Annotated in this window: 38 protein-coding genes and 1 rRNA gene (2 of these 39 only partly in view); 32 read left to right on the top strand and 7 right to left on the bottom strand. The window is 41.5% G+C overall.

What is annotated here, in order from left to right; all coding sequences use genetic code 11:
- Together NSS94_RS22300 and NSS94_RS22295 are read left to right on the top strand one after the other, a co-directional pair.
- Positions 1-1,759, top strand: partial view of a glycosyl hydrolase gene (locus tag NSS94_RS22300; protein ID WP_341040153.1) — the final stretch only. Its footprint begins 2,306 nt before the window's first position; the window shows 1,759 of its 4,065 coding nt (coding positions 2,307-4,065); the start codon falls outside the window, past its left edge; it ends in the stop codon at positions 1,757-1,759.
- Between the two features lie 272 nt (positions 1,760-2,031).
- Positions 2,032-2,394 carry a hypothetical protein gene (locus tag NSS94_RS22295; RefSeq protein WP_029514544.1) on the top strand — a complete coding sequence of 121 codons (363 nt, stop codon included), beginning with the start codon at positions 2,032-2,034 and terminating at the stop codon, positions 2,392-2,394.
- 60 nt (positions 2,395-2,454) lie between these two features.
- On the opposite strand, the gene NSS94_RS22290 is transcribed toward NSS94_RS22295, so the two are convergent.
- Complete coding sequence (locus NSS94_RS22290; protein WP_341040152.1) at positions 2,455-3,591, bottom strand: DUF4179 domain-containing protein; 1,137 nt, start codon at positions 3,589-3,591, stop codon at positions 2,455-2,457.
- A complete protein-coding gene (locus tag NSS94_RS22285; RefSeq protein ID WP_029514542.1) occupies positions 3,563-4,138 on the bottom strand; it encodes an RNA polymerase sigma factor in 576 nt (191 codons plus the stop codon). The genes NSS94_RS22290 and NSS94_RS22285 overlap by 29 nt, the downstream gene beginning before the upstream one ends.
- Positions 4,139-4,434: 296 nt before the next feature.
- Here NSS94_RS22285 and NSS94_RS22280 point away from each other — a divergent pair, with 296 nt between their 5' ends.
- Positions 4,435-5,832, top strand: coding sequence for a helix-turn-helix domain-containing protein (locus tag NSS94_RS22280; protein WP_341040150.1), 1,398 nt, complete (start codon positions 4,435-4,437; stop codon positions 5,830-5,832).
- A gap of 85 nt (positions 5,833-5,917) precedes the next feature.
- On the opposite strand, the gene NSS94_RS22275 is transcribed toward NSS94_RS22280, so the two are convergent.
- The gene (locus tag NSS94_RS22275; protein WP_341040149.1) at positions 5,918-6,307 is read right to left on the bottom strand and encodes a helix-turn-helix domain-containing protein; all 390 of its coding nucleotides are present in this window, start codon (positions 6,305-6,307) and stop codon (positions 5,918-5,920) included.
- 254 nt (positions 6,308-6,561) lie between these two features.
- Between NSS94_RS22275 and NSS94_RS22270 the strand changes: the two genes are divergently transcribed.
- The gene (locus NSS94_RS22270; protein ID WP_341040148.1) at positions 6,562-7,983 is read left to right on the top strand and encodes a DNA-binding protein; all 1,422 of its coding nucleotides are present in this window, start codon (positions 6,562-6,564) and stop codon (positions 7,981-7,983) included.
- Between the two features lie 289 nt (positions 7,984-8,272).
- Positions 8,273-8,500 carry an aspartyl-phosphate phosphatase Spo0E family protein gene (locus tag NSS94_RS22265; protein ID WP_023990607.1) on the top strand — a complete coding sequence of 76 codons (228 nt, stop codon included), beginning with the start codon at positions 8,273-8,275 and terminating at the stop codon, positions 8,498-8,500.
- A 235-nt stretch (positions 8,501-8,735) separates the two neighbouring features.
- Here the strand turns inward: NSS94_RS22265 and NSS94_RS22260 are convergent, their stop codons facing one another.
- A complete protein-coding gene (locus tag NSS94_RS22260) occupies positions 8,736-9,551 on the bottom strand; it encodes a flagellar motor protein MotB (RefSeq protein WP_029514538.1) in 816 nt (271 codons plus the stop codon).
- Entirely contained in the window at positions 9,535-10,362 is an 828-nt protein-coding gene (locus tag NSS94_RS22255) for a flagellar motor protein (RefSeq protein WP_029514537.1), read from the bottom strand. The genes NSS94_RS22260 and NSS94_RS22255 overlap by 17 nt, the downstream gene beginning before the upstream one ends.
- A 208-nt stretch (positions 10,363-10,570) precedes the next feature.
- Between NSS94_RS22255 and uvrB the strand changes: the two genes are divergently transcribed.
- The 3 genes from uvrB (at position 10,571) to NSS94_RS22240 (ending at position 17,213) form a co-directional block, all read left to right on the top strand.
- Positions 10,571-12,562 (top strand): excinuclease ABC subunit UvrB, encoded by a 1,992-nt coding sequence (uvrB, locus tag NSS94_RS22250; protein WP_029514536.1) that lies wholly within the window; start codon positions 10,571-10,573, stop codon positions 12,560-12,562.
- A 172-nt stretch (positions 12,563-12,734) separates the two neighbouring features.
- Positions 12,735-15,596 carry an excinuclease ABC subunit UvrA gene (gene uvrA / locus NSS94_RS22245; protein ID WP_029514535.1) on the top strand — a complete coding sequence of 954 codons (2,862 nt, stop codon included), beginning with the start codon at positions 12,735-12,737 and terminating at the stop codon, positions 15,594-15,596.
- Between the two features lie 405 nt (positions 15,597-16,001).
- Entirely contained in the window at positions 16,002-17,213 is a 1,212-nt protein-coding gene (locus tag NSS94_RS22240) for a hypothetical protein (protein WP_029514534.1), read from the top strand.
- Between the two features lie 113 nt (positions 17,214-17,326).
- On the opposite strand, the gene NSS94_RS22235 is transcribed toward NSS94_RS22240, so the two are convergent.
- Positions 17,327-18,952, bottom strand: coding sequence for a nitrite/sulfite reductase (locus NSS94_RS22235; RefSeq protein WP_039271414.1), 1,626 nt, complete (start codon positions 18,950-18,952; stop codon positions 17,327-17,329).
- A 359-nt stretch (positions 18,953-19,311) separates the two neighbouring features.
- Between NSS94_RS22235 and NSS94_RS22230 the strand changes: the two genes are divergently transcribed.
- The 4 genes from NSS94_RS22230 (at position 19,312) to galU (ending at position 26,877) form a co-directional block, all read left to right on the top strand.
- On the top strand, positions 19,312-20,556 hold the full coding sequence (locus NSS94_RS22230) for a S1C family serine protease (RefSeq protein ID WP_341040146.1): 1,245 nt from the start codon (positions 19,312-19,314) through the stop codon (positions 20,554-20,556).
- A 49-nt stretch (positions 20,557-20,605) separates the two neighbouring features.
- Positions 20,606-22,519: a stalk domain-containing protein gene (locus tag NSS94_RS22225; RefSeq protein ID WP_029514531.1), complete on the top strand. Its 1,914-nt coding sequence runs from the start codon at positions 20,606-20,608 to the stop codon at positions 22,517-22,519.
- 770 nt (positions 22,520-23,289) lie between these two features.
- The gene (locus NSS94_RS22220) at positions 23,290-25,800 is read left to right on the top strand and encodes a U32 family peptidase (RefSeq protein WP_341040145.1); all 2,511 of its coding nucleotides are present in this window, start codon (positions 23,290-23,292) and stop codon (positions 25,798-25,800) included.
- Positions 25,801-25,995: 195 nt separating this feature from the next.
- On the top strand, positions 25,996-26,877 hold the full coding sequence (galU, locus tag NSS94_RS22215) for a UTP--glucose-1-phosphate uridylyltransferase GalU (protein ID WP_341040144.1): 882 nt from the start codon (positions 25,996-25,998) through the stop codon (positions 26,875-26,877).
- Between the two features lie 91 nt (positions 26,878-26,968).
- Here galU and NSS94_RS22210 read toward each other — a convergent pair whose 3' ends face one another.
- The gene (locus NSS94_RS22210) at positions 26,969-29,425 is read right to left on the bottom strand and encodes an O-antigen ligase family protein (RefSeq protein WP_341040143.1); all 2,457 of its coding nucleotides are present in this window, start codon (positions 29,423-29,425) and stop codon (positions 26,969-26,971) included.
- Positions 29,426-29,567: 142 nt separating this feature from the next.
- Here NSS94_RS22210 and rfbA point away from each other — a divergent pair, with 142 nt between their 5' ends.
- The 20 genes from rfbA to NSS94_RS22115 form a co-directional block, all read left to right on the top strand.
- Entirely contained in the window at positions 29,568-30,449 is an 882-nt protein-coding gene (rfbA, locus tag NSS94_RS22205) for a glucose-1-phosphate thymidylyltransferase RfbA (protein ID WP_117290398.1), read from the top strand.
- A 59-nt stretch (positions 30,450-30,508) separates the two neighbouring features.
- Entirely contained in the window at positions 30,509-31,870 is a 1,362-nt protein-coding gene (locus tag NSS94_RS22200) for an ABC transporter permease (RefSeq protein WP_341040428.1), read from the top strand.
- A gap of 15 nt (positions 31,871-31,885) precedes the next feature.
- Positions 31,886-33,097 (top strand): ABC transporter ATP-binding protein, encoded by a 1,212-nt coding sequence (locus NSS94_RS22195; RefSeq protein WP_341040141.1) that lies wholly within the window; start codon positions 31,886-31,888, stop codon positions 33,095-33,097.
- 5 nt (positions 33,098-33,102) lie between these two features.
- Positions 33,103-34,569, top strand: coding sequence for a class I SAM-dependent methyltransferase (locus tag NSS94_RS22190; RefSeq protein ID WP_341040140.1), 1,467 nt, complete (start codon positions 33,103-33,105; stop codon positions 34,567-34,569).
- Positions 34,569-38,390 carry a glycosyltransferase gene (locus NSS94_RS22185; RefSeq protein WP_341040139.1) on the top strand — a complete coding sequence of 1,274 codons (3,822 nt, stop codon included), beginning with the start codon at positions 34,569-34,571 and terminating at the stop codon, positions 38,388-38,390. Before NSS94_RS22190 ends, NSS94_RS22185 begins: the two co-directional genes overlap by 1 nt.
- A gap of 64 nt (positions 38,391-38,454) precedes the next feature.
- On the top strand, positions 38,455-39,384 hold the full coding sequence (locus NSS94_RS22180; RefSeq protein WP_341040138.1) for an NAD-dependent epimerase/dehydratase family protein: 930 nt from the start codon (positions 38,455-38,457) through the stop codon (positions 39,382-39,384).
- Positions 39,384-40,358: a glycosyltransferase family 2 protein gene (locus NSS94_RS22175; RefSeq protein WP_341040137.1), complete on the top strand. Its 975-nt coding sequence runs from the start codon at positions 39,384-39,386 to the stop codon at positions 40,356-40,358. The genes NSS94_RS22180 and NSS94_RS22175 overlap by 1 nt, the downstream gene beginning before the upstream one ends.
- A gap of 97 nt (positions 40,359-40,455) precedes the next feature.
- Positions 40,456-41,004, top strand: coding sequence for a dTDP-4-dehydrorhamnose 3,5-epimerase (gene rfbC, locus NSS94_RS22170; protein ID WP_117290409.1), 549 nt, complete (start codon positions 40,456-40,458; stop codon positions 41,002-41,004).
- A 53-nt stretch (positions 41,005-41,057) separates the two neighbouring features.
- A complete protein-coding gene (rfbB, locus tag NSS94_RS22165) occupies positions 41,058-42,077 on the top strand; it encodes a dTDP-glucose 4,6-dehydratase (RefSeq protein WP_341040135.1) in 1,020 nt (339 codons plus the stop codon).
- A 1-nt stretch (position 42,078) separates the two neighbouring features.
- On the top strand, positions 42,079-42,945 hold the full coding sequence (gene rfbD, locus NSS94_RS22160) for a dTDP-4-dehydrorhamnose reductase (protein WP_341040133.1): 867 nt from the start codon (positions 42,079-42,081) through the stop codon (positions 42,943-42,945).
- Between the two features lie 1,094 nt (positions 42,946-44,039).
- Positions 44,040-45,128: an acyltransferase family protein gene (locus tag NSS94_RS22155; protein ID WP_341040131.1), complete on the top strand. Its 1,089-nt coding sequence runs from the start codon at positions 44,040-44,042 to the stop codon at positions 45,126-45,128.
- A gap of 1,249 nt (positions 45,129-46,377) precedes the next feature.
- Positions 46,378-47,475 (top strand): acyltransferase family protein, encoded by a 1,098-nt coding sequence (locus tag NSS94_RS22150; protein ID WP_341040129.1) that lies wholly within the window; start codon positions 46,378-46,380, stop codon positions 47,473-47,475.
- A 345-nt stretch (positions 47,476-47,820) separates the two neighbouring features.
- Positions 47,821-47,913: a putative holin-like toxin gene (locus NSS94_RS26285; RefSeq protein ID WP_219727884.1), complete on the top strand. Its 93-nt coding sequence runs from the start codon at positions 47,821-47,823 to the stop codon at positions 47,911-47,913.
- A 372-nt stretch (positions 47,914-48,285) separates the two neighbouring features.
- Positions 48,286-49,194 (top strand): glycosyltransferase family 2 protein, encoded by a 909-nt coding sequence (locus tag NSS94_RS22145; RefSeq protein WP_165146359.1) that lies wholly within the window; start codon positions 48,286-48,288, stop codon positions 49,192-49,194.
- Positions 49,191-50,591 (top strand): undecaprenyl-phosphate glucose phosphotransferase, encoded by a 1,401-nt coding sequence (locus NSS94_RS22140; RefSeq protein WP_039271378.1) that lies wholly within the window; start codon positions 49,191-49,193, stop codon positions 50,589-50,591. Before NSS94_RS22145 ends, NSS94_RS22140 begins: the two co-directional genes overlap by 4 nt.
- 106 nt (positions 50,592-50,697) lie before the next feature.
- Positions 50,698-51,570, top strand: a complete 873-nt coding sequence (locus NSS94_RS22135; RefSeq protein ID WP_165146362.1) for a phosphatidylinositol-specific phospholipase C/glycerophosphodiester phosphodiesterase family protein — start codon at positions 50,698-50,700, stop codon at positions 51,568-51,570.
- Between the two features lie 126 nt (positions 51,571-51,696).
- Positions 51,697-52,407 carry a heptaprenylglyceryl phosphate synthase gene (locus tag NSS94_RS22130; protein WP_341040127.1) on the top strand — a complete coding sequence of 237 codons (711 nt, stop codon included), beginning with the start codon at positions 51,697-51,699 and terminating at the stop codon, positions 52,405-52,407.
- Positions 52,408-52,448: 41 nt separating this feature from the next.
- The gene (gene pcrA / locus NSS94_RS22125) at positions 52,449-54,773 is read left to right on the top strand and encodes a DNA helicase PcrA (protein WP_029514509.1); all 2,325 of its coding nucleotides are present in this window, start codon (positions 52,449-52,451) and stop codon (positions 54,771-54,773) included.
- 88 nt (positions 54,774-54,861) lie between these two features.
- Entirely contained in the window at positions 54,862-56,877 is a 2,016-nt protein-coding gene (ligA, locus tag NSS94_RS22120; protein WP_029514508.1) for an NAD-dependent DNA ligase LigA, read from the top strand.
- A gap of 379 nt (positions 56,878-57,256) precedes the next feature.
- Positions 57,257-57,671, top strand: a 16S ribosomal RNA gene (locus NSS94_RS22115); it runs 1,141 nt beyond the window's last position.

Here is a 57,671-nt window from a genome sequence, read left to right as displayed (position 1 = left end):
CTATGTCAAGCTGGAGCCAGCTACTGACCGTCCACCGCATGCGGTAACCAAAACGCTCATTAATCCGAATGCGACGATAGAAGCAAGAGCATTGATGAACTACCTGGTTGATCAATACGGGAAGAATATGCTCTCTGGTCAGGAGGAGATAAACGAAATTGATTGGCTTCAAGCCAATGTAGGTAAAAAACCAGCAATTGCAGCGCTTGACCTGATCGACTATTCGCCAAGCAGAGCGGAACACGGTCTTAGTTCCACAGAGACGGAAAAGGCGATTGCATGGGATAAGCAAGGGGGCATTGTTACCTTTGCATGGCATTGGAACGCACCGAAAGGTCTGATCGATACGCAGGGAAAAGAATGGTGGAGAGGCTTTTATGACGATTCAACTACATTCGATATCGAATATGCGATGAATCATCCAGAGTCCGAAGATTATACATTGCTTATTCGCGACATCGATGTAATTGCGGGGCAATTGAAGAAGTTGCAGGATGCGAAAGTTCCTGTGCTGTTCCGTCCTTTGCACGAAGCGGAAGGCAAATGGTTCTGGTGGGGCGCCAAAGGCCCTGAGCCTGTTAAAAAATTGTATATTTTGATGCATGACCGTTTGACGAATGTGCACAAACTGAACAATTTGATTTGGGTATGGAATTCTGTTGCTCCGGATTGGTATCCGGGAGATGAGTATGTGGATATTTTGAGCTTTGACTCTTATCCGCAAGCAGGCGACTACAGCCCGCAGATTGCAAAATACGAAGACCTTGTTACATTGGGCAAGGACAAAAAGTTAGTTGCCATGAGCGAAAACGGACCTATCCCGGACCCTGATCTGATGAAGGCGTATCAAGCCCATTGGAGCTGGTTCGCTACATGGTATGGGGATTTCCTGAGAGACGGCAAACAAAACAGTCTGGAGCATCTGAAAAAAGTGTATAATCATCCGAACGTCATTACGCTTGAAAAGCTCCCGACTAACTTAAAAACGTATGGCATTACCGAGCAACCATCAGTACCGGGCAGCTTCACGCTGAACGCAGCGGGCGAAACGGCGAAAGTAAAGCTGAGCTGGACAGCATCGGCGAATGCCGCAAGCTATGAAGTGAAGCGTTCGACGGCTGAAAACGGTACGTTCGCCACCGTAGCGAGCGATGTATACGAAAGCAGCTACACCGACACAGCCGTAACGGCAGACACGATATACTATTACCAAGTCGTAGCGAAGAACGATGCAGGTCAAACGCTTTCGAACACGGCTAGCGCAGCACCGAAAGCGGATACTCAGCAGCCGACAACGGGACTGGTGCTCCAGTATCGCACAGCGGATACAAATGTGAACGACAATCACTTGAACCCGCATTTCCAAATTGTAAACAAAGGTACAGCCTCCGTACCGATCAACGAGTTGAAAATTCGCTACTACTACACGATCGACGGTGACCGTGAGCAGACATTCAACTGCGACTATGCAATGCTGAGCTGCTCAAAGCTGAATGGTAAACTGGTTAAAATGGATAAGGCCGTCACCGGCGCTGATTATTATTTGGAAGTCAGCTTCAACTCGGATGCAGGCGTGTTAGCACCTAGAGGAAGCACGGGCGGAATTCAAACTCGTATTCATAAAACAGACTGGTCGAACTATAACGAAAGTGACGATTACTCGTATAAAGGCACGCAAACTTCATTCGCCGATCATACGAAAGCTACGTTGTATCATAATGGGGTACTTGTTTGGGGAACCGAACCGACAGCTAATTAAAATGATATAAATACTATCGCTGAAATGAGCAGGGGGATTTGTATCCTACCTGCTCATTTTTTTATACGAGAAGCCATCTATATGATTATTTTGTAAAAAATGAAATGATATGTTTATTTCTATTCTTTTTGTAACATATCAAGAATTAGAATGGAATTAATTAGAAGGAAGGGGGTTGGAAAATGTAACAGAAACGTAGCCACAGACATAAAGCAAGGTGTTTAGTAGCTTAAGAACTTTTAAAGAAGACTATTAAAGAGGAGAAATGACAAATGAAAAAAGCAATCTTAGCACTATCAATTTCCGCGTTAGCTTTATCTTTAGGGGGAGTAGCTTCGGCTTCACCAGTAAGTTCAACAATATCTGTTGGAGCTCCAGCAAAAGTAACCGTAACCTTTAGTCCTGCCAATGGAGAAAAGCCACCTATTACAAAGCAAGATACTCCCCCACTTAAATTAGGTATAGGTAGCTCATATGCTATGGAAGGTTCTAACTGGATGATTTTGTATGGAAGTGATGTTGTCGAACTTCATGGAAATAAAGCTAAGATGATCGGTTATGGAACAGCCCAAGTAGCCGCATATAAATCTAATGGAGACAAGCTTGGAGTTTATACTTTTGATGTTAGAAGATAGATAGTACTTATATGCAGTGAAGGAGGTGAAGTACGCTTCACTTCCTTCACTTATTTATTATCATGGATTAATCGGGTAAGTAATCTCTAGATCAGGGAAATACTCTATTTTTGGATTTCCATCTTTGTCTAATTCAAATTTGCTCTTATCATCTTTTCTTAAGATAACCTTGTCGACCTTTATAGTAATTGATTTGGGGAGAGAGGTGAAAGGTTCAAAACGTGAATCAGTTATCAGAACGTTTCCATCCGTAGCACTCCAACCGTTGTTGCTTATAAATTTTAGTTGTTTTCCTTTATCATCGTAAATTTCATACTCCAAAAAAGGAAGTGACGAAATTTTCGAATTAGTAGGTAGCTTTATGCGAGTAGTGATGCTGGTTGTAATCGGTGTGAGCTCAACTTTTTCTAGGGTATAGTCAATGTTTGAATACTTTCGCTTGAGAGACGGTGTAAAAACCAAGTTATTCTTGGTGTTCTTTTCCACAGGAATTTCTATTTTAAATGGTTGCTTAATGCCGGAGACAGGCATGGAGACTGTTAAATTAAACTTATCTGGGAAAGGCCTCCCTCCCTGGTTACGTAAATCTGAAAATTGTATAATTGTTGAATTAGAATTTTTCCCAGGTATCGTATAAGGATCAATGGAGTTGCTAGTGTTAGCAGGTGCATAAGAGTGTATGTCTTCTCCATTAATGGAAAGTATTAAATCATCAAGTAATAAGGGTAATTCGGTGTTTAAAAATCTTTTGTCAGTGGTTTGCCGTTCTAAGGCAATGGATATACGTGTTCCATCAAACATAACTTCCGGTACGCTGAGAGTCAGGCCATCGTGAGTGTCATTAAGATTTGGTTTGGATAGTAGCCCTTTTTCGTCCGCTGTTTGTAAACCAAGATCACCAGCTAGCTGGAATATAGAATTCATACCTGGAACTTGTTTTAAGGATGCAGCCATTGTTGGTGAAATGAATCCAGTACTAACGACAAGTGTAAACGCCATTACAAGTGCAGCGGAGGTTCCGAAAAAGGCATTGCGAACTCTTTTTGAACGAGAGTTAGAGCGCTTATAACGTCTTGTTTTCATATTGCTATAGCGTTCCATAGTTCTATCTATTAAATCCACTTGTAATGGAGTATTCCGAATAAGCTTTTGTAAGTGCTCGATTTCTTTATCTTCCGGGTTTAAATGAATGCTCAATTTGTTTTCCTCCCTTTTCATTGTAGTTAATTAGCTTTTTACGGAGTCGCTCATATCTTTTTCGGATCGTGGATGATTTTAGCCCCATAATTGTTGCAATCTCTTCGTAGTTGTAATCCTCAAGCGAACGTAATAATAAAATCTGGCGATCTTTTAATGTTAGCTGGTCCAGTAACTCGTGAATTAAATTTGTATATTCATGTATGGGTTGTTGCTTTAGGTTCAGTTTGTACTGAATGAAGGATTTGAATGTTCTAGCGTTTCTTTTTAATAAGTCAGTGCAGTGATTTTGAGCGATTTTGTAAAGCCAGGCTGAAAAAGAAACTGTAGGTACGAACTGACGGATGTGCTCAAGCCCTTTGATGAATATTTCTTGAGCGGCATCTTCTGCTTCTTCCTGATTTTTAAGTAAGTAGTAGCAATATAAAAAGATCTGTTGTTGATAACGCCGTATGATATGTGTGTATGCTTGTTTGTCGCCTGCTTGGACCTGCTCTATGACAAGATTAATGTCTGCGTTTTGATTATCTGTATTTAGTTTTTCCATTAACGTCCCTCCCTTCTGCCTATATAACTGAAAAAGATATACATTTGTGACATTCAAATAAAAAAACTTGAAGTTTGTTTTTAATGGTTCTCCAGATGTACCTCATTTAACTTTTCAATTATCACGGAATTCGTAAAAAAAAGGCTTCTTTCTAAGGCATCATAAAATAAAATGACTTTATAGACCATATATTTCACTATTTTAATTATTTTGTAATGAAATGAAGTTCTTACGACCGAAATCACATGTTAAGTATGACTTACGATATATCTGCAACTATATTGAGGGGGATTGAAATGAAACATACACCTACGATCCGCTCGACGATAGAGACCGAACTCAAGCAAAGGGGATATACATTTAGCAGCTTTAGTAAAATATCTGGTATTAACCGTGGTACATTCAGTACCATGCTGAACAGTAACCCACCCAAGCCAATCTCCGTTCGGCAGATGGACTTGATCACTAAGGCATTAGGGTATCCCGAAGGCTGGTTGTATGAGTTATACATAGATGAATGCTTTCACGAGGGGAAAGGGCACTGGAAACGGATTAAGCCTTTTTTATTGCGTTGTGTGGAGTTGGGGAGGAAGGAGTGTATTCAAAAGGTATTGACGAGACTAACGGAGGACTTATCCTATGTGTCTACAGTATTTGAGTTTGCAGAAGAACTGCATAAAGGGGGGAAGGAAAAGGAAGCTGTCCCTTTTTACGAGTGTGTGGTAGAGAACGAAAGGTATCATCATTCCGAGCGGCTGGCTGTCAGCCAATATAGGCTATTTTCTTGCTCTTTAAACAAAGATCTGGAGAATAATCGTCAACAAGCTATAAAATTTGCTCCATATCGCAGAAACTTGCCTGAAAATCATCAACTGGATGCTTTATTAAAGCTGGCAAATGTGTACTACCAGGTTGATGATTGTGAGACAACTATACAATATGCTAAAGAACTTGAGGAGATCACCAAAAATATTTTTGAACAGCAGATTCTAACTAGGCAGAAAAAACATGAAATCAAGCCTCTAAATACAGAAAGACATCTAATCGTCTATTATGGTCAAGCCTACTTAATACAGGGAGTTGCCCTTGAAAAGCAAGGGCTGTATGAAGAAGCAATGAAATTTATACCTTACTATGAAAAATTGACTTCTTTTAAAGGGCTAGATGAAGTGGGAGTTTTAGAAGCACAGAAATTTGAAATGTGGGCAGAGGCAAACCGTTTGAATTTAGAAATTCTAATGGGAGATATGACTAATTTACCCGCTTATGTGGAACTAATTAGGAATAATCCTCAGGAAATATTACTTGGACTACTAACCATAATAGAGTCGGCCAATACCTACAATTACACAGTGGACGATATTTTGATCAATTTTGCTGAGAATATTAATGAATCTAGGAACTTACGCACAAATATTTCTTATTATATGACGAACTATGACCTGGTGACCTATTCTCGCTTTTTTCTCGAGCTTAGTCGCTATTATTTTAATAAGGGAAACTATTCTGAGGCGATCGATAGTATGTTGAACAGTCTCAAAGCAACCTCACAGTTGAATGATAAGGCTTTCTATATCAGGTCTATCACGTTATTGTTTGAGAAATACAAAGACCATTCGACACATGAACAACGGGCAGAATATGAAAAAGTACTTAAAGCTGTCGAATATAACATTAAGCAAATGACGCCTTAAAACTCAAAAAGGCTATGTACTTTTCTACTATAGGTAGAGAGACATAGCCTTTTTTACATTTAGAGAGTATGGCGCACCGCTAATTCTAAGAATTTAATTTATCATTAGCATCCGAATCACCTGATTTACTCACTAAAAGCTCACCCTCTGAAGAGGTGAACAGTTCTTTTATGATCCGATAAGCTTTATTCTGTTCTGCTTCACTCTGCTGGGAAAGAATATGAATACATCCCCATATCCAGGGCTGGCTTTTGAGTTCTTCATATGAATTAAAGTTAAAAAATGCAAATACGTTTGTGTTCAGCGCCTCTGCTATTTTCTCTAATGTTTTGATCTGCACATTGACTTCACCACGTTCCAACTTCCCTATGTAGGAGCCTGTTGAATCGGATGCTTCTGCCAGTTGTTCTTGTGTAATATCACGCAATTTTCGAAATTGGCGAATTTTCGTTCCTATAAGTTTCGTCGTTTCCATAGACCTCCACACTCCTATAGTATGAGTGTAGACAAAGCCAGATCAGGCGTGGAGGTAATTGTATTGCCTAAATTGTTATATATTTAGTTTTTGTGAGAACTATTTAATAAACATCAAATTCCATAATATAATAAAACAGTGTAGAAAAGGGGTTGACCATCATCCAATTTATTCATATAATTTCTAGTATATTGTAATTGATTGTCGAGGAGGGTGATTTTTAAAATCATCTGAATACGCCGGGGGTGTTTTTATTGGAAAATGCAACCACGATTCGTTCGGAAATTGAGAAAGAACTAAAACTTGGTGGCTACACTTTTAATAGTTTTGGACAAGCTACGGGTCTTAACCGGGGCATATTTAGTGCGATGCTTAACGGGAATCCGCCTAAACCTATCTCCGTAAGACAAATGGACTTGATTACCAAAGCATTTAATTATCCAGAGGGCTGGTTGTATGACCTGTATGTGGATGAATGTTTTTATGATGGAAGACCACATTGGAAAAGGGTCAAGCCGTTCCTGATTCGTTGTGTTGAAGTGGGAAACCTGCGCTGTGTTGAGAAAGTGCTCTCACGCTTAATGGAAGATCTTAACCACATTCCGACAATCTTTACTTTGGCAGAGGAGCTTTATGAAGAAGGGAAGTTACAAGAGGCAATTCCTTTCTATGAATGTGTCATTGAGAATGAGAAGTATCAACATTCAGAGAGGTTGGCAATTAGTCACTATAAATTATTTGTAGCTTCGATAAGTCAAGATTTTGAAAAAAATTTGGAATCGGTATTGAAATTTGTTCCTTATCGTAGTCGCTTGCCAGAGAATTACCACTTGGACGCTTTGCTAAAGCTCGCTAATATATACTTCAATCTGCATAAGTGGAAAGAGGTAGAGAAATATGCAGATGAATTGCGAAATCTTGCAACGGTTATATATAACAATGAAGTTCAGAAACGAAAAAGTAAATATAAGAATAGAAGCTTAGTAACTGAAAGACCTCTTGTTGTTTATTATGGACAAGGGTACTTATTAAAGGGACTTGCATTAGAAAAACAAGGGTTTTATGACCAAGAATTAGAGTATATCTGTGGCTATAGAGACTTAAGCTGGTTTGAGGGACTCGATCAAATCGGAAAGATGGAAGTAGAAAAATTCAAAGTATGGGCAGAAGCTAATTTGTTGAATCTAAGTTTAATTATGGGGAACGTCGAGAAACTTTCTGAGTATGTAGAGTTTCTTAAGTGTAATCCTCAAGAAGTTTTACCTGGCTTATGGACAATTACAGAATCTGCCAATAGGCATGGTTTTTGTATAGATGATGTTCTTGAAATTTTTGCCAAAGAGCTAAAAACATTTAGTTCAAAAGTGCATCTTAGGGAAAGTTATTATGAATCCACTTTTATATTGGATAGTTGTGCTAATCTTTTTCAACAAATTGCAGTTTATAAATTCATACATTCTTCTTATTCTGAGGGTCTACATTATATTTTGCAAAGTTTAAAATTATACTTTCAAATAAATAATAGAAATAGTTTTGCAGAATGCACTGCACTTTTTGAGAAATATCGCATTAAATCTTCCGAGATTCAATTGCTGGAATATCAAAAAATTATGGAAGAGGTGCTTAAGAATGCGAAAGAAAATTCCCCTGCTTATATTGCTTATGAGCTTGGTTAGTATATGGAATATTGGACATTCAGAAAATGTTTATAAAGACATAACGAGCATTAGCATTTTTAATCATGGTGCAGGAGGGTAGGTTTGCTATTTATTAATGTTAAAGAAATGAAAATGCATAGTATTTTTTAGATGGATTTTATGTTCTCGAAGCCAATTCTTATGGATTGGCTTTTTTGATTCTCCCCGTTAAAGGGATGAATTGGGTTTTATTATATTTTTAACCTGTAGGGAAGGTATCAGCTTGTAAACTAATGTAAATACCACACCGAACAGGAGGTTTATTGATGTGAAATGGAAACAATTGGAGGAATGCATCGAAGAAAAGCGGAAGGAATTAAATGATTTGGCGAATGAGGTGGGATTGAAGGATCGGCGGGTGTTAATCAAGTCCATGGAGTTAGATAGACTCCTTAATAAGTACAGCGACTGGAAATATAGCTATCGTAGACAACAGAGCATCCCCCAAAGTTCACAAATACAAGAGAAGCAACACGAGCTTGTCCTATCTTATTAATCTTCAAGCATCATGACAAGATAGAATCTAACTTCACCAGGGCTTCTAATACATAGTGGGATATAGAATAAACAAAATAATCTCTATTGCATCTCGTACGCTGCTCTTATCCACGTTGTTCGTACGGTTTATTGTTCTGCGTCTACATCAGGCGGAAGCCATGTATTAATGATGAATATGTATCAAAAAAACCTCCCGATTCACGTTATTACGTGACTCAGGAGGTTTTTGGGTTTTACTGTTGAAGTTGGCGTAGTACGGTGATTTCGACACGGCGGTTTTTTTGTCGTCCAGCTTCGGTACTATTGTCACCAACCGGTCGGGTATCTGCATAACCCGCATACTGAAATCCTGAGGGTGAAAGTTGCTCTCTGTCGAGAAAGAATCGGAGTACAGATAGTGCCCGTGCGCCTGAAAGCTCCCAGTTATCCTTATACATCGATGAGTTCGAGGAGCGCGTGAACGGAATGTTGTCCGTATGGCCCTCAATGCTAATCGGTGTTTTCAAATCTCGAAATAGACTGGCCAACTTGGATAGTGTGTTGGCAGAGCCTTGCTTGAGTGCAGCTCTACCTTGATCGAATAAAAAGCGGTCATTTAGCGTAATGACAATACCACGCGGCTGATCTGACACAAAAATCTGATTTTCCAGTTTGTTGTCCGTAATATATTCTTGAATGACACCCATTAAATTTTGCAGTTCTTTTTCCTGCGTGCGGAATGCTTGTTCACGTTCGGTAAGCTTTGTCGATCCGGCTTCCTTTTTATCGGCTGCTGGTTGCTTGGTCGCGGGTGGATTCTTGCTGGTATAACGATCGGCAGTACCTGTAATGCCCGAGCCTTGCTCCAAAATAGAATCTCCCTTGTGGAACGTATCCTGAAGGGATTGAACAACGACATCGTATTTTTTAGCATCCAAACTACTCATGGCATACATCACAACGAAAAATATGAGCAGCAGGGTGATTAGATCGGCATAGGTAATCATCCAGCGGTCACGATGGTCTCCGCCGCCTCCTTGACCCCCACGGCGCTTACCGCGCGTTCTCATGGAAGTCCTCCTTTGGAGATGCGTCCTCAGTGCGTGAGCGACGAGGCGGTTTGCGATCTATATTTTGCTCTGAGCGGATAAAGAACTCCAACTTTTTGCGTACAAGTTTTGGATTCTCTCCGTTTTGGATAGCCAGAATACCTTGCAGCAGCAAATCCATCGTGATAATTTCACTCTCACTGGCTGCTCTTATTTTGGATGCGATGGGCAGAAAGATCAGATTGGCGCTAGCAACGCCGTATAGGGTTGCGATAAAGGCAACAGCAATGGACGGACCAAGCGCAGTAGGCTCGGTCAGGCTGCCCAGTACATGGATTAGGCCCATAACCGTACCGATAATCCCCATCGTAGGGGCATAACCGCCTGCGGATTCAAATATTTTGGCGTACCCTTCATGTTTGTGTTCAATGGCATCTAACTCAAGCTCTAAGATCTGTTTGATCTGTTCCTGCTCGGTGCCGTCGATGACCAACTGAAGACCTTCGCGCAAAAATGCATTCGGATGCTCTGATGAAATACGCTCTAGCGCAAGCACACCGGATCGGCGTGAGGTGGCAGCCATGGAAACCAAATCTTCTATATATTGCTCCGTAGGATTGTCCTCACGGCTAAATGCCATCCGTAGAGCGGTGGGGATCGTCTTCAGCTTGGAAGCGGGGTAGCTGATCACAACTGCGGCGAAAGTTCCCCCAAATACAATGAGAGCCGATGTACCTTGAAGCAGCCCGGTAAATTCGCCGCCTTCCCATAAGAAGCCACCGATTAATGCTATGATTCCTGCGATGATGCCCAATACGATGGTGATATCCAAAATTTAATTCACTCCTATTCAAGACTTATCGTTTGCATCCGCGGTAAGAAAGAGGTATAATACGGGAACAAACATTCTTATCCAACCATATTTCCCAAGTATCATTGCTCGGGAAATATCGACATAGAGTTACAGGTAAAGACGTTAAAGCTCGACTGGTGTAAAATCATGATGTTTCCATTTTAGACGATAAGGGTGATGCAGGGCAATGAGTGATATCGTTGTTAGCGATAAGACTTTTGAAATTCAGTCGGAATTCCAACCTCAAGGCGATCAGCCCCAGGCCATTTTTGAATTGGTAGAGGGAATTGCAGAAGGAAAGAAGCATCAAACGCTATTGGGTGCTACGGGAACAGGTAAGACGTTTACCATCGCACAAACCATTGCCAAGTTAAATCGGCCTACGCTGGTTATTGCACATAATAAGACTTTGGCTGCTCAACTGGCGAGTGAGTTTAAAGAATTCTTTCCGAATAACTCCGTCGATTATTTTGTCAGCTACTATGATTACTATCAACCGGAAGCATACATCCCGTCTTCCGATACGTATATTGAGAAGGATTCCAGCATCAATGAGGAGATTGATAAACTTCGCCACTCAGCGACAAGCTCTCTGTTTGAGCGTCGTGACGTTATTATTGTAGCGAGTGTCTCCTGCATTTATGGTTTGGGTTCGCCGAAAGAATATTCAAGCCTGCTGCTTTCGCTTAGAGTTGGCATGGAGAAACCCCGCAATCAGATTTTGTCCCGCTTGGTCGATATTCAATATCAGCGGAACGATATCAACTTCGTGCGGGGTACTTTCCGTGTACGGGGGGATGTTGTTGAGATATTCCCGGCTTCCCATGGGGAACATGCTATACGTGTAGAACTATTCGGGGATGAAATTGAACGAATTACCGAGATTAATGTGCTTACGGGTGAATTGATCGGTGAACGTGATCATATTGCTATTTTCCCGGCATCTCACTTTGTTACTCATGAGGATACGATGAAGGTAGCATTGGTCAACATTGAACGTGAGCTTGAAGAGCGGTTAGCGGAGTTGAAGGAGCAAGGGAAGCTGTTAGAAGCGCAACGTTTGGAGCAACGTACCCGCTATGATATCGAGATGATGAAAGAGGTTGGTTTTTGTTCCGGTGTCGAGAATTATTCAGGTCCACTGACATTCCGTGAACGAGGAGCAACACCATATACGCTAATGGATTATTTCCCGGATGATATGCTGATCGTCATTGACGAGTCCCATGTAACATTGCCGCAGATTCGTGCCATGTATAACGGTGACCAAGCACGTAAGAATGTACTGGTGGATCATGGTTTTCGTTTGCCGTCTGCATTGGATAATCGCCCGTTGAAGTTTGAAGAGTTTGAGGACAAGGTAAGTCAGATTATCTATGTATCAGCTACTCCAGGACCCTATGAGATGGAGAAGTGCGAAACGATGGTGCAGCAGATTATTCGTCCTACCGGGCTTCTTGATCCGATTATTGAGGTGCGTCCGAGCAAGGGGCAGATTGACGATCTTATTAATGAAATACGGCTTCGCATAGAACGTGAAGAACGGGTGCTGGTGACCACACTTACGAAGAAGATGTCCGAAGATTTGACTGACTATTTAAAAGAAGTAGGCATCAAGGTCCGGTATATGCACTCCGAGATTAAGACGTTGGAGCGGATGGCTATTTTGCGGGATCTTCGTCTAGGGACCTTCGACGTGCTAATCGGGATTAACCTGTTGCGGGAGGGTCTTGATTTGCCGGAAGTATCTCTGGTCACGATTTTGGATGCAGACAAAGAAGGCTTCCTGCGTTCTGAGCGCTCTCTGATACAGACAATCGGACGGGCAGCACGGAACAGTGACGGTCGTGTTATTATGTACGGCGATAAGATTACCGATTCTATGGATAAAGCGATAAAGGAAACGGAACGTCGGCGTGCGATTCAAATTCAGTATAATGAAGAACATGGGATTACCCCGCAAACCATACGTAAAAAGATTCGTGATGTTATTGAAGCAACTAAGGTGGCAGAATCGAAGAATGATTACCTTCCTAATGAGACGGGTAAACTTTCCAAGAAGGAGCGCCAATCACTCATTCAGCGTCTGGAAGCAGAGATGAAAGACGCCGCCAAGAACCTACAGTTCGAGCGGGCAGCCGAGCTGCGTGATGCTTTGCTGGAGTTGCGAGCTGATTAAACATTGAGAATAAGCTAGAAGCAAAACATATGAAAATAAAATGTTTGATTGCTTTGCTTTTAAAAATAGTGAGGGCGGCCTATGTGGTCGTTCTCTTTGCGATATATCACTTCCATGGGATAATCCAATGCGATATAGCATGACGTGAACTACGGCTAAGGAGATGAAACATTTGGCGAATGAAAGCATCATCATCAAAGGCGCACGCGCGCATAATCTCAAAAATATTGACGTGACGATTCCACGGGACAAGTTCGTCGTCCTGACAGGGCTTAGCGGCTCTGGTAAATCGTCACTGGCTTTCGATACGATCTATGCGGAAGGGCAGCGGCGGTATGTGGAATCTTTATCTGCGTATGCCCGTCAATTCCTCGGGCAAATGGAGAAGCCGGACGTTGATTCGATTGACGGTCTGTCTCCTGCCATTTCCATTGACCAAAAAACAACAAGTCGGAATCCGCGTTCTACTGTCGGAACAGTTACCGAAATCTATGACTACCTGCGGTTGTTGTTTGCCCGGGTGGGTCATCCTCATTGTCCTGAACATGGCATTGAAATCACGTCACAGACCGTCGAACAGATGGTAGACCGCATTTTGCAGTATCCTGAGAAGACACGACTGCAAATCCTAGCTCCATTGGTATCGGGTCGCAAAGGTGAGCATAAAACACTGTTTACGGATATAGCCAAGCAGGGCTTTGTGCGGGTACGTGTGAATGGCGAACTGCGTGAATTGTCTGAGAAGATTGAGTTGGAAAAGAATAAGAAGCACTCGATTGAAGTGGTCGTAGACCGCATCGTTGTCAAGGAAGATGTGCGTGCGCGTCTGTCTGACTCTATTGAGACGGCATTGAATCTTTCAGGCGGGCAGTTGCTTGTAGACATTATGGGGCAAGAGGAGTTGCGGTTCAGCTCCAACTTTGCATGTCCTATTTGTGGATTCAGCATAGATGAACTGTCTCCGCGGATGTTTTCCTTTAATAGTCCGTTCGGCGCTTGCCCGGATTGCGATGGGTTAGGAGTTAAAATGGTGGTTGACCCTGATTTGCTCATTCCCGATCCTGAAAAAAGTGTGGAAGATGGGGCGTTTCAGGCTTGGAGTGGGGGAACTTCCACTTATTATCCTCAATTTTTACAGTCAGTATGCGAGCACTACGGTATTCCACAGGACATTCCTGTTAGTCAATTGACGACAGAACAAATGAACCTCATTTTACATGGAACGGGTGAGCAGAAGATCCGTTTCCGCTATGAAAATGATTTTGGTCAACGTAAGGAAGCCTATGTGACCTTTGAGGGGATTATCCCCAACTTGGAGCGTCGGTATCGTGATACGGCTTCTGAGGGCATACGTGAATTTATTGAAGGCTTTATGAGTGCAAAGCCATGTAACACCTGTAAGGGACATCGACTGAAAAAAGAAAGCCTGTCGGTAACCATTCAAGAGCGCAATATTGCTTATGTAACAGCCCTGTCTATCGGTGAAGCCTCAAACTTTTTCCATACACTGGAGCTGAGTGAGAAGGAGAAGTCGATTGCCAATCTCATTTTAAAAGAAATTAACAGCCGACTGGGATTCCTCGTTAACGTGGGTCTGGAATACCTGACTTTAAGCCGTGCGGCAGGCACGTTGTCAGGCGGTGAGGCACAGCGTATCCGATTGGCGACACAGATCGGGTCCAGTCTGATGGGTGTGCTTTATATTTTGGACGAGCCTAGTATCGGGCTGCATCAGCGAGATAATGATCGTCTGATTAGTGCTTTGGAGCATATGCGGAATCTTGGCAATACCTTGATCGTAGTGGAGCATGATGAAGATACGATGATGGCGGCGGACTATATCATTGATATCGGGCCGGGAGCTGGAATCCACGGTGGGATGATTATGTCGCAGGGGACCCCGCAGGAAGTTATGGAAGACCCGAATTCCTTAACCGGGCAGTATTTGAGCGGACGCAAGTTCATTCCGGTCAATACCGAGCGGCGCAAGCCTGCTGATAAGTGGCTGGAGATTCGCGGAGCCAAGGAGAACAATCTCAAAAATGTGAATGTCAAAATTCCGTTGGGTGTTTTCTCGGCTGTTACTGGTGTATCCGGCTCTGGAAAGTCGACGCTGGTCAACGAAATTTTGTACAAAACGTTGGCGCGTGATCTGAACCGGGCGAGAGTGCGTCCAGGGCAGCACAAAGAAATTCGCGGGCTAGAGCATATCGAAAAGGTTGTTGAGATCGATCAATCGCCAATTGGCCGTACACCGCGTTCCAATCCTGCAACGTATACTGGTGTATTTGATGATATCCGTGACTTATTCTCGCAGACGAACGAGGCCAAAGTACGAGGCTACAAGAAAGGCCGCTTTAGCTTTAACGTTAAGGGAGGTCGTTGTGAAGCTTGTAGAGGCGACGGCATCATCAAGATTGAGATGCATTTTCTGCCAGATGTGTATGTTCCATGTGAAGTGTGCAAAGGCAAGCGTTACAACCGGGAGACCCTGGAGGTTAAATACAAAGGAAAAAGTATTGCCGATGTGCTGGAGATGACGGTAGAGGATGCGACGGAGTTTTTTGAAAATATTCCGAAGATTCATCGCAAGATCCAGACGCTGATGGATGTAGGTTTGGGGTATATCAAGCTGGGTCAGCCTGCGACTACCTTGTCTGGCGGTGAAGCACAGCGTGTGAAGTTGGCCTCCGAATTGTATCGTCGCAGCACAGGCAAAACCATTTATATTTTGGATGAGCCGACAACTGGTCTGCATGTTCACGATATTGATCGATTATTGACGGTGCTGCATCGTTTGGTTGATTCAGGAGAGACGGTGCTGGTCATTGAGCATAATCTGGATGTGATTAAAACAGCCGATTATCTGATTGATTTGGGACCGGAAGGCGGAAGTGGCGGTGGAACGATCTTGGCTACCGGGACACCGGAGCAACTCGTGAAAGTCGAAGAATCCTATACAGGTCGATACTTAAAGCCGATCCTTGAACGGGATACAGAGCGTAGCCAAGCGCTTCAGACAGTCGATCTATAGATATCGTTTAACGTACGCTTTAAAAGCCCTGCACAGGCAGGAAGGCAGAATACGAACTACTGTATTTATGCCTTCGCCTTGGCAGGGCTTTATTTTTTTTGTAAAAAAAGAAAACTTTTATCAAATTCCTGCGTTAAAGCATGTGACACGTAGTTTACCAAGCGCTGGGATAATAAATCTATACGTATATTCATCGACAGAAAGTCTCTGAGTAGTCTCTAAATTTTGGAGTTTTGGATGTTTAGGTTCGGACTTGAAGAGGTAAATATATAAATCGTCATAGCATCATACAAAGTTCCGTGCCCACGTGACACCATTACAAGTTGAAGCGAAACCGTCTCTAGTTTTATCACATCTAAGGTTCATACAACATCTCTGAGGAAGTCATGAAGGGAGCTGGAACGCTTGAAGGTTAAGCAAAGTAGAGTTTTACGTACACGTGTGTATACATGGGCAGCAGGAGCTGCTTTGGCGGCATGCTTGATGGGATATAGTGCTGCACCGTCCTATGCCTCCGAGGTGTCCGAGGCGTTTGTGCCCAAACAAGCCGAAATCGAAACAAGTGCGGCCATTGGCAGTATTAAGGATTTAGGAAACGCTCACAATTACATTCAACCCACAGCAAATGGTGGGTTTTTAACGCTGAACGTCGAGGACGATACAGAAGCAAGTGTAGTACACGTCACATATGGCAAGCTGGACAGTTCTGTGGAGGCTGTATGGAAACATCAGCAGGATCTGAACGTACAGCCTGGAACAAGCAGCAGGGGAGTCCAGCGGGAGACGTCGGATGGTGGCTTGCTGTTTCTGATTGAATATACAAAACCGAACGGAATACGAGAGTTGCAGGCTTCACGATTGGACGAGGATGGAAACACCTTGTGGTCCAAAACATTACCCACAGATGGCTTGATATCTCATGGGGAGGATTCTCAGGTTGGCTTGGAGCCACTGGAGGATGGCGGTTTCCTGGTCTCCTATCTGAACCTTGCGGAACAGTCCTTCACTGTACTCAAATACACTGAAACTGGCGATATACAATGGAATCGAACGACGGCCGGAGTGACCTCGGGTTGGCTGGTCGGCAGTCACAATGGATATTATGCGCTTTTGAACAGCTCAGATGGTCCCGTGGGGGTACAAGCAGATGTATATGGTCGCGATATCCGTGACATCCATCTGGACTTGGGATCAGGTAAAGAAATTGCCGCAGTACGTGAGTTGCCGAGCGGTCATATTGCTGTAACAGGGCTTAAAGGAAACAGCAAGCGTACACAGGTGCTAAGTAATAGTCTGCAATTATTTAGCAATACAGCGGACTACGGGGCTGACCAGGTGTATCTGCCTGAGGAGCAGCTGTATGTCCAGTTCAGTGATCAATATGATCCACTGGGGAAAACGACGAAGATGCATGGCATCACCATTACAGGCTTGAAAGAAAACGGTACGAAGGTGTGGGAAACGAGGACTCATTATAAGGAGGACAATTCCTTCGGCATCCGGTATGATACGGGATTGATATATAAGATACCTTCAGGCTACGCGGTGGTGACATCTACAACAGGCGCTCATAAACCGACAGTGCTTGATTTTGCAAAAATATTGATACCGGAGTAATCCGGTGTCTTTTTTTTGTGAAAGTGAGGGAGACGATATTGCGGGGCTGTATGGCGATAAGAAACAGCCTGCTTGTATATGGGATACAAGCAGGCTGTTAATAGGCTCTATATTTAGGATGCAACGTGGCTGGACTGTAAAATGGCAGACAGCTTTTCCTGGAAAGTCGGAATACCTACACGCTGTACATATGCGTAAAAGCTTTCGCCAGCGCTCCTGTTTTCTTTGTAGAACAGAATGAGCTCCGCCAGCACAGGTCCAACCTGATCCCCACGTACGCGACCTTTGAGCGCCTTGTTAAACTGGGCGCCTGCCCCAAGCGCTCCGCCGACAGCGATGTCGAACGCGTCGACCAAGCCTTCCGGTGTCTTTATGAGCGAGCCTTGCAGACCGATGTCCGCAATATGCTTTTGACCGCAGGAATTTGGGCAACCGATAAAATGAATGCGCACCTTTTCATCCAATTGTACGTGCTGATCCAAATACTCGGCAACGTCAACCGCCCGTTTTTTGGTTTCCACAATCGCCAGATTGCAAAACTCATTTCCTGTGCACGATACCGTACGACTCATAAAATGCTTGGGTCGTGGTGTCAGGCGTTGCAGCACGGGAGCTTCCAGTAGTTCATCCACTTGCTCATCCGGCACGCCGCTCAGCAAAATATTTTGCGACATCGTGGTACGAATCTGACCATCGCCATAGCGGTCAGCCAGTTCGGCCAGTTCATGCAACTCGTCAGCGCTAAGGCGACCGACAGGCACGTTCAGACCGACATAGTTCAGGCCTTTTTGGGCTTGAGGATGCACACCGTCAAAATAGGCGGCTTGCCAGCCAATCGTTTTGTCCTCGCCTCTTCCGGGCATTTCACCGATATACTCGGTGAGCTTAGCCAGAAATTTGTCTGGGCCCCAATCGACAACGAGGAATTTCAAGCGAGCATGGTGCCGCTTTTCCCGATAGCCGTAATCACGGAAAATGGTGGTGACAGCAATAGCAACCTTCAGCACTTCCTCTGGACGAACAAACAAATCCAGAGACTGTGCCATATGCGGCTTGGCGGACAAACCTCCACCAACCATCACATGGAAGCCGATCACTTCTTTTCCGTCGAGGATCTTGGTGGCCGGAGTGAAGGACAGGTCGTTAATTTCAGCCTGTGCATTGTTGTACGTATTACCGGAGATAGACATTTTGTACTTACGCGGCAGATTGGAGAAGTCTCGATTTAATAAGAAAAAACGGTTTACTTCATCTACAATCTCTTGGGTATCCACCAATTCATTGGGATCAATACCAGCCAGCGGATTACCGACAATGGTACGCGGGCAGTCTCCACAGGCTTCGAAGGAATACAAGTTGACTTTTTCCAGTCTTTCAAAAATATCGGGCAAGCTTTCGACTGTCAGCCAGTGGAATTGAATCGCCTGGCGAGTGGTGACGTCCACAAGACCGCGTCCGTATAGCGCGGATATGTCTGCCAGTGCATGTGCTTGTGCTGAAGTCATGATCCCTGTGTTGATGCGGACTCGCATCATGAAATGACCATCCTTGGGCTTTTGCTGATATACCCCAGCCCATTTGAAACGATCCATATCGTCCGCAGAGATCGAGTCATAGCCTTCGTTGGCATAGTTTTCAATAATGGTACGGATAACGTCGAGACCGTCCTTTTCCAGCTTGACTAACTCGAATTTGTTAAGCTTATCGGGATGAGCGTTCCAGATTGGTTCGTAGGCCATTCTTTTAACCTCCTGTAGGTGCTTATTTATACTTTAGTGTTTTGGATAGAGGACTCATGATTTTATTCTTTATTTCCGACAATAAAACTAAGATATAATGTGATGGTATCATAGTTGGTTATGCCCGTAAACGAAGGAATGACCTAAACGGTATAACGATTATTTATCGGTTTTGCTTATTTTTTTGATATAAGGATTTGGAAAATTTATAATATAAATAGCATGAGAGGACAGAGATGTAGCAAACGGCGCCTTTTAGAAAAAGATAGGGCTTAAAGCGATTGTATACGTGTCCCCTCTATGGTAGATTTGGACTAACTGATAGAACAGCGTCATGTAAGAGAGGAAATGGTGAGTATATGCGTAAGATGGGGAAAAGGGCAGTTGTTCTGGCTTTGGGCAGCGCTCTATGTGTTTCTGGTACGGCAGGTGCAGCCAGCAGTGGGACTGCGTTAAAGGCCAAAGTCATTAATGGTGGGGTCTATGTTAACGTAAGCGATATGAATAAGGCATTAGGAACCAGCGGCGCATATAACAGCGCAAATGGTACATATACGTTATCGGTCGGTCGTGTGCCGCAGGTGGTTAAAAATGTATCTCCTTCTGTGGTCGGTATTATTGGCCGTTCAGCCACGGGAGAGACCGTAGCAGGAGGAGATCGATACAACCTGGCTCACGGCACGGGTGTCATCATTCGTACAGATGGATGGATTGTGACGAATGCACATGTTATCGAAGGATTAGGTGATGCCGTGGTCGTAACCTCGGACGGAAAATCTTACGGAATCACCGACAGCTATAGCGATCCGATCAGTGATTTGGCATTAGTTAAAATCAAGGCAAGCGGCCTCAAACCCGCTACCTTGGCAACTTCAACGAACAGTCTACAGGTAGGGGAGCAGGTAGTGGCTATTGGTACGCCTATATCCTTTTCACTTCGTAATTCGGCAACCTCAGGTGTTGTTAGCGGGCTGAACCGTGGTGTCAACGCTGCTTATCGTTTGATCCAAAGTGATACCGCGATCAATCCTGGTAACAGCGGCGGTCCGCTGGTCAATCTCAAGGGTGAGGTCATTGGGATCAATACGATGAAATTCTCGGCGGTCGGCATTGAAAATATGGGCTTTTCGATTCCGGCGGATACGGTGAAATATGTCATCGGCCAATTTTTCAAATACGGAGAGGTTCGGCGCGCTAGTCTTGGTCTAGGGCTGGAAGAAAGCTGGTCAGCTATCGTCGGATTACCTACCGAGGATCCTTTGAAAGTTACGAAAATTACTTCAGCCAATGCCGTTCAGGCCAAAATTAAGGAAGGCGATGAGCTGTATAGTATTAACGGTAAGCGTGTAGCTTCCGCTATTGATGTCAATGAACTGCTTAAAAACTATCAACCAGGTCAAACGGTGAGTGTACTTATGCAGTCTGACGGTGATATTGTGAAGCGCAAGCTGGTACTGACACAGGATAATGGTGAAATCTATGAGTCCATTCAGTCTGGAGAAGATAGTGAAGATTCGAACGGTTCGGAAGCCGCTGAAGATGGTGGTGTAGCGCCTTCTAAGGAAGCATCGGAGCCAGCTCAAGGAGCAACTACTGGAAAGTGAACAATAACGCCTCTTGAATCTATAAAATAAAGCTAAAGGGAGATTTACTGTGAAGCATATTCAAAGAAAAATGATGCGTAAGCTGGGGGTCGGCGCTGTCGCATTGTCCCTTCTGCTTTCCGCTTTGCCAGCAGTTGCAGCAGATCATGATAAAACCATGCTGGAATTACGGTTGCAAAGCGGCAGCAATACAGCCATCGTGAACGGTCATAATGCCAATATTACGAAGCCGTATTCCAAAAGTGGTGCACTGATGGTTCCGGCTGGTGTGTTTAAAAAGGCATTTAACAGCAAAATTCGATTAGCTGAAGATAATGTGGTTAAAATCACTAGCGGAACTCATGTTGTATCGCTAACCATTGGTAGCCGTACAGCGTGGGTGAGAGGTCACAAGGTGACACTTCCAGCTCCACCGGAAATGTCATCAGGTATTCTCATGGTGCCTCTGCGTCAAGTAGCAGAAGGGCTTGGCGGTAAGTTGGAGAAGAACGGTGCCGGAATCATTATTCGGATGGAAGCACAAGAAGAGGCAGGCACGGTAGCTGAAGAGACACCGAACATTGATAATGATGAGGGTAAGACACAGATCGGGAACAGTTACTATGACTGGTCTATGAACTATCCAACAGGGCTCGTCATCGGTCAGGGAGGTGGAGATGAGAGTATTTCCACATTTATGGACGAGAACAGTGCGTACTATATGGAAGTGCACACAGCGTCACAGCCGGTTCCACTGAATGCGGACGATCTGTTGCAACAATTGGTGCAGGCAGCCAAGGAAACGGGAGAAACTGTGATCGATCGAAAATCCTTCCCGAAAGCGAAGGTACCTTATGCTCGTGTCATTACGAAGGATGGGGACGGCGTGCTGTGGGAAAATCGTCAGTACTATGACAACGGACGATTGTATGTAGTTTATTTCTCCGATGCTAAAGCAACGAATTATAAAGATCTGGCCCAGTATGCGGGACTTTTAAATTCCTTCAAGACCTCCTTTAATGCGCAGGATAAAAGTATTAAAGACTTGTCTACTGTCGTAGGAGGCACACGCGAGGCCGGGAATCCAGACTACGGTGTGTCACTCAGCATACCCGCAGGCTGGAAAATGGACGATCAACGGATGCAATATGAAAGTAATGATGGATCGAGCTTCCGTGTGAAAGTAACCTCAGCTCCAGCAGATGGAAAATTGGAGAACTGGGGCCAGCAGCTGCAAAAATGGCTGAGCGATTCATTTGTGTCCACGGCTTATGAGGCACAGAAGACGTATCCGCTGGAGGTTGCAGGCGTTCAAGGGTTAGTACAGGAGTACCGCTATAATTTTGGCGATGGATGGGTCAAAGAGTACAATGTGCTGATTCAGCAAAATGGATACCGCTACTTGGCTGAATACGCAGTGCCTGAAAAAGTAAGCAAAGGAAATGATCAGTTCAACGCGCTCATTTCCTCGCTTCAAATCGATTTTCAAACCGTAGCGAGTAACTTTGGACAGTTGGAAGAAGACGACTATTTGACAGACAAAACGAAAACGGTCAAAAAGACTTCAAAAGCCTATGAATATACAGTGAATATCCCACGATATTGGACCGCGATTAGCGATCAATTTGAATTGGGCGATGTAGAGTACCAGTTTACCGGAGGACGTTTCTCCATCAAAATAGACAACGACCAATCATTTGAACTAACGGTATCCCAGCTCAAGGACTTCTACGATAAGCAAGCAAAGAACTACAAAAACCTCAAAGTTGAGGAGGTTAAGGACGTAACATTTGCTGGTGTTCCGGCAGTGTCCTTTACATTCCATCGTATCGAGGAAGGCATTGGCTACACAGGCCACCAATTGGTTTTAGAACGTGACGGAAAAACGTATACCGTGACAACGACATTGAATGATGCGAACAACACGGCTATTCAGTCTAACGCACTGGATTCGACGTTAAATTCGTTTAATTTTGTGAAGTAAGAGGGTGTAGGTAAGAGATTAGCGAGTTATGGTGAGAGCGCTACGCGTGCCTTTTGATCCTACGATCGCTGTTGACCCGGGATTCTTGGATTGTATAAGGATTTAATATGTAAGAATCCCGGGTCAAAGGCGAACGCTGACGCTTCTACGGATTCAAATGGCCCGCTTCGCTGGCGCCCGCCAAATACCACCAATCTTTTGATGAGTGAGGTAAGCAGGGAAGAGCGAAGGCAGATATTTACGGTACTTAGATCAGCCAATACGAACCCCTTTTCTCGGATTCATTGTCTGGTACGCTGTTAGCGTCAACGAGGATACCGTATTCTAAAAAGGCTGGTGTAGCTTACTAGCGCTCTAAATTGCCTAGCCTTCATCACTATTTGGCTTCTTGCTCGATAGTACTGATTACTTCGTTGTTCCTCTTGTTCTATAGGATTCTTCACCTCCAAAGTTCCGTTTGACGGAATTGGAGGTGTTTTTGTATGGTTTGGTAAGAGTTTTTTACGAGGAATCGCTTGGAAAGTGTAGAAGCTTGGGACGCAGTCTGGTACACTAGATTAGTTACAAGATAAGAATAACTATGCCGCAAATGTTCGTGATGCGGATTTTTTGAGTTGGATGCCATTTATCCCTCGAGCCAGTGGTTCAGAGTGGGGATGATCGGATAGGATGATAATTCATAGGGCTATAAAATAAGCAGCATCGCTGCTCTGGAAAATAACGTTTAACTCAAGGTTAATCAGTTATTTCTCCATATAGGGAGGACAAAAATGAAATCAGTAGTACGAAGAGAAGATGTTGAGCTTCTGGCACCAGCCGGTGACTGGGATTGTATGCGTGCGGCGGTGGCAAACGGGGCTGATGCGATCTTTTTCGGGGTGGAAAAGTTCAACGCACGGGCACGGGCGAATAATTTCCGCATGGAGGAACTGCCTGAAATTATGGCGTTTTTGCATAGCTATGGGGTTAAAGGTTTTTTAACATTCAATATATTGGTATTTGAAAACGAGTTGGAGGACGCTAAGGAGCTGGTCGATGCCTGTATTGATGCTGGAGTCGATGCTTTAATTGTCCAGGATATGGGCCTGGTGAAAATGATCCGCGACATTTCACCGGATTTTCCGATTCATGGTTCTACCCAAATGACGATTACCTCGCCGGAAGCGGTAGAGTTTACAAAGCCGTACAATATGGAACGGGTCGTGCTTGGACGTGAAAACAACCTGAAACAGATCCAAAAAATAGGCGATCAGGCGAGACTTCCAATGGAGGTATTCGTACATGGAGCATTATGCGTATCTTATTCTGGCCAATGCCTGACTTCAGAAATGTGGGGCGGCCGCTCTGCTAACCGTGGTGAGTGTGCACAGGCATGTCGTTTGCCTTACGATCTGATGGTGGATGGAGAGCAGAAACCAATGGCGGATGTGACGTATCTACTGTCGCCTAAGGATCTAGCAGCGATTGACTTGATGCCTGAACTGATCGACGCGGGTGTTGTTTCTTTTAAAATTGAAGGTCGACTGAAAACACCTGAATATGTGGCAAATGTGGTCAGCAAGTACCGCAAGGCCATTGATAAGTATTTTGATGGCGATACGTCCAAGACGAGCAAAGAAGATATCCGCGAGCTGCAGCAGAGCTTTTCACGCGGCTTTACGCACGGTTTTCTCGAAGGAACCAATAACAAGAAGCTGGTTGACGGGACGTTCCCGAAAAGCCGGGGGGTGTATCTGGGCCGAGTGGAACAAATCCTTCGTGATGGCGTAGTGTGCCGTATTGATGCACCGCTCAAGCGTGGCGATGGTATTGTATTCGATGCGGGAGATCCCACGCAAAAAGAAGAAGGCGGACGCGTATACGATATCCGTCGCAAGGGCGTGAAGATTGAAGGCGAAGCCGGAGAAGGCTGGATCATTGACATCGTAGCGGGACGCAACGATGTTGATCTGCGCCGTGTACACGTGGGCGATCGCATTTGGAAGACCAACGACCCGGCGCTGGACAAGCGTCTGCGCCAGTCGTACGACACGGACAAGCCGTACCGGGTCTTCCCAGTACATGTGCGGGTCAGCGGCTCCCCAGGACAACCGCTGTCGACATGGTGGACCGACGTGCAGAAAGGCACAACGGTCCGCGTGGACTCCGAGCTGGAACTTGAAATTGCCCAGAAGCGTCCGATGACGCACGAGCTGCTCGAAGAGCAGTTCGGCCGACTGGGCGGAACGGTGTTCCAGCTGGAAGAGCTGGACGTCCATCTGCATGGGGACGTCATCGTGCCGATGCGCGAGCTGAATGGTATCCGCCGTCAGGCGGTGGAACTGCTCGCGGGCGAGCGCCCCAAACCGCCCGTGTACACGAAGCGGGCGGTCGAGGTGTATGACGATGCATCGACTCCGGCATCGTCTGTGGCACGCGGTCAGGCAGAGCTGACCGCGTTGTGCCGCAGCCTCCCTCAGGTGGAGGCTGCGCTCGAGGCCGGCGTGGAGTTCATCTACGCCGACTTCGAGTTCATCAAGCAATTCCCGGCAGCCGTAGAGGCAGTGCACGCTGCAGGCCGCCGAATTGCGCTGGCGACCCCGCGTATTCACATGCCGGGTGAAAATGGCTACCACAACAACATCCTGCGCCTGAAGCCGGATGCTGTGCTGGTACGCAATCCAGGGGCATTGTATTTCTACTTGCGACATCGGTTGGAGAACCCGGACGCACATCAGCCGCAATTGATTGGTGACTTCTCGCTGAATATCGCCAACCACAAAGCGGCTGATCTGTTCCTGGATTCCGGCTGCGACCTGGTTACGCCTTCGTACGATCTGAACATTCAGCAAATGGTCGATATGCTTAGACGTACGCGTACCGATAAACTGGAGATTGTGATCCAGCAGCATATGCCAATGTTCCATACTGAACATTGCGTATATTGTACCTTTATGAGTGAAGGCACCGACTACACGAACTGTGGACGTCCGTGCGAGGACCATCGCGCATCCCTGCGTGATCGAATTGGGATGTCTCATCCGGTCCGTGTGGACGAAGGCTGCCGCAACACGGTGTACAACGCGATTGAGCAATCCGGCGCGGAATACCTGTCCAACTTCCTGGAGCTGGGCGTGTCCCGTTACCGTGTGGAATTTTTGGAGGAGACACCGGAGCAAGTGCATGAGGTTATTGATCTTTATAACCGTGCCCTGCGCGGAGAAATCAGCGGAACACAAGTATGGAAGACGCTGAAAGCGACGAATCAGTTGGGTGTTACACGTGGGCAGCTGGTGAAGTAAATAACTGTATATTTGTTCGGGAGCCAGAAAGATTCCGGCAGCATAATATGTTCATATAGAAACCAAGTGATTAGAAGACATGTTCTCTTTGAGGGAAGATGTCTTCTTCTTTAACCTATCAAATTCATCTATCTTCCTGTTATAATCATAGACAGTATATCTATCCGTTATATTGAAGACAAAGGAGTTCAACCTATGAAAATCCGTAAAGCGATTATTCCTGCTGCGGGATTAGGAACCCGGTTCCTTCCTGCTACGAAAGCGATGCCTAAAGAGATGCTTCCCATTGTAGACAAACCAACAATTCAATATATTATTGAAGAAGCTGTTGCATCTGGTATAGAGGATATCATTATCGTTACTGGTAAAGGCAAAAGGGCGATTGAGGATCATTTTGACTACTCCTTTGAGCTGGAGCATAATTTGACTGCGAAGGAAAAATGGAACCTGCTCAATGAAGTGCGTAAACCATCAGAAATGGCAGATATCCACTATATTCGTCAAAAGGAACCTAAAGGTTTGGGGCATGCTATTTGGTGTGCACGCAAGTTTATTGGTGATGAACCTTTTGCCGTACTTTTGGGTGATGATATCGTTGAATCCGAGAATGCATGTCTCAAACAGATGATTGATGTTTTTGATGAGTATCAGCGTTCTGTTGTAGGTGTAAAACAAGTGGATTGGAACGAGGTACATCGTTACGGGATAGTTGAAGGCCATGCACTTACTTCCAAAATCTCTGAGGCGGAACGATTGGTAGAAAAGCCAAAGAAGGAAGAAACCAACTCCAACTTGGCGATTATGGGACGTTATATCTTGACGCCTGATATTTTTGATATCCTGGGTCAGCAATCTGCGGGAGTAGGCGGGGAGATTCAACTGACGGACGCATTGTCCAAACTGGGAGAAAAGAGCCCCATTCTGGCCTACGAATTTGATGGCAATCGCCATGACGTTGGCGAGAAATTAGGATTCATTGAAACGACCATTCATTATGCTCTACAGCATAACGAGATTAAGGATGAAGTACTGGCTTATATGAGACAGGTTATTAAAGAGATTGACCAACAAAAATAAACATCTCACTAAACCTAACTCTGCTTCCTCAATATAAAAAAAGAGACTATCAGTATGATGTAACATCATCTGCTAGTCTCTTTTTTCTTAACTATTTCTCCGATTTCAACTGTTCAATCTGCTCCTTCTCCTTCGGATCAGCCTGAATCAGCTTATCGTACAAAGCTTTATCATCTTGTCCCTGTTGTTGCAGAGCTACGATATAATAGCGAGTCACTTCACGATTCGTAGCATCACTCAGATCGTCCTTTAGGCCGTTTTTGAGGATGCTTGCAGCCTCAGCAGGCTTACCTGACATGAACACAATTTTACCAGTGCTGAGCGCAATGCTTGGGGTTACTTCAAAAGTACGTGGCAACTCAATTTCAGGTGGAAGCGTCTTAATATGGGCTACCCTATCCAAAACCTGCTGATAAGCAGCAAGACCTGCTTGGAAAAACTTCTGTTCTTTGGTGGTGTCTTTTTGCTCACGTGCCTTAATGCCAACAGTGTAAGCTTGGGTAATCAACATATTGTACCAGTCATTGTCCCAGTTAAATTTGTGAATATTATTTTCCAAAATGCTGAAAGCTTGCTCATTCTCACCTTTTGCTTGTAAAAGGTTAAGTTTGAAGTTATACATGGTTTTATTATACGGTTCTGCCTTCAAGCCCGTATTAAGTACCTCTATTGCAGCGTTATAAAATTCCTCTTTTTTCGTTTGGTCATACACATTCTTGTACAGTGCAGCCAATCCTATAACCGAATCCGGATGTGTAGGACGAAGCTCAAGATCTTTATTAATAGCACTTTGAATTTCCTCAAAAGATGTGCTGACCGCCATGATCTGTTTGCCATATGAAGCGGCATTAGCCGATTGCACAAAGCGAAAACCTGAGAATAGCACGACGATACTCAGAATACCAATGACTACACTGTACGTGATCCGAAAACCGGAAGCACTCATGGATAAGCGTTTAAGAGGCTTGCTGTCCATAGCAACGGCCATGCCGCCTAGACTCACAAATACCAGTATGCCCATGAACACGTAACTCATATTAAAGTCCAGTAAGCTGTGAAGTAAGATTGAGAGTGCCAGAATAAGGTACAGAAAGTGAGAATCCCGCTCTTCATCATTTTGTCTAATATAGCTACGAGTATATTTGTAGAAAATATATAAGATAAATGACATTAAAATTACAAAACCGAAAATACCTACTTCAACTAGGTACTGCATGAAAAAGTTATGGGCCTGACGGCTGCTATAAGGATAATCCTGATATTCTTCGTATAAAGATGCCCAACCGCCGCCGCCAGTGCCAATAACAGGATGATCTTTAATCAATTTGGCAGCATCCTGATAGAATGCAATTCGTTCAAGTACACTATGCTGGCGGAAATTAATGTTTTCCAACCGGACCTGAACATTCTCCGGCAGTACGCTGCGCAGGCCAGTTCCTATTAACAGAAAAGCCAGCAAGCCAATCACCACAACTGATCCGACAGGTAGCCACAGGTTGGAGAACTTGCGGGAGGTCCATCCTGTGAGGGCATTTTCCAGCTTTGGTGCCAGATAACGTTCAACAACCCACAGTACAACAGTTACAGCCAGGGAGACACCAATAAGTAACCCCCAAGCCTTCGCAGCCTCTCCGCCGTTGTAGGTCTTGTTGAGCTGTAAACCCATATTTGTAATCGGCGCCAAGATAGATATTGACACTACACCAGCAATGGCGCAATGTAAAATCCATATAATTTGGCGTGCAGGGTTAAGGAAAAGCAAGAGCAGCACGAATACGACAGGCAGCATAACCAGTCCGCCCCGTGATAAAGTCAGAAATAGCGAGACCAGAATAGGTACCAGCATGAAGCCGTGAATAGCCTTGCCATACCATAGTTTCGATTTCATCAGACAGAAAACGGCAGCGAACAGGAAAGCCATTAGGAAGGCGGCATATGTATTCGCATATTGGAACACCGATGTCAGCCGGAGACCATTTGTATCTGTCATAACTGCATTGGTATAGCGATACTGATACACATATTGGCTAAACCAGCCTACCATCTTGCCGGCAAGTACCCACTGTCCGAACCAGTTAATGAAGCCAAATCCTACGATGATATAAGCAACAGTCATAATCAGGTTGTGAATAATCTTATTGCCTAAACGATCCTGGAGTAGATAGATTGAAATGATAAACAGGGCAGCATATATGCATTGTACCACCACCATATTCATGGCCAGGTAATGCGAAGCTGCTGACGTCAGTGAAAGCACATAGGTCAGAGGAAGCAGTAATACTAGTACAACTAGCCAATCCCTTTGCTCTTCTAGCTTGAATTTTTTATAATAGGTTACGATTCCTAAAATTAATAGAATCGTGCTGATGATCAAAGCCCAATACAGAGGCTTCTCAAAGTCGAGCATTTGACCATTAAAAAGTGCAGCCTGGAAGGGGGCCCAAGCTAAGAACAAAATCATGCCAACAATTAACACCCAAAATATAGCCGGCCTTTTATCGTCACGGGTCGACGTTTTGGCCTGTTTCCCGTATACTGGATTCGACAAGGTTTACAATCTCCTTTTCTTGTAGATACGTCAATATTTTAGCACAAATATGATAGTTGAGATACTTTTTGCTCAAGCGTTGTTGAGTAAATGAGAATGTTACTGGATCTTGTTGTGAAAATTAAAAAAAGGAGAGTTATTAATGAAAGGAATTATTCTTGCTGGAGGTTCAGGAACAAGGCTTTATCCTCTGACTAGAGCCGTTTCAAAACAAATGCTTCCAATTTATGATAAGCCTATGATCTACTACCCTTTATCTGTGTTGATGTTAGCGGGTATAAAGGAAATCTTGCTTATATCTACCCCTAGGGATATACCCTTTTTCAAGGAGCTTCTCGGAGATGGCGGGGCACTAGGTATTTCGATTGAATACAGCGTTCAAGAGAAGCCTAACGGGTTAGCTGAAGCGTTTATTATTGGGGAATCTTTTATAGATGGCGATCCTGTAGCCCTTGTCCTTGGGGATAATATTTTTTATGGACTAAACTTTAGTAAGACGCTACAAAGAGCATCCGAACTCACTGAGGGAGCCATAATTTTTGGATGCAATGTGAAAGATCCAAGAGCATATGGAGTTGTAGAATTTGACAATGATTTTAACGTTTTATCAATTGAAGAGAAGCCTGAGCATCCAAAATCTGATTACGCTATTCCAGGTCTTTATTTTTTCGATAGTAAAGTTGCGGCTTATGCTAAACAAGTCACTCCTTCAGCACGTGGAGAGCTTGAAATAACTTCTGTTATAGATAAGTACTTAAATAATAGAAGTCTGAAAGTAGAGCTTATGGGAAGAGGTATGGCTTGGTTAGATACTGGTACTCATGAATCTTTGCTAGAAGCCTCCAATTTTGTTGAAGCTATACAAAAGAGGCAAGGGTTATATATATCTAGCATTGAAGAAATAGCTTATCGTATGGGCTACATTAACAATCGTCAGCTTTCCGATTTAGCTAGACCGCTTATGAAAACTGATTATGGAAAGTATCTGCTTGATTTAGCTGAGAGTAGCAAAGTTAGCTTATGACATTGTCAATATGATGAAAAATTGAAAAAGGGGTTATCTACTTGCGATTCTCTTTGAAAGTGAAGTGGGGTCTTGTATTTGTGATCAGTGTGCTGGTCTTCTCCGTTCTGCTAAATTTATTTATTCAGACGCCCACTACTATGTACTTAAAGATGTCGGTTAAAAGCAAAATCGAAGATGATTTCCAGGTTTACCTAATGGATACAAAAAAAGGTTCTGTATTAAGCGAAGATAACTCGGTGTCATTGCTCTATTCAACTCCTGGTGTAAGTCAGGAGTTGAAGTTTCGTTTAAATACCGATATTAATAAGATTAGATTGGATTTAGGAAGTAAACCATCTTTACTGATGGTGTCTGATTTTAAAATAGCCTCACTGCTTAAAAATTATGAGTTTAGCATTAATAATATTTCAACGAAGAAAAGTAACCAGATTTCTAAATATGATATCCTTGATTCAGCAGTAAGCATTGAAACAGCTGGCAATGACCCGTATGTTTATGTTTCGCTTCCTCCGAATAACAAGGAGAGGATATTAGAAGATAATACATTAGTAAAGCACTTTATTTGCCTCGGCATTTCTCTTATTTTATCTATACTGTTATGTTTGCTTTTGAAAATAAGAAAAGAAGTGTTTGGACTTCTGAAGGAACTCTATCAGAACAAAGAACTGATTTACCGTCTTTCGCTGAACGATTTTAAAACTAGATATGCTGGTTCTTATTTAGGGATTATTTGGGCCTTTGTTCAGCCAATTATAACAGTCTTGATTTATTGGTTTGTATTTGAAGTGGGATTTCGTTCAGGTCCTGTTCAAAATGTACCTTATATCCTCTGGCTGATTGCTGGAATTGTTCCATGGTTCTTTTTTGCTGAATCATTAGGTAATTCAACTAATGCTCTTTTAGAATATAATTATCTTGTGAAGAAGGTTGTTTTTCAGATAAGAGTTCTTCCTTTTATGAAAATCCTATCAAGTGCTTACGTACATTTGTTTTTCATTTTAATCATTGTACTTATATATGGAGTGTACGGTTTGTTTCCAGATGTATATTATTTACAGTTATTGTATTACTCATTAGCTGCATTCGCTTTAGTTTATAGCATGTCGTTAATAACAAGTTCATTAATTCTTTTCTTTAAAGATCTGGGGCAGATTATTAGTTTGGTTTTGCAGTTTGGGATGTGGCTTACACCGATACTCTGGAATGAGAATATGCTTCCGACTCAATTCAGATGGATTTTGAAGATTAACCCGGCTTATTACATTGCCGAAGGATATAGGGACTCTCTGATTTATAAAGTTTGGTTTTGGGATAGGTATAATCAGTCAGTTTACTATTGGGCACTTACTTGTTTGTTGTTCATAGTAGGGGTGTTCATAATGAAAAAATTGAAGCCTCATTTTGCTGATGTATTGTAGGGATGGTGTTGAATTATGAGTGATTCAGTAATTTCAGTTACTAACGTATCAAAAGTCTATAAATTATATGATGCTGCTATTAACCGTTTAAAGGAGTCTTTAAGTATACGGAAAAAGAAGTATCATAAAGAATTTTATGCACTAAATGATGTGTCTCTTTCAGTAAGTAAGGGAGAAATTGTTGGTTTAGTCGGGAAAAATGGCTCTGGAAAATCAACTCTGTTGAAAATTATCACTGGAGTAGTCTCTCCCTCAATTGGTGAAGTTACTGTCGAAGGAAAAATTTCTGCTTTGCTTGAATTAGGAACAGGCTTTAATCCTGAGTATACCGGAATCGAGAATGTGTTTCTAAATGGAATGATCATGGGTTTTTCAAGAGAAGAAATGGAGAGAAAACTTGATAAGATACTTGAATTTGCTGATATAGGCGATTTTATTCATCAGCCTGTAAAATCTTATTCGAGCGGTATGTTTGCAAGATTAGCATTTTCGGTCGCTATTAATGTTGAACCGGAAATTTTGATTGTCGATGAAGCTTTAGCGGTTGGGGATTTAAAGTTTCAATTAAAATGTATGGATAAATTTAATGAGTTTAGAGAAAGAGGTAAAACTATACTATTTGTTTCCCATGACATTAATAGCATTAAGCGATACTGTACCAGAGCAATATGGTTAAACGAGGGTAAAATAGAAGCTCAAGGTGACACGGAGACCATATGTGATCGATACACTGATTATTTAAAATATGGCGATGACAGAGCGAAAGGCAAAGTTTTTGGCGCCGATGTTAACGAAAGAGTATTAAATAAAGATGTAATTGGTTTTATTGAAAAGGTTACATTGTTAAATGAAAATGGAGAGGAAATATCAGATATAACATACGGAAAAAAATGTACTCTTAAAATAGATTATGTAATGAATGATGATGTAGTGGATATTGTGATAGGGGTTGCAGTACATTCGATAGATAACATATATGTTTGTGGTTTAAATACTTTGTTGGATGAAGAAAAGATTATATATAATAAAGGTTACAATACCATATATTTAAAATATACTGATTTTAATCTTTTAGGAGGGAGCTACTACTTTGATGTAGCTTTATTTGAAAGAAACGCTCATGTTCCGATTGATTATAAGGCCCAGGTCTGTGAGTTCTTTGTTAAAGCTGCTTATATTGCTGAAGGTCTTTGCGTATTACCCCATTCTTGGAGTACGAAAGGATAATCATAATGAAATATGATTTTGAATTGGACCTGACTTCGAATAATTCGTTGGCACTGATTTCAAAAAAGATCAGAAAGCATGCAACTATATTGGAATTTGGCCCTGCCGCAGGGCGTCTTACCCGTTACCTGAAAGAAAAGCTTGAATGTGATGTATACATTGTTGAAATTGACCAAGATGCGGCTGAGAGAGCTCTTCAATATGCCAAAGATGGAATTGTTGGAGATATTGAAGAAATGAAGTGGTTGGATAAATTTGGGGAAATCCAGTTCGACTACATTATTTTTGCAGATGTACTGGAACATTTGTATGACCCTAAGAGAGTTCTTAGCGCTTCTGTCAATCTGCTAAAAGATGATGGAGCGATTTTACTTTCGATACCAAATATTGCTCATAATAGTGTCATTATTGATATGATGAAAAGTCAGTTTAAATACAGAAGTACTGGGCTTCTTGATGATACACATGTCCGCTTTTTTACCTATTATACATTATTGGAAATGATTGATGAATGCAATCTGATGACAGTAAGTGAAGAAGCTGTTATAAAAAAAGTGGGCGAAACAGAAATCGGCAGTTACTTTGATGGCTTGCCTAATTCAGTAGCTTCATATCTTAAAAACCGGCATTTAGGAGATGTCTATCAGTATATTTTTGTAATGGGTAAAAAGGGAATTCATTCTGGTACAGCATTCTTTAAAAATATTTCCGCCAAAAGTAACTACTATTATTCTCAGTTATATATAGACACAGGGGCAGGATTCAGTGAAAATCAAACTATTATTAATACACAGCAATATAATGGTGTAATAGAGTTTGATCTTAAAGATTATGAGCAAATAAAAAAACTAAGATTTGATCCATTGAATGTGAGTTGTTCATTGAGAGTAGATAGAGTTGAACTTCATATGAGCGATGGATCAGTACTAAAAGTGGAAGGTTATGAAAATAACGCCGACTATCAATTTAATGGTTTTCTATTGTTCTTTCACGAAGACTCTCAATTTATCTTTGAAAAGCCTAGAGGAAATTCTAACATAGAAAAGTTAATTTTGAATGTTGCTATGCTAGATGTTGAAATAGACCAATATAATTACACTACGGAATTATTAAATAACCAAGTAAATTTAATAAAAGATAAAGAGATTGTTGAAAATCAATTACTATCCGCTCAAGGGTTAATATCGTCTTTATCAAATGAAAAAAAAGAATATATCAATGAAATCGAACAATGTAAGCGGGAAATTGAAAATTTAGAGGCAATAAATATAAATCTTGTTGACGAGCTGGGATTCTTAAATGAAGAGAGCAAAGTGAGAACGGATGAACATGCGAAACTTACTAATACTCTGTCTCTTCAAATTGAAGAGTTGAAGAAAGAAATAGAAAAACAGTCTTTACAATTAAATCAAATCCACTCTTCTAGGAGTTGGAAATTAATTTCTAAAATTAAGAAATTGGGTGTGCGTTAATGTTACTGAGTGAAAAGATCAACCTTATAACTTCTATAATTGATAGAAATACAGTTAAAAATAATATGCTAAGAAGTTCCATCATATTTAAGCTCAGTGACGTTGATAATTTAAATGTTAATGCAGATGCTACTTTAAATATCAATGAAGCTGATAAAGCTGCAGAAATAACGTTTGAAGTGAAAAAAGATATTAAGTTTTTGAAGTTTATATATAATATATATAATGATAATGACCAAGGTAGTATTGTGTTAAATTGTTATGGAACGAATGGGGAATCTCAAGTATTTGAGGTAGGAGCCTTTTCGGGACAAAGTATTGCCTTTTATTTGAAGGCAGATTTTAATATTAAAAAAATTATTATAAGTATTTCTACTGAATATACTTTTAATATCAGTCAGCTTGAACTTATAGGAATCACAAAGAGCGAATACAAATTTAATAAAATAAAACAATATTCTTTGAAATTAAATAGACTTGTGAAATTGCAACCTCATTTGCGGGGGAAATTTGTGCAAGAAATAAGAACAGCAGGACTAAAGCCAGCTTTGCAAAAGGTTAAGCAGAAGTTATATCACAATGATCCCAAGGATAATATTATAGTGATGGGTAATGAACTCATACTTAGTCCTTTATCCTATGCTTCCACTAATAGTATACTTTTTATTGTACACGATGCTCAAAATGCTGGAGCTTCTATACTTTCTTTAAATATGATTCGAGTATTAAAAGAGGTCTATCACAAGCAGGTCATAGCAATTTTGCTCAAAGGAGGGCCACTTGAGAAGGACTTTTCAGATGTAGCTGATGTAATAAACTTACATCAAAACTCTTTGTCTAATTTGGAGAATGAAACGGAAGTATCCCGGATTATTAAGTCTATTCGAAAACGTGGAGTAACTTATTGTATTGCGAATTCTGTGGTGTCTAGTATTCTTGTTGAACTTTTGGAGAAAAATGAAATTAAAACCATCTCACTTATTCATGAACTTCCTACTTCTATTCAGACTTATAATTTTGTGCAGGCTGCCAACAATGCAGCACGGTATGCATCAAAAATTGTATTCCCTAATCAATTTGTTAAAAATAGCTTTCAACAGTACTTTGATCTTCATGAAGACAGAGTACTCATTAAGCCTCAGGGAATATACAAGAAGAGGTTACATCGGTTAAACAAGAACTCTGCAAAAGAAAAATTATGCGAGGAACTGGGGATTAGTACAAGTTCAACCATTCTACTTGGCTGTGGTTATGGTGACTTGAGAAAAGGTCTTGATTCATTTTTTTCCTTAGCTAGAGAGTTGATTTTAAATTGCAATTGTAAAGATATTCATTTTGTATGGATGGGTGGTACAGAACAAGTATTAGAGAGATGGTTAATGCATGATGCACAGACTCTGAAGATTGAAAAGAATATTCATATGATGGGATTCCAAAAAGACCCACTTCCTATCTTCGAAGCGGCAGATATGTTTGTTCTCACATCTAGAGAAGACCCTTTTCCATCCATAGCCTTAGAAGCAATAGACAATGCAACGCCTGTAGTTACTTTTGAAAACAATGGTGGAATGGCCGAGCTTATAACTGAATTAGGGGTTAGAGCAACTCCATACTCTGATATTCATTTGATGGCTCAGGAGATTATGAGGATATTAAAGAATAAAGATATCTATGACGCAATTGTACAAAAAGGACATGAAGTTATTGAAGAAAAATTTAATTTCACTAAATATGTTGGTGATATTTTAAGTAGTATCAACTCTGAGGTTTATCGAATTCCTGATTTGAAAGTATCGGTAATAGTACCTAATTATAACTATGAATCTTTTATTGAAGAGAGACTCCGTTCCATCATTAATCAGACAGTAACTCCATATGAAATTATTTTCCTTGATGATGTCTCTAAGGATAATAGCGTAGAGTTGGCTAAAAGAATGTTAGAGCAAACTTCAATAAAGCATAAGATTATCGTTAATAAAGAGAACATTGGATGCTTTGGTCAATGGATTAGAGGCATTCAGGAGGCTTCAGGAGATATAATCTGGATTGCTGAGGCAGATGATCTGTGCGAACCTGTTCTTTTGGAGAGATTACTTCCGTCTTTTTCAGATCAGGAAGTGAATCTGGCGTATTCCCAGTCACAAATAATAGATGAGCATTCCAATAAAGTGAATTATCATTACACACAATATACTGATGACTTATCTGTAGAAAAATGGCGAGTACCATATTGTATTAATGGAAAAGATGAATTAGTTCAAGGACTTGCTATTAAGAATACGATACCCAATGCTAGTGCAGTGTTAATGAGGGCTTCTGCTTTACAGGGGATTTCAGAAAAACTAAGTGATTATAAAATTGGCGGAGACTGGTTTGCTTATCTCTATCTTCTACGACAAGGTAAAATTTATTTCACACCTGAAGTGTTAAACTATCATCGTAGACACTCACAAAGTATAATTAGTGTAAATGAGCAAACACAAGAACTTTATAAAGAGATATTAAGGATCAAAAACTTTATTATTGATAACTACGAATTGCCTCTGGATATAGTAGGAAGTTTTGTTGAACAGGTGGCTAAGGATTATGAAAGACTAGGCTGTAAAGGATATGGAAGCAAAAATATTCTCGATAATGATGAATTATCAGAAATGTATTTAGCCTTGAAAGATAGAGCGTTCCAAAAAAGTAGTCAAGTAAATTATTTGTGTGAACAGAAAAAAATATTGTTTGTAACTCCCGATTTTGAAGTTGGTGGAGGACAAATGCTAGTTATAAGGCTTGCTAATTTTTTTGCTTCTTTTCAGAAGGTATACATTTATAATGCAAGACCCTGGTTGTTGGAGGAAAGTGTATTAAAAATGGTTTCTCCATCAGTTGAAATTTTACCAAGCAAAGGGGACCCGGAAGAACTAAGAGGATATATTGAAAAATTTAATATAACTACAATTAATTCTCATATTTGGTGGTCTGATAAAATTACTTGCTTGGCTGTTAAAGAGATGACATCAGTTAATTGGGTGTTATCTATGCATGGTTGTTACGAGGCATTGTTGCAGAACCCTGATTGGGATAATGACTTCTTGCAGTTGGTTCCTAATGTACTAGAACGTGCAAATCATATCATTTATGCTACGAATAAAAATTTGAAAATTTTTAGTGAAGTTAACATAAGTGATAGCAGTAAAATCAAAAAAGTGTACTATGGATATGACCTACAAAGTATTCCTTCAAAAAATAAAGAAAGTATTGGTATACGGGAAGGGGAATTTGTTTTTGGTCTAGTGTCCCGAGCCATTAAAGAGAAGGGCTGGGAAGAGAGTATTAAAGCTCTTATTCAATTAAATAACAAAAATCAATCTAGAAGTCATCTTATTCTTGTTGGCGAGAGTGAATACTCCAAAATGCTTAAAGAAAAATATAAAGATATTGATTATTTGCATTTTGTAATGAATTTACATGAGCCATCTGAATGGATCGGTTGGGTTAAGATTTTTGATGTTGCATTATTACCAACTTATTTCATCTCTGAGAGTCTACCTAACTCTATTATAGAATATTTAGCTTACAACAAGCCTGTCATTACAACGAATATTGGTGAAATTAAACAGATGATCTATTCGGAAAAGGTTGATAAATTTGCGGGAATATTACTTGAGTTAAACGACGAAGGAATAGTTAATACGGATGATATATACACTTCAATGTTAACATTACAAAATGATTCCCAAAAGTATGAGGAATTAAAAAGTAATACTGCTCTGCTTTTTAAACAATTCAGCATGCGTAACTTTGCCCGAGAATATTTCAATGTTTTCTAAATTTTTTTTAAAGTCACCAGTTGTAGTACTGGTGACTTTAAAAATGTAGAGAGGAAAAATCCTAATGAGTACGATAGTTTTTGGTGGAGCTGGGTTTATAGGCACAGAACTGATTAAAAGACTCTGTAGAGAAAACGTGAGCACCACACTTTATGATAGAAATTTAAAAAGCAAAAAACTGCCTGATGAAAATTATAATATAATTGAAGGGGATTTTTTTTTAGAGACTGACTTCAGAAATATTCTAAAGGGACATGATACCATTATACATTTGATAAGCAGTGTTACTCCATTTTCTTCAATGGTAAGTATTGAAGATTCTTATCAAAAAGATGTGGTGAAAACATTGGAGATGGTTGAAGCTGCAAAAAACGAAGGAATCCAAAAAATAGTCTTTGTTTCTTCAGGAGGAACGGTATATGGTAATAACTCTTCGGAACTATTAAATGAAGATATGCCGTGTGTACCTTTGAATCATTATGGAATAATGAAACTGACTATAGAAAGAATCCTATTAATGTATAATAAACTATTTGGTATGAAAAATATTATACTTAGGGTTGCTAATCCATATGGCAGGGGACAAAATCCGGAAAAGAAGATAGGGGCTATTTCAATATTTTTGCAGCATGTCTTAAACCAAGAGCCTATTTCTATATACGGAGATGGGAAAATTGTCAGGGATTATATTCAAATTTCAGATGTTTGCCAGGCAATCGTATCTGCCTTGCAGTATAGCCCTGATTCTTATGATACAGAGCCCATATTTAATATAGGTACAGGTGTGGGAGTATCGCTATTAGATATAATTTATGAAGTTGAAAATGTATCGAAAATCAAGGCGCATATTAATTTTCTAAGTGAGCGAAGTATCGATGTCAAAAGTAGTATACTAGATTCGTCGAAAGCTAAACGCTACTTAGGTTTTGAAGCTCAGGTAAGCTTGCAAGAAGGAGTAAACGATCTTTACAACTTTTTAAGAAGGAAAATCTAATGAGAGTATCAATTGTTATTCCTAATTATAATGGTGCTAAGTTTCTTCCAGGCTGTATTAATTCATTAAAAAAACAACTTTATACTGATTATGAACTGATTTTAGTTGATAACAATTCTGAAGATAATAGTGTTACTGTCGCAAGGGAATTGTTCAATGAAATACAAATAATTAGTATGGAAGGAAATACAGGGTTTAGCCGGGCAGTCAATGCTGGGATCCGAGAAGCTAACGGTGAATTTGTTGTACTGCTTAATAACGATACAGTAGCAAAAGAGAATTGGCTTGGATGTTTGGTTACATGTATGGAGGAGAATTCCACTGCTTTTTCTTGTTCGAGTAAGATGATCATGTATAATGATCAGGATAAGATAGATGATTCAGGTGACGCATACACTATTTTCGGATGGGCTTACCAAGAAGGGAATGGTCAATCAATCAAGCACTTCAATAAAAATGTTGAAGTTTTTAGTTCGTGTGCAGGTGCTGCGATATACCGGAGGGAGTTGTTTGACAGGATTGGTTTATTTGATGAGGCTTTTTTTGCATATCTTGAAGATGTAGATATTGGATACAGGGCACAACTGATGGGCTATAAAAATATATTTTGCGCAACAGCTGAAATATATCATATCGGTAGTGCAACTACTGGTGGTGGGTACTCTCCTATTAAAGTAAGACTATCGGCGAGAAATAATATATATCTTATATATAAGAACATGCCCTTTTTTCAACTGGCTATTAATATGCCTTGTTTGATAATAGGACACTTATTTAAATATATGTTCTTTAAGAAAAAGGGCCTAGCCAATTATTATGTTGAAGGAGTGCAGGAAGGGCTTAAAGAAAGAAAAAAGCTAAGAAAAACACAACATGTAAAAGCCAGTCGCTATATTTATATTCAATACTGGCTTGTATTTAAAGGAATCTATTATGCTTTTCATAAATTAAAAAGGATGATTATTCATATATAAATGGTTCAAAGCCTAAAAACACAATTATTGAGCAGTATCATATAATAAAAAAACTAAGCATGGAACCTATACAATATAAATAAGTGGGGGATTACTCATGATAGTAAACTCTTTAAAGTTACATGATGTAAAAATTATAGAGCCCGTAGTTCATGGGGATCATAGAGGATTTTTTATGGAAAGTTATAATGAGCAATTGTTAAAAGAAAAGGGAATCGATTGTACCTTTGTTCAAGATAATCATTCTTTATCTGCTGAACCAGGTGTGATACGCGGGTTGCATTATCAACTCGAACCTAAAGCCCAAACTAAACTAGTCCGTGTTATTTCTGGAGCAATTTATGACGTTGCTTTAGATATCCGTCATAGCTCGCCAACTTTTGGTAAATGGATAGGAGTGATTTTGAGCGAATACAATCAACGTCAATTATTGGTTCCAAAGGGTTTTGCACATGGGTTTTGCACCCTTACTCCTAATACACAGGTAATTTATAAGGTTGATGAATATTACTCGCCAGAGCATGATCGTGGGATTCTATGGAATGACCCAGCTTTGGATATTAATTGGCCTATTTCACAGGCGATACTCTCTGAAAAAGATGAGAAACATCCCGTTCTTGCTGAGGCTGATTTAAATTTTAATTAAAGATAAGCTTATTTGTTTTGAAATTTAAGGGAAATTAAAATTGGAGGGTTTTTATGAAACTTCTTGTCACTGGCGGAGCTGGATTTATTGGTAGTAACTTTGTTATGTATATGCTGAAGCAATATCCACATTATCATATAGTAAATGTAGATGCTCTAACATATGCGGGGAATCTTGAGAATCTCAAATCAATCGAAAAAAATCAAAATCATACTTTTGTGAAGGCAGATATAACTGATGTACATGCAATGGACCGGTTAATGCAGCAGGGAATCGATATTGTTGTTAACTTTGCTGCTGAATCACATGTGGACCGTAGTATTTTGGAACCTGATATTTTTGTGAAAACAAACGTAGTAGGGACACAAGTGCTTCTGGAGGCTGCCAAAAAGTATGGAGTTTCTAAGTTCGTGCAGGTTTCAACAGATGAAGTATATGGTTCTCTCGGAGAAACAGGTTTATTTACAGAAGAAACTCCTCTTCAGCCTAATAGCCCGTATTCAGCATCTAAAGCTGGCGGTGATTTGCTTGTTCGTGCGTATCATGAGACCTTCGGTCTACCTGTTAATATTACACGGTGTTCGAACAATTATGGACCTTATCAATTTCCAGAAAAGTTGATACCACTAATGATTTCGCGTGCATTGAACGGACAACAGCTTCCAATCTATGGCGATGGAATGAATATTCGGGACTGGCTCTACGTAGAAGATCATTGTAGTGCAATTGATCTGGTTATTCATCAGGGTGAATTAGGTGAAGTGTATAATATCGGAGGCAATAATGAACGAACCAATATTCACATTGTCAAGACCGTGCTTGAGGAACTCGGTAAGCCAGAATCACTTATTAGCTATGTAGAAGATCGTCTTGGCCATGATCGTCGCTACGGTATAGACCCAAACAAAACGATGAATCAACTCGGCTGGAAGCCTAAGCATTCTTTTGAAACGGGAATTAAGGAAACCATTCGTTGGTATCTGGAGAACAAAGATTGGTGGACACGTATTCAGTCGGGGGCTTATCAAGAATATTATAAAAAGCAATATGGGCATAGGCTGGAGGACATTTAATATGAAGGTCCTTGTTACGGGAGCAACTGGTCAATTAGGTAGTCAAGTTTGTGGGTTTTTCCAAAAGCAGGATTACGATGTTTTGCCGTGTGACCGAGAGAAGCTGGACATTACTAATTTGGAGCAGGCTATAGGAATTTCGAAGAATTATCAACCAGACGTAATAATTCACTGTGCTGCGTACACTGCAGTGGATGCTGCAGAAAATGATATTGATAAAGCATATCAGATAAATGCATACGGAACCCGTAATATGGCCTTGGCTGCAGAAAAAGTGGGAGCAAAGTTTGTATACATTAGCACTGATTATGTATTTGATGGTTCCTCAAAGAACCCTTACCACGAATATGACAATACCAATCCCCAAACTATTTATGGCAAATCAAAAAGAGCTGGGGAAGTGCTAGTGCAATCGTTATCTTCTCGCTATTTTATCGTAAGGACTTCATGGGTATATGGGATTAATGGCAGCAATTTTGTAAAGACTATGTTAAAACTGGGGCAGGAGTTACCTATACTTCAGGTTGTGAATGATCAAGTAGGCAGTCCGACATATACAGTAGATCTTGCGTACTTTTTAAATGAAATAATTAAGACTGAAAAATATGGAGTGTATCATGCTTCAAATAGAGGATCATGTTCATGGTATGAGTTTACACAGGCAATATTCAAGGACGCAGAAGACATACTAGGCATTAAAATGACCTCAAAGTTAGAACCGTGCACTACCCAGCAGTTTCCAAGGCCTGCGCCGCGCCCATTAAATTCTGTATTAGATCATATGAGCATCCGCACTAATGGTCTAACCGATTTACGCCCTTGGAGAGAGGGGTTGCAGCAATTTTTAAAGGAGTTAGCTGCGTATTAGGAGGAATTATTTTGGAATGAAGTAAATTAGAGATAAAGAATAAACTGTTTGAACTTTCAGGGGGAGTTGTGAAGTTAAAGTATTTAGGAGGACTACGTGGATTCGTAACATTTTTTATGGTGTTTTTTAACTTATTAAGGAAATTATATCATTATCTATATATGGGAGCTAAACAACATTAACGCTCCAGCAAAGTCAGAATTGCTTTTTGTGAGCACTCCCCTGAATGTTTTGTACAATGGGAATTTTGCTGTTTGTATTTTTAAATAATTGTGTTCAAGCCAACCAAAAGTTCTAAAATGCGTTGAAATGACCGCAAGAATATACGACATGAAATTCGCGATGATCGCTGGAAACAAATCAAAGTCCTCTTGCCCTTTGAACGTAAACCTCAAAGCGACCTATTATTAAGGACAATTGTATGAATAGCCCGAACCAGAGCAACTTGGGATGACTTGCCGATTTGTAAGGCATTGTAGAAAATGGTATACAGACGATTTCGCTGCTGACACCCGCCGATGTTTGGGAAAAAGACCTTCAAAAAGAGTCGATCTCTCTTGACTTGGGTCATAACCTCCTTAGTGCAACGATTGTCTGCGAGCATTAGCACAGGGGCGGGGCAACAGGAGTAGCAACATCAGGACATCGGACGTTACTGGGGGGAGTAACCACCAAAATTTATCCCGTCGTTGACGCATTGGTGTATCCCAATGCTTAATGCTTATGCCTGATCAACAGCATAATTGCGTGATCAGATACGAGATGATCCACGACATTGAACTCACGAGAAAGACTGATCACTGATCAAGGCTACGACATGAATGATTTCTAAATTTGATTGAGACCCGGAAGGCTACTGTCGTTATTCCCAGCAAAGGGACCTTGAGGTTTTTACGTACATGTGATTGGTGAATTTATAAGGAACGTTACTTGCAGGAACTGCCATTTAATCACCTGAAATATTCCCGTCGGTTAGCCACTCAATCGAAGCAAGAATGCACCTTTATTGCTTTTTATCGCTTTCTATTTTGGTATGGCTTCATTAGATTTGAATATACACTCTAGAAAAGTTCTAACTTAGAAAGGTAAGAATAATGAAAAAAAGTATTGTTTATATTGACTCATTAAAAGGAATCGGCGCTATAATTATTGCTTTTTATCATATAAGTGGACTTATTGGAATACCAAATAGTTCATTAAATTTAATTAATAAAGTAATGAATATTTTATCAGATATAGGATACATTCCAGTAGAAATGTTTTTTTTCTTTTCAGGATATCTAATGATTTACAATTATTCTGATAGAATTAAGGAAATTGATTTTTTTGAGTACATAAAAAAAAGAATTAAATTAGTGTACCCTTTTTTATTTATTAATATAGGCGCATGCTCTTTGTATATTATAATTAGTGGCGGTTATATTAGTTTTTACCAAATATTATATAACATATTATTCCTTCAAAGTGGATATTTCCCAGGAAGTGGTGATTTTCGTATTGATGTTGCTGGAGGTGGTACATGGTTCTTAGCACCGTTATTTTTATCATATGCCATATTTTTTTATATTTGTAAATTTAGAAGTGAAGAAAAAGCTTTTGGATTATATAGTATTATAGTTTTAATTGGATTGATAGCGCTGAAAAATGGTTGGAATTATCCTATTTTAAATGGTTACATGCTACGAGGACTGTTAGGTTTTTTTGTAGGATGTATGTTTAGTGTGATTGTAAAAAAATATGGATTTAAAGTTTCCAAATCAGTTATATTAGGAATAGTAATAATTATCATATCATATATAAGTATTATTTATCGTGGTGAATACATTAATACTTTAGATTTTATTATAATTACTGATATAGTTATTATACCGTGTATTATTCTAACTTTTGAAAACATTCTTTGGATTAAAAAAATATTTTCATTCCATATACTTAAAAGAATTGGTACATTATCTATGCAACTATTCTTTTTAAATCTTCCGGTTGGTTATTTCTTTAAATTATTAATAAGCAATAATTTCTCAATAACTATTTTTAATCAATATGTCTTGTATTTTATATGTTTATTTGCATTATCTTTGTTACTTGATTGCATATTGAAAAAATTACGAAAATTAGATAAATGTAAATACTTAATGAAACTTCAAGTATTACGGAATAGGATACTTATATGGAAATCATAAAAACTAGGTTGTACCATCTTTTGTTTGATTAACAAAATCAAATGGTTTTATAAAGGGTTATTACCCATTAAGAGCACGCTCCAATCGATTGAATTAAGAAATAAGATTTGATAAGGGCGTGAATATATTGTTAACTGCAAGGAACGAAAAGGAAGCCGGAGAACAAGCCTTGAAACAAACCTCCGATAAACGGTTGAGGGTAACCCGGAAAATTGCAGGATGGAGATTTAATCCATCTTGAATCACTCTCTGAGGAAACCTCCTTAAGTAGCCCCAGAACAAACTCAGCAACTGACCGACTTTCTTACCATAAACGCTTTGTAGATGTTTAATTTGAATTGAAATATACATGGATTCTGAAACTTGTCATCCTTATATAATGGGCGTAAATATAGTTGTATGTTTAGTAATAGTGAGCTTTCCCTGCTTTTGGATCGTTTGGGCTTTAGCTACACGAAAGTCACCTACACTCTAGCCGTTCATATTTGGAAGAACAACTACATTCGGGAGAAGATGCTGCCCGCTCTAAAAAAAGCTTTCGATGGATAAATGCACATCTTTTCTTCGGAGACGAGAATTTGTGCAGGAGTAGTTAAGGTTTGACTCGGTATTTTTATCCAATAATGGGTGATCATTGTCCCTATTGAAGGTCTGTGGAAAATGGTTGAAAAGCGCCGTCATTCATAATGTGTCAATAACAAAGTTTATAAAAAATGTATGACGATTCTTCTATATTTCACTTTATATTTACAAGAAATAAATATGATGATACGTACGCATGAAACAAATGGAGAGTGTGAACAAGATAGAAAAAAATGTTAATATCAAATTCAGTTGACCTGTTTATCGTACCTACTATGAAAACAGGTTTTAGTACAATGGCGAGAGTAAATTTAGCTTTGCTCAAAAATAATAATTGCTATACCATCAGCTTCTCTACTTCTGTTAATTCCTGAGCTAATACGAATCCATCTTAGGATAGACACCGGCTTACGACATTTTTTTCTTTGCAGAACCACAGAAACTGTGATTAATAAATGTACATCTTTTTCTTAGCATTGCTGTATCGGAATTTCGTGATTGCTCCACAATTTAAACAAAGTGTTGAAACAAGGACATTGGATGATATATTTATAGGAAAACGTAATTTTACCTTAGTATCCTAAAAGGAAGGTTTGAAAACTTAACCTAATAATCATTAACGATAACTTTTGATAAATAATTGATAGGGCTAGGTGGGTTAGAGTTAATGAATAGGAATTTTGGATTAGATATATCAAGAGTCACAGCTATCTTAATGGTTTTGATTTGTCACGGTCTATCTTGGTTTTTTCTGGATTATGGTGTACTAGGATTCGTATATGTATTCGGTTACTTAGGAGTAGAAATATTCTTTGTTTTAAGTGGCTTTTTAATTGGTTCGATTCTAATAAGAGACATATTTCATAGTGGAAGTTGGAACTCTCTCCCTAACTTTTATGTAAGAAGATGGTTGAGAACTATTCCTGTATATTATTTCGTTATTCTTATTTTATACATCTTAGATTCAAGTCAATTTAACCTGGAAACGATGTTGTTTTTACAAAACTTTGAAGCGGAGAAGCTATTATTTTTTCCCGTTTCATGGAGCCTTTCTATAGAAGAGTGGTTTTACTTGTTATGTCCAATAGTCTTTTTGCTTATTTCTAAGCTAAGTAATTCGAATAAAAAAGTTTTGATATTTTCAAATCTTTTTATTTTGTTATTTATTAATATATTGAGAATTGTTTACGTCATTAATTACGATCCATCATGGGATCAAGGAGTAAGAAAACAAATACCGATTAGGTTGGATAGCCTATTAATTGGTGTGTTATTGGCCAGTGTAAAATTTTATTGGGTAAAATTTTATACAAAGGTTGCTCGAGGCAAGATATACCTAATAGCTAGTCTAATTATCTTATATTACTTTGGAATGCAATTTGTCTATGATGGTATTACTCAGAATACTATAAATAATTCGTTTTATAGCAGAACTCTTTTATTTTTTGTCGTTTCTCTTTCATGTGCTGTTATTATAGCTTATTTTGAACAGAGCAAAGTAAATAGAACTAGTTCTAGTGTTTTTAGAAAGGTAATTACATTTTTAAGCAAGATAAGTTATTCTATATATTTAGTGCATTTTCCTATATTTAAGTTCTTATCTGTTGTGCTTGAATCCCATAATTCAATAGTAGTAAAATTTTCATTATTATTTTGTTCTCTTATTTTAACACTTATAATTGCAACTGTTTTGTACTATTGTATTGAAATTCCTTTTTTAAAATTAAGAGATAAGTATGTTCCTGCTAGAAAAATAAGCCTTTAAGACGAAAGAGAAAGACAAGCGCCCATGGATAGTCAGGATAATTACTGAGATTCTTTAAATAGGCCAGCCCCTTCTCCATTTTATGGAGAAGGGGCTATTTGGCTACTAACGGTTAAATGACTTTTAGCGAATGAAACAGACTTTTATATAACAGCTCCCTGCTGTACTACAAAGGAATGAACAAGTTTGAGAGATTGTTAACGAAATTAGGTTAATGCACATAGTACATTTAATTTACCGAAATACCATCGAATGCGTGTTCCTTTATGGAAATATATAGTATAATTGAAACGTGCAACCGATAGAGCTGGCAAGGGCGGTCGGCTAACTCTCCCGAGGAGGGGGGTGAAGCCTGTGACAGTGTTTGAGGCGCTCAGTTTAATGCTGACGTTCGGGGCGTTAATCGTCACACTGTTAGAGTTTAACAAACGAAAATAGACCGCCCCCGCAAGGAAGGGTCTATTTTCGGCCTGATTGTTCCAAAACCGTCCGCTCTTGGAGCGTTGGTTGCGCAGGGGCTGGCTGGCACCAGCCCTTTTTCCATGTATATCTTACCACGATGAATTTTAGACCTCAACCGAGGATTTTACAAAAATCTAATAAACGACTTCCAATGAACAATATATAGTTCGAAATGATTTGGTTTGTCTATATTTGCGCTTTGGAGTGACAGGAATCGAATTTTGCATAATCCTTCTAAACTATGTAAGGTTACAAGTTATGTGCTTTTTTGCGCCCCGTGGTCTGCGCGGTATGCTATAATAGGCGATAGTAGAATAGATTACTGAATTTGTCAGGAGCGTTTTAAATATGGATGTAAGCATACTGGTCGTCAACTATAATACGTGTCAATTGACGCTGGATTGTTTGCAGTCGGTGTATGCGTCCGAGACGCAATACCGATATGAAGTGATTGTTATTGATAATCACTCCAGTGACGGATCTGTTGAGGCTATTCGTGCTGCATACCCGGAGATTATGTTGATAGCCAATAAGGATAATACAGGTTTTGCCAAGGCGAACAACCAGGGGATGGAAGTAGCCAGCGGGCGTTATGTATTGTTATTGAACTCCGATACGTTGGTGCAACCGGACACGCTGGATACAATGATCCAGTTTATGGATACGCATCCGGAGATGGGGGCATCGGGCTGTAAGGTCATCCTGCCGGATGGATCATTAGACAAGGCTTGTAAGCGTGGTTTTCCAACGCCATCAGCTTCCTTTTACTATGCTTTTGGCTGGTCGAAGCGTTACCCGGATAACCCGAAGTACAATCAATATCAGCTTGGGCATCTAAGCCCGGATGATGAGTATCCAGTAGATGTACTGGTAGGTGCTTTTATGCTGGTGCGCCGAGAAACGATTGACCAGGTCGGTGGCTTGGATGAAACCTTTTTTATGTATGGTGAGGACATTGACTGGTGTTACCGGATTAAGCAAGCCGGGTGGGGCATTTACTACTACCCGCGCACATATATTATTCATATCAAAGGGGGCAGCGCTCGCCGTCGTCCTTTGAAAATTATTTATGAGTTTCATAGAGCTATGTGGGTATTTCATCGTAAGCATTATAAACAGCAATACAGTTGGATCACCAATATGGCTGTATATGCGGGGATTGCCGTGAAATTTGGAATGGCTTTCCTAAAAAATAAGTTGTCCGCACCGGTCAAGCCGGACGGCGGGGAACAATCTCATACTGAGGTGAAAGCATGATACGCAGAAATCAGCGTTTTTTAACCCAATTATATATTGTGGCGGATTTCGCGGTCATTCAGTTGTCCTTTCTGATCGCTTGGTTTTTCAAATTTGAAAGTGAATGGATCACCTATACAGAACCGCTTCCTATTCAAGTATATGGAGGCTGGAGCTTAATCTACGGCCTGATTGCCGTAGTGCTGGGGATGTTGTTTTCGCTCTATTCGCCCAAACGCAAAAAACGATTTGCAGATGATGTATTTCGCGTCACCCAGATTCATATCGTTGGACTGTTCGTGCTGTTGAGTGTGATGTTCTTCGTGAAACAAATCGACATCTCGCGGTCCTATCTGGCAATCTATATGGTTGGAAACGTGCTGCTTATTTTGTTTTATCGATTTTTCTTGAAGCAAGTTCTTAAAGCTCTCCGTCAAAAAGGGTACAACAAACAATTTATGCTTATTCTTGGGGCGGGTACTCTAGGCCAGCGATTTTATCATAACCTTGGACAGTATCCTGATCTGGGATACGAGGTAGTGGGTTTTCTGGATGATAAGCGGCATTGGAGTGAAGAGGAAGAGGCGCATTTCCGCCCGATTCTTGGAGGTTTAGATCAATTGGAGGCTACGCTGTCGCGTCTGATGATTGACGAGGTCATTCTGGCGCTGCCGCTGGATGCTCATGATAAGTATCCTAAGATTATCAACATGTGTGAAAAGGCTGGAGTGCGCACGCTTATAATCCCCGACTTTTTCGATTATTTGCCGGCTCGCCCGTACTTTGATAACTTTGCAGGTATGCCGATGATCAATGTGCGGGATATTCCACTGGATGTAGCGGGGAATCGATTGTTTAAGCGCTTATTCGATATTTTATTCTCTTTATTCGCGATTCTCCTGACCTCTCCGATCATGCTAGCAGTAGCGATTGGTGTGATGATTACATCCAGAGGGCCAATCATTTTTAAGCAGGAGCGGGTAGGCTTGAATCGTCGCACCTTCCGAATGTACAAATTTCGTTCGATGAAGGTGTTACCACCTGGAACTGAAGATACGGGCTGGACGACTGCTAATGACCCAAGACGCACACGTTTTGGTACTTTTATTCGTAAAACGAGTCTCGACGAGCTGCCGCAGTTTTTCAACGTTCTGCTGGGTGATATGAGTGTCGTTGGTCCACGCCCAGAGCGGCCCTATTATGTGGATCAGTTCCGTGAGGAAATTCCAAAATACATGGTGAAGCATCATGTTCGTCCCGGAATCACAGGCTGGGCACAGAGCAACGGGTTGCGCGGAGATACATCTATTGAGGAACGGATTAAGCATGACATCTTCTATATTGAGAACTGGTCGCTCTTATTTGATATTAAAATTATTTTCCGCACGATTCGCAACGGTTTCAAGAACGCGTATTAATACAGAAGCACCCTTCGGTTTAGCCGGAGGGTGCTTTTGCGTCTGGCAGTTGTTTTGAGCATGCGTATGTGGGGTATTGACCTGTACGAAAAGGATGTGACACCCTATGAAACGACTGATTGCTGCGGTCATTCTTTTAATGTTAACCGGCACATTTTTACTGGCTTACAAAGGGCAATCTACAGAAGAACAGACTGACTTTACCACGCACCGCGTAATTTCGCATGCCATGGGAGCCGTTAATGGTTTGGCCTATACTAATGCGCGTGAAGCGTTTGTGGAAAATTATAAAAAAGGCAGCCGCGTATTCGAGGTCGACCTGATGTTTACTTCGGATGGACAATTGGTGGCGCGCCATGAATGGACAGAATCTTTTACAGAGCAAATGCAACAGGAACAAGCAGTTGCTACAGAACAGGGCGGAAAACCGTGGAGCTACCATCAATTTAAGAACACCCCCATACACGGTTCTTATACTCCAGTAGATTGGAAGGATGTATTGGATTTATTGGAAACATACCCGGATGCTTATATTGTGACCGATACGAAAGAACAGGACCCTGCCCAGATCAAACAGTTGTTTGCACAACTGACCCGTCAGGCGCAGGAGAAAAACCCCGAGCTTTTGTCTCGTATTGTTCCCCAAATTTATAATGAAGAAATGCTGCAAATGTTGCGGAGTATTTATCCCTATCCATCCGTTATTTATACGCTCTACGCCACAGAGGATAAAGATGACCAGATTATTCGATTTGTACAACAAAATGATATAACGGCAGTAACTTTACCAGAGAATCGGGTGAGTGGTGCTCTAGTGGAAAGTTTGCGTCAGGCCGGAGCGGTATGCTACGTAAATACCATTAATGAGTTGAAGGATGCGGCTGAGTATGAACAGATGGGTGTGCAAGGTTTCTATACAGATATTTTAACGGAAAAAGAACTTAGTAAACGCAGTTGGTTGTATGCGCTACGCCCCTAAGCTGTCTGAACGGGGTGTTCCCATTTGATACGAACATTGACACCTTTTAAGCACTGTCATAGACTTAGCATAGAACGCTTTTGGATATTGGAATTCGGTTCGACTGGATCATGACAAAAGCAATGGATGCTGGAGGAATGTGTGTTGGCAGATTCAATTCAATCATGGAGGCATGTGTTTAAGCTTGATCCTGAAAAGGAACTGGATGATGAGGCACTTGACGCCGTGTGTATGTCTGGTACGGATGCGATTATGGTAGGAGGTTCATCAGGTATTACCTACGAAAATACGGTGGATTTGCTGTCGAGGGTTCGACGTTATGAGGTGCCGTGTGTGCTTGAGGTGTCCGATCTGGAAGCTGTAGTACCAGGGTTTGATCTATATATGATTCCTATGGTACTGAATACCGCTGACAGTAATTGGATTCTAGGACAGCACCAACGTGCGATTGAACAGTTTGGTTATATGATCCCTTGGGATTTGCTTGTGACGGAAGGATATATTGTTTTGAACGGTGATTCTACAGTCGCTAAGCTTACCGGAGCAGATACTTCGCTGGATATTTCATCTGCCACCTCATATGCACAGATTGCTGACAAGCTCATGCATCTGCCGATTGTATATGTGGAATATAGCGGTGCTTTTGGGGATATGGAGCTGGTGCAAAAAATACATCGCAGTACAGAGCGCTCTCGTGTCCTATACGGGGGAGGAATCGTGGATAAATCTACCGCGTTACAAGCGGCTGCCGTTTGTGACACCATTGTAGTAGGAAACATCATTTATCGTGACTTGGCGAAAGCGCTGGAGACGGTAGCTGTGAAATTGGAAGTATAGAACGTGATTTTATGGAAGCTCAGGGAAAGGAGCATGCACGCATGCAATCAATAGATATACACGAGGCGGTAGCTCGCCTTAATCCGCCTCAGCGTCAGGCTGTGGAGGCGGTAGATGGTCCGCTGCTGATTATGGCTGGCGCAGGCAGTGGTAAAACACGGGTGCTCACGCACCGAATAGCCTACCTCATCGCAACCCGCAAGACGGCTCCATGGGGCATTTTGGCGATTACCTTTACGAACAAGGCCGCGCGTGAGATGCAGGATCGCGTATCCAAGCTGATTGGCCCACAGGGAAGAGATGTGTGGGTATCCACCTTCCACTCGATGTGTGTGCGTATTTTACGTCGGGATATCGAGCGGATTGGATTTACCTCGAATTTCAGCATTTTGGATTCTACGGATCAATTGTCTGTCATTCGGAGCTGCATGAAGGATCTGAATATAGACACCAAAAAATTTGAACCCAAAGCGGTTCAGTCTATGATGAGTACGGCAAAAAATGAACTGGTCACTCCCGAAATGTATGAGCGCAAGATTGGCGACTATTTTGAAGGGATTGTGGCGAAGGTATATACCAAGTACCAACAGCGGCTCAAAAACAACAACTCTCTTGATTTTGATGATTTGATCATGGCAACGATTCAGCTGTTTAAAGAAGTACCTGAGGTACTGGACTTCTACCAGAAGAAATTTCAATACATTCATGTTGATGAATATCAGGATACAAACCGTGCGCAGTACATGCTGTGCAAAATGCTGGCCGACAAGCATCACCGGATTTGCGTAGTAGGTGACAGTGACCAATCCATCTATCGGTGGCGAGGTGCCGATATTAGCAACATTTTGAATTTTGAAGAGGACTACCCGGAAGCGCGTACCATTTTGCTGGAGCAGAACTACCGGTCCACCTCGAATATTCTCAATGCTGCCAATGAAGTCATTGGTCAAAATACAGGCCGCAAGCCGAAAAAACTATGGACTGACAAAGAAGGCGGCGCGAAGATTAAGGTTTACCGTGCTGATTCTGAACATGATGAGGGCTACTTTATCGCCTCAGAAATTCATAAGAATATTAAAGCGGGCAAAACCTATAGCCATCATGCCATTTTGTACCGTACGAATGCTCAGTCTCGGGTTGTCGAGGAAATTTTGATTAAATCGGATATTCCTTATCAGATCGTGGGCGGTATCAAGTTCTATGATCGGAAGGAAATTAAGGATTTGCTGGCGTATCTTCGCCTGCTCTCCAATCCTGACGACGACATCAGCTTGATCCGAATCATTAATGTGCCAAAACGAAGCATCGGAGACACAACCGTCGGTAAATTGCAGGCAGCTGCAGCGGAACGTGGAGTTTCGATTTTCCGTGTCCTACAAGTGGTAGACGATTTGGGCTTTGCAGGACGTACGCGCAATGCGTTGGTAGAGTTTTACGATATGATCGAAGGTTTAAGTCGGATGGTAGACTACCTGTCGGTTACCGAGTTAACAGAAAAAATGCTGGAAACCACCCAATATCGATTGGAACTGCAAAACGAGAATACACTCGAGTCACGCTCGCGTTTGGAGAATATTGATGAGTTCCTGTCGGTAACCATGGAATTTGAAAAAGGTGCGGAAGACAAGTCACTCGTCTCCTTCCTGACCGACCTTGCGCTGATTGCCGATATTGATTCCATGAATGACGACGAAGAAGAGCAAAGCGATGCGGTTGTATTGATGACCATGCATAGCGCCAAAGGTCTGGAGTTTCCCATCGTATTTATTGTCGGTATGGAGGAGGGAGTGTTTCCTCATAGTCGTGCCTTTCTGGATAACGAAGAACTGGAGGAGGAGCGCAGATTGGCGTATGTCGGGATTACCCGTGCAGAGGAGCAGTTGTTCCTTACATGCGCACAGATGCGCACTTTGTTTGGCCGCACCACAGCTAACCCGCCTTCCCGCTTTCTCGAAGAGATTCCGGACGAGTTAAAAGAGGATACGATTATCAAACGTGACCGCTACCGTCGTTCAGGCAATGTAGGCGGATCTTATGGTGGTCGCGGCCTGAATAAAGGTAGTGGTAGCAACTTTGGTGGAGAACGCTCGTTTGATACGATGAGCCGCAGTGGTTCGTCCGCTTCCGCGTCTCCCCGTGTAACCGTAACGACATCTTCATCCGCAAAACCAACTCCGGCTGCTTCGGCAGGAGGCCCATCCATTTTTGCTGCTGGAGACAAGGTACAGCATGGCAAATGGGGAATTGGAACCATTGTCGCAGTAAAAGGGACTGGTAATGATATGGAGCTTCAAATTGCTTTCCCGGCTCCAGTAGGGGTTAAACGACTGCTGGCTGGCTTTGCACCTATTACAAAAGTAGAATAAATCTCAAACATCACTAAATCTCGAACCTCATGAGTGGCAGTTTGGCTTAGCCTCTGCCCTGATGAAGTTCCCGGAGGGATACGCCTGCATGAACCCAATGCACAGGATGGAGCAGCTTGTTGCTGAACTGAACACATATAACTATCATTACTACACACTGGATGAACCCAAGATCAGCGACAAAGAATATGATGTGCTTTATGACGAGCTGGTAGCGCTCGAACAGACAAGCGGTCTTGTGCTGCCGGATTCGCCGACACAGCGTGTGGGCGGGGAGTTACTCAAAGGTTTCACACCACATCGCCACCTGGCTCCATTATGGAGCCTTGATAAAGCTCAGAATATGGAACAGCTGCGTGCATGGAACGCGCGTGTCGTGAAGCTGGTCAATGATTACAATACCAAGAACCCGGAGTCACCTTTGCCATCTCCAGGCTATGCCATAGAACTTAAATTCGATGGACTGACGCTAAACCTGACGTATACAGATGGACAGCTTGTACAGGCTTCTACCCGCGGTAATGGGGTGGTGGGTGAGGGAATACTGGCACAGGTAAAGACGATTAAATCCGTGCCACTTACAATTCCTTTTCGAAACGGAACCATTGAAGTACAGGGAGAAGGGATCATGAATCTCTCTGTATTGTCCAAATATAATGAGACTGCCGCGGACCCTCTTAAAAATGCACGCAACGCCGCAGCTGGTGCTTTGCGTAACTTGAATCCCAAAGTGACAGCAGAACGGCGATTGAATGCATTTTTCTACAATGTGGGATATGCAGACCGTATCCAGTTTAACAGCCACCAGGAAATGATGACTTTCCTGCGCGAAAATCATTTTAAGGTAAACCCTTACTTGACTTACTTTGATAATTTTGAAGATGTAATGGAGCAACTGATTGAGATCGAAGAGTCTCGTGCCGGATTGGATTACCTTATTGATGGGGCAGTATTGAAAATTACAGATATGCGCACACGTGAGGCTCTCGGGTATACCGATAAATTCCCACGCTGGGCGGTGGCATATAAGTTCGAAGCCGAGGAAACGACAACGGTGCTTAACTCGGTTGAGTGGAATGTAGGACGAACCGGTAAAATCACCCCACTCGCAAGGGTAGAGCCGGTAGAGCTGGCGGGAGTCACTGTACAAAATTGTACACTGAACAATGCTGGTGACATCGAGCGCAAAAACCTGAAGTTTGCTTTGGGTGCACGTGTGTTTATCCGTCGCTCAAACGATGTCATTCCGGAGATATTAGGAAAGGTAACGTCTGAGAACGACGGGGAGGAAATTGTCGTACCAGATCATTGTCCAGCCTGCGGGTTTCCGTTACAGCAGCGAGGTGCCCATTTGTTTTGCGACAATAAGCTGGGGTGTAAACCACAAATTGTAGCTCGTATTTCCCATTTTGCTTCACGTGATGCTATGGATATTGAGACATTCAGTGACAAAACGGCCATACAGCTGCATGACGAACTGGAAGTGCGCGAGCCTGCGGATTTGTATACACTCCAATATGATGATCTTGTGAAGCTGGAGCGGTTTGGTGAGAAAAAGGCCAGTAACCTCTTGGCGGCACTTGAAAAGAGTAAAGAGAGAGATTTGGCTTCTTTCCTTTATGCTCTGGGTATACCGAATACCGGTAAAGCAACAACACGCATGTTGGCTGAACACTACCGTGATTTGCACAAGACGATGTCCGCTACGGTGGAAGAACTGATAGAACTACCGGATGTGGGCGGGATTGTAGCCGAAAGCATTGTTGCTTTCTTTGCAGATCCATTTACTCAGGCGGGAATTGAAAAGATGCTGTCTCTAGGGGTGAAAGCTCAGGCCCCTGAAGCTCCGCAGGAGAAGAAGACAGACAGCTTTTTCAGCGGCAAAACGGTCGTGCTTACAGGTACCTTGCATCAGCTTACGCGTGACGAAGCTGCATCCAAGCTGGAGGCACTGGGAGCCAAAGTTGCGGGGTCTGTATCGAAAAAGACGGATCTAGTCATAGCTGGTGAAAAGGCTGGGAGTAAGCTGGCTAAGGCCCAACAGCTCGGAATTGACACCATAGAAGATGAGGATGAATTTATCAGACTGCTGGAACAAGAATAATAGTTTTGCAATGAGTGCAGTCATTCCGCTCTGGGGCGGGGTGGCTGCCTTATTATCTGTTGTATAGTAGGAAATAAAATAGATATAAATAAATGCTTGCTAAATAACTTTAGGCATGATATATTATTAGACGTTGCTTTGAGAGTATCATTTCTTGAAGCGAGGTTGCTGAAAAGATAATCGAAAAAAAAGATTTGACAAGAAAGTAACTAACATGATATGATCTAATTCCTGGCTCGTTGAACGAACGAGAACAGACAAGTTCTTTGAAAACTGAACAAATGGATGATGAAACAAAGATTTCTTCTTTTATAAAGAAGGATCGCTAGCATTAAAAATGAGCTTATCGCTCTTTCTATAAACCAACTTCTGTTGGTCTTTAATGGAGAGTTTGATCCTGGCTCAGGACGAACGCTGGCGGCGTGCCTAATACATGCAAGTCGAGCGGGGTTGTTTAGAAGCTTGCTTCTAAACAACCTAGCGGCGGACGGGTGAGTAACACGTAGGCAACCTGCCCACAAGACAGGGATAACTACCGGAAACGGTAGCTAATACCCGATACATCCTTTTCCTGCATGGGCGAAGGAGGAAAGACGGAGCAATCTGTCACTTGTGGATGGGCCTGCGGCGCATTAGCTAGTTGGTGGGGTAAAGGCCTACCAAGGCGACGATGCGTAGCCGACCTGAGAGGGTGATCGGCCACACTGGGACTGAGACACGGCCCAGACTCCTACGGGAGGCAGCAGTAGGGAATCTTCCGCAATGGGCGAAAGCCTGACGGAGCAACGCCGCGT

Origin of the sequence: Paenibacillus sp. FSL L8-0644, from assembly GCF_038008165.1 — a bacterium.
GTDB lineage: Bacteria > Bacillota > Bacilli > Paenibacillales > Paenibacillaceae > Paenibacillus > Paenibacillus polymyxa_D.
This window is presented reverse-complemented; position numbering and strand designations above follow the sequence as displayed.

Coding starts and splice junctions, on each gene's coding strand:
- NSS94_RS22295 (WP_029514544.1), top strand. CDS start 2,032: ATGAAAAAAGCAATCTTAGCACTATCAATTTCCGCGTTAGCTTTATCT.
- NSS94_RS22285 (WP_029514542.1), bottom strand. CDS start 4,138: ATGGAAAAACTAAATACAGATAATCAAAACGCAGACATTAATCTTGTC.
- NSS94_RS22280 (WP_341040150.1), top strand. CDS start 4,435: ATGAAACATACACCTACGATCCGCTCGACGATAGAGACCGAACTCAAG.
- NSS94_RS22275 (WP_341040149.1), bottom strand. CDS start 6,307: ATGGAAACGACGAAACTTATAGGAACGAAAATTCGCCAATTTCGAAAA.
- NSS94_RS22260 (WP_029514538.1), bottom strand. CDS start 9,551: ATGAGAACGCGCGGTAAGCGCCGTGGGGGTCAAGGAGGCGGCGGAGAC.
- uvrB (WP_029514536.1), top strand. CDS start 10,571: ATGAGTGATATCGTTGTTAGCGATAAGACTTTTGAAATTCAGTCGGAA.
- NSS94_RS22235 (WP_039271414.1), bottom strand. CDS start 18,952: ATGGCCTACGAACCAATCTGGAACGCTCATCCCGATAAGCTTAACAAA.
- NSS94_RS22230 (WP_341040146.1), top strand. CDS start 19,312: ATGCGTAAGATGGGGAAAAGGGCAGTTGTTCTGGCTTTGGGCAGCGCT.
- NSS94_RS22220 (WP_341040145.1), top strand. CDS start 23,290: ATGAAATCAGTAGTACGAAGAGAAGATGTTGAGCTTCTGGCACCAGCC.
- galU (WP_341040144.1), top strand. CDS start 25,996: ATGAAAATCCGTAAAGCGATTATTCCTGCTGCGGGATTAGGAACCCGG.
- rfbA (WP_117290398.1), top strand. CDS start 29,568: ATGAAAGGAATTATTCTTGCTGGAGGTTCAGGAACAAGGCTTTATCCT.
- NSS94_RS22195 (WP_341040141.1), top strand. CDS start 31,886: ATGAGTGATTCAGTAATTTCAGTTACTAACGTATCAAAAGTCTATAAA.
- NSS94_RS22190 (WP_341040140.1), top strand. CDS start 33,103: ATGAAATATGATTTTGAATTGGACCTGACTTCGAATAATTCGTTGGCA.
- NSS94_RS22185 (WP_341040139.1), top strand. CDS start 34,569: ATGTTACTGAGTGAAAAGATCAACCTTATAACTTCTATAATTGATAGA.
- NSS94_RS22180 (WP_341040138.1), top strand. CDS start 38,455: ATGAGTACGATAGTTTTTGGTGGAGCTGGGTTTATAGGCACAGAACTG.
- NSS94_RS22175 (WP_341040137.1), top strand. CDS start 39,384: ATGAGAGTATCAATTGTTATTCCTAATTATAATGGTGCTAAGTTTCTT.
- rfbC (WP_117290409.1), top strand. CDS start 40,456: ATGATAGTAAACTCTTTAAAGTTACATGATGTAAAAATTATAGAGCCC.
- rfbB (WP_341040135.1), top strand. CDS start 41,058: ATGAAACTTCTTGTCACTGGCGGAGCTGGATTTATTGGTAGTAACTTT.
- rfbD (WP_341040133.1), top strand. CDS start 42,079: ATGAAGGTCCTTGTTACGGGAGCAACTGGTCAATTAGGTAGTCAAGTT.
- NSS94_RS22155 (WP_341040131.1), top strand. CDS start 44,040: ATGAAAAAAAGTATTGTTTATATTGACTCATTAAAAGGAATCGGCGCT.
- NSS94_RS22150 (WP_341040129.1), top strand. CDS start 46,378: ATGAATAGGAATTTTGGATTAGATATATCAAGAGTCACAGCTATCTTA.
- NSS94_RS22145 (WP_165146359.1), top strand. CDS start 48,286: ATGGATGTAAGCATACTGGTCGTCAACTATAATACGTGTCAATTGACG.
- NSS94_RS22140 (WP_039271378.1), top strand. CDS start 49,191: ATGATACGCAGAAATCAGCGTTTTTTAACCCAATTATATATTGTGGCG.
- NSS94_RS22135 (WP_165146362.1), top strand. CDS start 50,698: ATGAAACGACTGATTGCTGCGGTCATTCTTTTAATGTTAACCGGCACA.
- NSS94_RS22130 (WP_341040127.1), top strand. CDS start 51,697: ATGCTGGAGGAATGTGTGTTGGCAGATTCAATTCAATCATGGAGGCAT.
- pcrA (WP_029514509.1), top strand. CDS start 52,449: ATGCAATCAATAGATATACACGAGGCGGTAGCTCGCCTTAATCCGCCT.
- ligA (WP_029514508.1), top strand. CDS start 54,862: ATGAACCCAATGCACAGGATGGAGCAGCTTGTTGCTGAACTGAACACA.